The organism is Streptomyces sp. NPDC030222, from assembly GCF_055573115.1.
This window is the reverse complement of the sequence record NZ_JBVICA010000015.1, coordinates 57,672-113,644: the sequence shown is the minus strand read 5'-3', so window position 1 is coordinate 113,644 and position 55,973 is coordinate 57,672. Positions and strand designations below refer to the sequence as shown.

The window sequence follows — 55,973 nt, the reverse complement described above, 5'->3', positions numbered from 1 at the left end:
GGTATCCGTCGTCGGCAGGGCGCTGGGCGCGGCGGCGGTCACCGCGGCGGTGTTGGGTTCGACGGCCTGCGGCCCGCAGGGGGCACCGCCCCCGGGCGCGTCGGCGGCCCCCGGGGACGCCAAGCCCGGCGCGGCGCGGCCGGGCGCCACCGCGTCCGCCCCGCCTGCCCCGTCCGCCCCGCCGGCGCCCGTAGCGGCATCGCCCACCCGCCCGGCGTCGCCCACGACGAAGCAGGCGCCCGAGCCGCCGCCCGAGCCCGAGCCCCTGATGGCCGAGGGCTCGCAGGGCGAGCGGGTGCGGGAACTCCAGGCGCGGCTGCGCCAGGGCGGGCACTTCGACCGCAGCCCCACCGGCTACTACGGCACGCTCACCGCCTCCGCCGTCAGGACCTTCCAGGGCGCCCGGGGCCTGCCCCGGACCGGCAGCACGGACGGCGCCACCTGGCAGCGCCTGCTCGCCACGACCCGCAGGCCCACCCGCTCGGAGCTGCATCCGCCGACCACCCGTCCGGTGGCCGCACCGGATCCGCGCTGTATGACCGGCCGGGTGCTGTGCATCAGCAAGACCAGCCGCACCCTCGCCTGGATGATCGACGGCCGCGTCGTCTCGTCGATGGACGTCCGCTTCGGCTCGCAGTACACACCCACCCGCGAGGGGCGGTTCACCGTGTACTGGAAGTCCCGGAACCACGTGTCGACGCTCTACGACACGCCCATGCCGTACGCGATGTTCTTCAGCGGCGGCCAAGCGGTGCACTACTCCGCGGACTTCGCGGCCCGCGGCTACGGCGGCGCCTCGCACGGCTGCGTCAACGTCCGGGACAAGGGGAAGATCGCATCCGTCTTCGCGCAGGTCCGCACCGGCGACGAGGTGGTCGTCTACTGGTGACGCCCCGGCACATCGGCGAGGGAAGCGCGAGAGGGAGAGAGTGAGGGCGCGGGCGGGATCGGGGGAACGTGTCCCGCCCGCGCCGGTGCGCAAAGCCGTAGGTACGGGGGGAACCCCGGCTGCTGCGCCGCCGATGACCAGTCGGCTCACTTATCTCTGCGCCGGGAGGCCGAAAAGTGTCACACCCCCGTGTCACGCCCCTCCGTCACGCCTCTCGCCCACCCGCCGTCACGGTCACCGCGGCGGCCGCGACGTGCCGGTCAGGAGGCGTCGGCGACGGGACGCGGGACGCCTGCGACCGCACGCTCCGCGGTCCGGCCGGAAAGCCCACCGGGCGTCGACGGCATCGCACGGGCGGCGTCCGCCGCCGGGGCCGCGAGCGGGGTGACCACGGCAGGTGCCACAGGGGCGACCACGGGACCGGTGGTCACGGGACTGGTGGTCACGGGACTGGTGGTCACGGGCAGCCACGACGCGGCGAGCGCGGGCGGGGGCGCGGTGCTCCACGGCGCGGCGCCCACGGTACGGCTGCTGTCCTCCGTACCGGAACTGCCGTCCACACTGCTGCTGTCGGCGCCGGGGTCCGTGCCCGAGCCGGGTGACGTTCCGTCGTCGCCCTTTCCGTCGCCGCCGGGGTTCTCGCCCTCGTCCGGTCCGGACCCGGCGTTGTCCGGGGTGCCGTCGTCGGAGGGGTCGTCCTGCCCCCTGCCGTCCTTTTCGAGCACCTGGTCGCAGAACGTCTTGACCTTTCCGGCCCCCGACGCTGCTTCCTCCAGCCGCCGCCTGAGTTCGCCGTCCAGCCATCCGGTGCGGTACGAGCGGCAGGCGTCGACAACCTTGTCATGGTGTTCACGGGACCCGTCGGCACCGTTGACGCCCGGTGCCCAGGGCTCCTGACCGGGGCCCCGGGACGTGCCGGGCGTGGCGGTGGCGTCCGCCGTCGGCTCGGGCGAACGCGCGGGCGAGCCGCCGTCGGAAGGCGAGATGCCCGCGGAATCGCCCCCGGCGTCCGGGAAGGGGGTGCCGTACGCGTCCTGCGACGGCTCGACGGCCGCCACCGACGAGGCGGGCTCGGGTCCGACTCCGAACGGCAGCGGCAGCACACCCGAACCGGCGGCCACGGCGACACCCCCCAGCGCGCATCCGGCCACCGCGGCGGCAAGGGCGAGACGCACCGGCCGCAGACCGAATCCGGAGCGCCGACGGCGGTGGGACGGCGGAGCCGCCGTCTCGGCCCTTCCGAGCCGCGCCTCGCGGAACGCGGCGAGCGCGGCCGCCTCACCCGCGAGTTCTCCGCTGTCGTCGGAGGTGTAGGGGAGAAGGGTCGCGCTGTTCAGCACGGCTGCCAGCCGCTCGGCCCGCACACGGGCGTCTTCGTCGGGCGGCTCGACGGTTTCACCTCTCAGCAGCCGCTCGGCGGCCTCCATGTCAAGCCACTCGTCACGCTCGTCGGCCATCACATGTCCTTCTGCGTCCGCACAAAGGATTGCGTCACACCGGCGGAGGCCGATCCTTTCGAACGCCGCCCCCGTTGCGGCGGAAGGCCGTCCAGTTCGCTCCTGCCGCCGGCCGAGGCGTCGGGTTCTTGTGCGCCGAGCAGTTCGGCGAGTCGTTTCAGCCCGCGGTGCGCGGCCGTACGGACGGCTCCGGGACGCTTGCCCAGGGTCTCGGCGGCGCTCTTCGCGTCCAGCCCGACCACCACGCGCAGGACGACGGCCTCGGCCTGGTCCTGCGGGAGCTGGGCGATCAGGGCGAGGGTCCGGCCGGTGGCGAGGGACTCCATGGCCTCGGCGGCGGTGTCGGCGGGGTCCGCCTTCCCCGCAAGCTCGGTCTCGTCCCCGCCGACCGCGGGACGTCGCCCCCTCATGCGGATGTGGTCCAGCGCGCGGTTACGGGCGATGCGGGCGGCCCAGCCGCGGAACCGGTCCGCGTCACCGCTGAACCGCTGGAGGTCACGGGCGATCTGGAGCCATGCCTCCGAAGCGACGTCCTCCGCCTCCGGCTCACCGACCAGGGTGCGTATGTAGCCCAGGAGCCGTGGATGCACGGCCCGGTACACAGTCCGGAACGCATGCTCGTCCCCGGCCTGCGCCGCGAGCACGGCGGCGGTCAGCTCCGCGTCGTCCCCCAGCAATCTGTACTCGTCCCCTGTCCCGTCACCGCTGGTCATCACCACCGCGCCGCCCTGCGCGGACTTGCACGCTAAAGCCTGGAGCGGGTGTCCGTCCACGTCTTGTACAACCTGCAACTACTTACTGACAGAGCGCGGTGTGACACAAAACGCAGCCGTGGCGCTGAAAGGAGTACGGGGCCGCCACACGGTCCCGACGGATGGCGGCCGGGGCCTCTCCTGTGGGGGGTGGCGGCTCCGGTCGCCCTCCGCCTGGCGCTTCCCGCGGGCCTCGCTGCACCGTCGTTTCCCTCGTCACCGGCCGGACCTCCGGACGCGCTCGTCATCTGCCTCCGGCTACTCCGGAATCTCCGCCCTTGCCGTGCCGGCCGCCGGACACACCCGTGCCCTTCCGCGGGCCCTTCCTGGGCTTCTTCTTACCGTCGCCACCGTCGGCCTTGCCGGTCTTGTCGCGCTTGTCACCTTTGTTGGCGCCCTTGTTGCGGTCCTTGCTCTTCTCGCCCTTGCTTTTCTTGCCCTTCTTTTCGCCGTTCTCGCCCTTGCCGTTCTCGTCGGGCTTGCCGGCCTTGTTTCCCTCACCCTGGTTGTCGCGCTTGTCGGCCTTGCTTCCCCCGCCGTCCTTGTCGTTGTTCCGGTCGCGGGCGTCCTTGCCCTTGCCGTCTTCGTGGTGGTTCCGGTCGCGGGCGTCCTTGCCCGTGCCGTGCTTGGGGTCCCCGCCCTTCTTCGCGTCCTGACCCGTCCCCGCGCCACGGTCCCCGGCCTCCTGCCCAGGGCCGGAGCGGGACCCGGACGGACCGGTGGAACCGCCCGCCCCGGAGGGTCCGGGAGGCGAGGTCACGGACGTTTCGGGCGCCTGAGGGCGGACGTCGCCGCCACCGAAGGGCGACGGAATCGGCAAGGCGCCGCTTCCCGCGGCCACCGCGATCCCGCCCAGCATCACCGTCGCGGCGAAGCCGCCGACCAGCGCCCTCGCCGAACGCAGCCCGGGCCACCAGCCTCTGCCCGGCCGCCAGTCGTCGCGCCGGCGCGGTCTGTGCCGCCGGGCGTGGGCACCCTCGTCGCGGGCCGCGCGGAACGCGGCCACCGCTCGCTCCTCGCGTGCGGGGTCCGGCGTACCCGAGCACACGGCAGCGAGCAGCGCGGCGAGTTCGGGCGTCAGCTCCGGCTCCGGCTCGCCGGTCGTCCGTTCGTGTCGTTTCATGTCTCGTCTCTCAGCGCACGCTGCGGTGCGTTCATCACACCACCGACGCGATCCGAGGCCACTTGCCCGGCCAGTCTCTTGAGCCCCCTGTACACCGCAGTCCTCACCGAGCCTGCTCGTTTGCCCAGCACGCGCGCCGCCGCAGGTCCGTCGAGCCCCACGACCACCCGCAGCATCACGGCCTCCGCCTGGTCCCGCGGCAGGCCGGCTATCAGCGCCAGAGCCTGTTCGGTCGACAGGGTCTCCAGCGCCGCGTCCGCCGTGTCCAGTCCGCCGGGCAGTTCCAGGACGTCCTGTTCCAGCAACGCGGTGCGCGGCCTGCGCCGTTGACGGCGGAGGTGGTCGAGTGCCCGGTGCCGCGCGATGGTCGCGGTCCAGCCTCGGAACCCCGCCCCGTCGCCGCGGAACCGCGCGAGGTCCCTGGCGATCTCCAGCCACGCCTCGGACAGCACGTCCTCCGCGTCCTCACCGACCAGGCCCCGTACGTAGACCAGCAGTCCGGGGTGGACGAGACGGTAGGCGGTCTCGAAACCGTGCTCGTCCCCCTGCTGGGCGCGCTCGACCGCATCGCCGAGCTCTCCGTCGTACGCCTGCGGACGGCGCTGCTCTCCGCCCCTTCTCACACTTCCCTCTTCGTGCCGATCCGGCACCGGCGTCCTGCCCATGCCCCCCGTGGGGCGTCACGCCCCACCCAACTCTGCGCAGACTCTCCTCCGCACGTCCCAGAAATCGTCAACATGGCGCGATTGCAGCGGCATTGCCCGCCGGGAACCCTTCGGAAACCCCATGGTGACACTTCCCGGCCGCCGACCGCTGAGCAGGGCGGGGGCGCCCTCGGATCGCCCACTCGACTTCATCTCGGCACCTCTCGGAGGACGTGTTGAGCCTGTACTTCCATCTGCGGTCGCTCCCGCCCGCCTGGGTGAGCGACGATCCGTTACGGCTCGAAGGAGTCTTCGACGACGGCTGGGGCGCCGTGCGGGTGCTGCGCGAGGCGCGGCTGGCCGATGTGCTCGACAAGGACTTCCTGGACGTCGACCTGCTGTACACCGGCTCCCGGCGCCCCTCGCCCGCGGACGGCCCGCGGACGCTGCCCGTGCTCGGCGGCCGGGTGATCCGTCACCCCGACGAACAGCTCCCGCCGTTCATGGTGCTGGACCCCGACGGAGTCGCACAGGCGGCCGCGTTCCTGTCCGCGGCCTCATTTGAGGCGCTGTGGTCGGCCTCGCGGGACGAACTGACCGCGCCGTACCTCCCGCCGTTCGCCGAGGGCGAGGTCAGGGACCACTTCGCGCGTACCCACCACGGACTCTCGGCGTTCTACGCACGGGCCGCCGGGTCGGGGCACACGGTCGTCAAATGGCTGCTCGCGTGAGCCTGTCGCCCGCGGCCACCGGGAACCGCACCGGCCGCCCACCACGGCCCACGGGCGGCACACCGAAGCGGGCGTCGACGCCTGCGCCGGCGCATGCGTCGGGGACCCCTCGCGAGGCGGCTCACCCCTCGCATATCGCCCTCCCCCGTGAAGCGGCAACCGCATGGGAGGCCGGCGGCCGCCGGGCGCGGGGTGACGTCCGCGCACGAGTCGGAGTCCGTCCGAGAACCGACGTCCGCCCGAGAACCGGCGTCCTCCCGTGGCTCAGCGTTCGGCGGCTCGGGCGCGCCGTGAGACCGCCGCCCGCAGCACCCGCTTGCCCTCGTTCGACAGGTCCAGCGCCACCCGCAGACCGGTGCCCGACTCGTCGCGGAGCATCTCCAGCAGCGCGCCCTGCCGCCTCAGCTCGCCCGCGGTCAGCGGGCCGATGCCATCGGTGTCCCCGCCGCGGTAGGCCGAGATCCGCTCCGGATCGACGGGCGACACGCCGTCGAGGAGCTGATGGACCCCGAGGAGCACGGCCGAGCACTCGTCGGCCCAGACGCGCAGTGCGTCCTCCGAGTAGTGGTCGGGCACGCTCTCGACCATCCGGAGCGCGTGCTCCGCGAGGGCACCCTCAGGGCTCAGCCGCCCCACCCGGATCGCGGCGGCTCGCAGCGCTCCCAGCCACCGTTCACCGCCTTCGACCGCGACCCAGAGGGGCCGCAGAACCGATTCCTCCGCGTCGAGGCCGAGCCCCTCGACGCCTCCGAACAGGGGCAGACAGCGGTCGACACACGACACGGCGCTCGCGGCGAGGGCACGCTCGTCCGCGCGGGCGATCAGTTCCACCAGACTCAGGCTCATGCCCCGTACTGCGTCAAGAGGCGGTTTCTCGTCACAGTCCGAGATGTGTTGATCACAACACCGAGGGCGATCCCGACCCGCCCGCACCCAGCGCGGGCGGGTCGGCCGCGCTCAGCCGAGCCTGTCGGCGAGCGTCGTGAACCGTGCCCATGGACGGGCCGGCGGCCGGGGGTCCCAGAGCTTCTGCGCGGTGGCCCGCAACGGCATCCTGATCCCGTCGGCCACCTGCGCCTCGGTCTGCGCGCCCGCCAGGTCGCTCCACACGGCGAACCGTCCGCCGAGGATCTGGCCGGAATAGCGCGCCGGGACCGCCGTGGAGCCCCGCAGCACCAGCGGGGTCCACTCCTCGTAGATGCGGCGCCCGGTCGGGTAGCGGAACTCATTGGGCTGACCGAGGACGTAGTAGAGATATTCGTCGTTCAGATTGACGAGTTTCCGCCCCTCCCGGAGGTATTCCTCCGGAGGGCGCGCACCGATCTCCCTGCCCGTCCAGTACTCGACCTGGATGCCCTTGTCTGCGCTGACGACCCCGCCGCGGAAGAAGCCGTCGTTCCACGCCTTGGGCTGCTTCCCGGCCGTGCGCACGACGGCCGCGCGGTCGTCCAGCCAGCCGGTCGCCAGGTCCTGGACCCCGGCCTGCGCGCCGTACCGCTCACGGGCGGCCGCGGCCAGCCCGGGGAAGGACACTTCGGGGTTCCGCGCGGTCAGCGCCAGGTACTCGTCGGCACCGACGTGGAAGTACCCGCCGGGGAACAGTGCCGCGTACTCGCGCAGCAGGTCGTCGACGATCCGGGCGGCGGCCGGCTGTGCGATGTCGACGGCGCCGCGCACCGCCCCGCCGTTCGCGTTCCGCAGCTGGAGGCCTGGGTGGGCGCGGATCACCGCGCCCAGGTGGCCCGGCGAGTCGATCTCGGGCACGACGGTGATGTGGAGTCTCGCCGCCAGGGCCAGGATCCGGCGCACCTCGGCCTTGGTGAGGTGCTGGGCGGCGACGACCTCCGGATGGCTGCCGGACTCGATGCGGAAGGCCTGGTCGTCGGAGAAGTGCAGGCCCAGCTGGTTGAGCTTGAGGTCGGCCATCTCGCGCAGCCGGTCCTCGATCCAGCGGGCGGTGTAGTGCTTGCGGGCGATGTCGACGTTGAGGCCGCGCTGAGGGCGGTCGGGGCGGTCGCGGACCGTGCCCTCGGGCACCGAGCCGTCGGCGCGCAGGGCCTGCTTGACGGTACGGGTGCCGTAGAAGACGCCCGCCTCGTCGGGGCCCGATATCCGGACGCGCCCGTCCCGCGCGGTGAGGGTGTAGGACTCCGCCGCGCCGGAGCCGCCGAGCGCCAGCTCTATGTCGCCGGGCCCCGACGCGCCTCCGCGGGCGAAACCGATCCCCAGCTCCCGGGACAGCAGCCTGCCCTCGTCGGCCAGCCGGTCGGCACCAGCGGTCACGACGACCCGGCTGCCGCTCACGGGCTTCCAGCCCGGCCCCCTGGCCGGCTGGTGCTCGCGTACGGAGGGGATGGTGCCGGGGGCCGTCGACAGCGGGTACGTCGGCGAGGGCGTCGGACTCGGCGCGGGGGCGGCCGCCGTGACCTCCGGCGCGGCCGCGGACGGGGCCACGTCCGGCGCGTTCCGGGCGGGGCCGCTCCGCCCGCCGGAGCACGCCGCCAGCCCCAGCGAGGCCACCGCCGTCACGGGGGCCAGCACACCGGCGACGAGACCAGCCCGGAAGTTCCGCATCACTCACCAACGTCGCACGCCGGCCGGACATGTGTCGACCGCGCCGGAAACCCCCGGAGAGGTGTCCGCAACGCCGTCGCCCGACGTCGCACCGTCCCCGCACCGTCCTTGCGCCGCACCCGCACTCGCCCTCGCGTCGCCCGGCGCAACCCTCCGACCGTGACACGCGTCCACCTGGGAGCGGCAGCGGCTCCGTACGGGTGAAATTCGTGCACCCATCGGACGGATCGTCCCGCCACGCCGATAGCGTGACGCCGCAGCCTCCTCCCGTTCCCCGCCCCCCTGGAGTCCACGCTGTCCAGCGACACCCCCGTCCGCCCCGCCATACCGGCGCAGTGCCACGGTCAGGCGGCCGCTTCGGGACTCGCCCGGTTCAACGCGGCACCGGCGGAAGCCGCCGAAGGCGTACTGCTCGCCTGCTGCGGCAGCCGCCGCTGGGCCCACCGGGTGGCGGCACACCGTCCGTACCCCGACGTGGACGCCTTGCTGGCCGCCTCCGACGAGGCGAGCTACGACCTGTCCCCCGCGGACCTCGCCGAGGCTCTCGCCTGCGAGGAGGCGCCCGGCCTCCGTCCCGGTGACCCCCAGACCGCCCACACGGCCCTGCGTGCCGCGCACGCGGCGTACGAGAGCCGGTTCGGGCACGTCTTCGTGATCTGTACCGACGCCTTCCGGCCGGACGAGTACCTGGACGGGGTGCTGGCCGGGATCCGTCGGCGGCTCGCCCACGAGCCGGACGAGGAGCGCGCCGTCTCCGCCGACGAACTGCGCAGGCTGGCGCGCGGCCGGCTGACGCGGTACGTGGCCCGCCCGGTGGACGCCGCGGCGGCGCCGGAGGCGTCCGGAGGGTGTCCGGGGCCCTCAGGAGCAGGCGGCGGTGCGTCCACCGCGGCCCCGGGACCGCGTCGTCCCGATAGCCCGTCCGTGGCTGTTTGATTGCCTGTTTGATCACACCGTCGGACCCCGCGCGAGCGAACCGACAACACGTCGCTACGATGGCCAGGGCCGGTGGACCGTACCCGGCCGGGCCAGACCGACAGAGCTGTCACATTGAGAAGACTGGCGGCCGGCTCCAAATCCCCGCTCTCGGAGGGCTTCCGTGCCGGCTGGAACGCTGTACCGCGGCCGGGAAGGAATGTGGTCGTGGGTGGCTCACCGAGTCACCGGCGTCCTCATCTTCTTCTTCCTGTTCGTACACGTGCTGGACACCGCTCTCGTCCGCGTCTCCCCCGAGGCGTACGACGAGGTCGTAGCAACCTACAAGACGCCGCTCGTCGCGCTGCTGGAATACGGCCTCGTCGCCGCGATCCTCTTCCACGCGCTCAACGGCCTCCGCGTCATCGCCGTGGACTTCTGGGCCAAGGGCCCGCGCTACCAGAAGCAGATGCTGTGGACCGTCATGGGCATCTGGATCGTTCTGATGGCCGGCGCGCTGTACCCGGTCCTCGGCCACGCCGCTCGTGAACTCTTCGGGAGCTGACGCAGATGTCCGCTGACACCACTCCTTCCGCGATCGGCCCGGTCGAGGGCGCGAGCCTTTACGACGTCGACCACCCGGCCCCGTACATCGAGGCCCCCCGCAAGCGCACCTCGAAGACGCCCCGGTCCACCCGGGGCAACTTCGAGATGGCCGCCTGGCTCTTCATGCGGCTCTCCGGCATCGTCCTGGTCGTCCTGGTCATCGGCCACCTGCTGATCCAGCTCGTGCTGGACGGCGGCGTCTCCAAGATCGGCTTCGCGTTCGTGGCCGGCCGCTGGGCCTCCCCGTTCTGGCAGGTCTGGGACCTGCTGATGCTGTGGCTCGCCATGCTGCACGGCGCCAACGGCCTCCGCACGGTCATCAACGACTACGCGGAGCGGGACAACACCCGCTTCTGGCTGAAGATGCTGCTCTACACCGCCACGGTGTTCACCGTCCTGCTGGGCACGCTGGTGATCTTCACCTTCGACCCGAACATCCGCTAGGCCACGGGGCTGAGGTAACCACGTCATGAAGATCCACAAGTACGACACCGTCATCGTGGGCGCCGGCGGCGCCGGCATGCGCGCCGCCATCGAGGCCACCAAGCGCAGCCGCACCGCGGTGCTCACCAAGCTCTACCCGACCCGGTCCCACACGGGCGCCGCGCAGGGCGGCATGGCCGCCGCGCTCGCCAACGTGGAGGAGGACAACTGGGAGTGGCACACCTTCGACACGGTCAAGGGCGGTGACTACCTGGTCGACCAGGACGCCGCCGAGATCCTGGCGAAGGAGGCCATCGACGCCGTCCTCGACCTGGAGAAGATGGGCCTGCCGTTCAACCGGACCCCGGACGGCACCATCGACCAGCGCCGCTTCGGCGGCCACTCCCGCAACCACGGCGAGGCCCCGGTCCGCCGGTCCTGCTACGCCGCGGACCGCACCGGCCACATGATCCTCCAGACGCTGTACCAGAACTGCGTCAAGGAGGGCGTGGAGTTCTTCAACGAGTTCTACGTCCTCGACCAGCTCATCACCGAGGTCGACGGCGTCAGGAAGTCCGCGGGTGTCGTCGCGTACGAGCTGGCCACCGGTGAGATCCACATCTTCCAGGCGAAGGCCGTCGTCTACGCCTCCGGCGGCTGCGGCAAGTTCTTCAAGGTGACGTCGAACGCGCACACGCTGACCGGTGACGGCCAGGCCGCCGTCTACCGGCGCGGTCTGCCGCTGGAGGACATGGAGTTCTTCCAGTTCCACCCGACGGGCATCTGGCGCATGGGCATCCTGCTGACGGAGGGCGCCCGTGGTGAGGGCGGCATCCTCCGCAACAAGGACGGCGAGCGCTTCATGGAGAAGTACGCGCCGGTCATGAAGGACCTCGCGTCCCGTGACGTCGTCTCCCGCTCCATCTACACGGAGATCCGCGAGGGCCGCGGCTGCGGTCCCGAGGGCGACCACGTCTACCTGGACCTGACGCACCTCCCGCCGGAGCAGCTGGACGCCAAGCTGCCCGACATCACGGAGTTCGCGCGCACGTACCTCGGCATCGAGCCCTACACGGACCCGATCCCGATCCAGCCGACCGCGCACTACGCCATGGGCGGCATCCCGACCAACGTCGAGGGCGAGGTCCTCGCCGACAACACGATGGTGGTCCCGGGCCTGTACGCCGCGGGCGAGGTCGCCTGCGTCTCCGTGCACGGCGCCAACCGTCTGGGCACCAACTCGCTGCTCGACATCAACGTGTTCGGGCGTCGCGCCGGCATCGCCGCCGCCGAGTACTCCGCCAAGAACGACTACGTCGAGCTGCCGGAGGACCCGGCGCAGCTCGTCGTCGACCAGGTCGAGCAGCTCCGCACCTCCACCGGCAACGAGCGGGTCGCGGACCTCCGCAAGGAGCTCCAGGAGACCATGGACGCCAACGTCATGGTGTTCCGCACCGAGCAGACGATCAAGACGGCCGTCGAGAAGATCGCCGAGCTGCGCGAGCGCTACAAGAACGTGGCGATCCAGGACAAGGGCAAGCGGTTCAACACGGACCTGCTGGAGGCCATCGAGCTGGGCAACCTGCTCGACCTGGCCGAGGTCATGGCCGTCTCCGCCCTGGCCCGCAAGGAGTCCCGCGGCGGCCACTACCGCGAGGACTACCCGAACCGCGACGACGTCAACTTCATGCGCCACACCATGGCGTACCGCGAGGTCGGCGACGACGGCACCGAGACCGTCCGTCTCGACTACAAGCCGGTCGTCCAGACCCGCTACCAGCCGATGGAGCGTAAGTACTGATGGCTACTCCGACCCTGGACAAGGTCGAGGCGGAGGCCTCCGCCTCCCCGTACATCACGGTCACCTTCAGGATCCGCCGGTTCAACCCGGAGGTCTCCGACGAGGCCTCCTGGCAGGACTTCCAGGTGGAGATCGACCCGAAGGAGCGCGTGCTCGACGGTCTCCACAAGATCAAGTGGGACCTGGACGGCACGCTCACCTTCCGCCGCTCCTGCGCGCACGGCATCTGCGGCTCCGACGCGATGCGGATCAACGGCAAGAACAGGCTCGCCTGCAAGACGCTGATCAAGGACATCAACCCGGAGAAGCCCATCACGGTCGAGGCCATCAAGGGCCTGACGGTCCTCAAGGACCTGGTCGTGGACATGGAGCCGTTCTTCCAGGCGTACCGCGACGTCATGCCGTTCCTCATCACCACCGGGAACGAGCCGACCCGCGAGCGCCGGCAGTCCGCGGAGGACCGCGAGCGTTTCGACGACACCACCAAGTGCATCCTGTGCGCCGCGTGCACGTCGTCCTGCCCGGTCTTCTGGAACGACGGCCAGTACTTCGGCCCGGCCGCGATCGTGAACGCGCACCGCTTCATCTTCGACAGCCGTGACGAGGGCGGCGAGCAGCGCCTGGAGATCCTCAACGACAAGGACGGCGTGTGGCGTTGCCGCACGACCTTCAACTGCACGGACGCCTGCCCGCGCGGTATCGAGGTCACCAAGGCGATCCAGGAAGTGAAGCGCGCGCTGATCACCCGCCGCTTCTGATCCTCGCCCAGCGCCTGCACGAGGGCCCCCCGGTCCGGATTCCGTCCGGACCGCGGGGCCCTTTCCCGTTCGGGTGAACGTCCCGGTCACCGGGCTCGGGACCCTCGTGCGGCCCACGATGATGCTCTCGACACCAGGCCCACGGGAGGCACCGGATGTCTGCAGCGCCCGCTGAGCAGCCCCACGGCGAGCCGTGCGGCGAACGGCCACTGCTCGACGCTGCCGATCGGATCATGGAGCAGAACCCCGGCTTCCGCGTCGAGATCATCGGAGGCCAGATCCTCGTGACCCCACCCGCGGACGGGGCCCATGCCCGCGCACTGACCGATCTGATGCTCCCGTTCCTGGCAGCGGGGCTACACGGCCGGGAAACGAAGGTACTCCAGGGCGTCGGGCCCTGGCTCCCGGAAGGCCCGGAAGACTACGCCATCCCGGACCTGGCAGTGGTCGACTCCGATTTCGAGGAGCACCACGCCGAGTACAACTGCTACGACCCCGCCGTCTTCCGTCTGGTCCTCGAAGTCACCTCCAGCAACCACCAGACCGATCTCCGCACCAAGGTCGCCGCCTACGCCAACGCCAAGATCCCGGTCTACGTGATCGTGGACCGCAAGCACAACCGCGTCCACGTGCTCACCGACCCGGTGGCGAACGAGTACGCCACGCACCGCGTCCACGCACCGGGCGAGTCCGTCACCCTGCCCGACTCCATCGGCGCCGAGGTCACCCTCGACGTGGCGGCCGTTTTCGCAGCCGGGCAGCCCAAGAGCGCCGGCACCGACTGACTCCGGCACCGACCGACCGCTCCGGGCGGCCGCTGTGGCCGTCACCGGCCTCCGCCGGGTACTCCGAGGCGCAGCGCGGACAGCGTCCCAAATGGGTGCGGCGTCCGCCGGGACGCATGTGCGACGTCACGTCCCCGGTTACTTGAACACGTTCAAAGAGAGGTCTACAGTCGTCCTTGTCAGCGTTTTGAACGCGTTCAAGGAGGGGTGGGGTATGGACCTCACTGTCGTCTCGTATGCCGTCTACCTGCTGTTCAGCGTGGGGCTCACCGTCTGGGTCGCCCGGACGCTCAGCCGGAACGGACGGGTCTTCCTCGCCGATGTGCTGAAGGGGGACGAGAAGCTCGCGGACGCCGTCAACCACCTGCTGGTCGTCGGCTTCTACCTGGTCAACCTCGGATTCGTGGCGCTGTACCTGAAGAACGGCAGCGGCGTCGCCGACGCGGCCGCGCTGTTCGAGGCCCTGTCGGCCAAGCTCGGGGTGGTGCTCCTGGTCCTCGGGGTGATGCACCTCGGCAACGTCTGGGTGCTCAACGGCATCCGCCGGCGCGGCCTGGCGGGCCGGCAGCAGACCCCGCCCGTCCCGCCGCAGGGCTGGACGGACCCGCAGGGCCGCGGCCCCTGGGGCACCCCGGCCCCCACGAGCGGCGGGGCGTGAGCCCGGTGACCGGGCTGCCCGTAAGGCACCTGACGGTCCTGTACGACGCCCGGTGCCCGCTGTGCGTGCACGTCCGGCGCTGGCTGATGCGGCAGCCGCAGCTGGTGCCCTTGGAACCGGTCGCGGCCGGGTCACCGGAGGCCCGGCGGCGCTTCCCGGCGCTGGACCACGACCGCACCCTGAAGGAGGTCACCGTGATCGGGGACCGGGGCCAGGTCTACACGGGGGCGGCGGCCTGGGTGGTCTGCCTGTGGGCACTGGCCGAGCACCGGCCCCGGGCGTACCGTCTGGCCACCCCGGCCGGGCAGCCCTTCGTCCGGGCCGCGGTGCTCGCCGCGGCCAAGTACCGGGAGGTCACGGCACCGCCCTGCGACGACCGTTGCGCCGTACCGCGTTAGGGTCGGACACCGTGAAGGACGCGAAGGCAGCAGACAAGCCCACCAAGAGCGAGCAGACCCGGACGCTCATCCTGGAGACCGCCCTCCGGCTCTTCCGGGAGCGGGGCTACGACAAGACCACCATGCGGGCGATCGCCCAGGAGGCCGGGGTCTCGGTGGGCAACGCCTACTACTACTTCGCGTCCAAGGAGCATCTCGTCCAGGGCTTCTACGACCGGATCGCCGAGGAACACCGGGCAGCCGCCACGGAGGCGCTGGGCGACGAGAAGGACCTCGCGGCCCGGATCGGCGCGGTCCTGCTCTCGTGGCTGGACATCGCCGAGCCGTACCACGAGTTCGCCGCCCAGTTCTTCAAGAACGCGGCGGACCCGGACAGTCCGCTGAGCCCGTTCTCACCGGAGTCCGTCGGCCCTCGCGAGTCCGCCATCGACGTGCACCGCACGGTCCTGGCCGGCGCCAGCACCAGGATCGATCCGGAACTGGCCGAGCTGCTGCCCCAGTTGCTGTGGCTCCAGCAGATGGGCCTGGTCCTCTTCTGGGTGTACGACCGCTCGGAGGGCTGCGAGAACAGCCGTCGTCTGGTGAGCCGACTGGCGCCGGTCACCGCCCGCGCCATCTCGCTCTCGCGGTTCCGGCTGCTGCGGCCCCTCGTGCGCGAGACGCACGATCTGCTCAGCGACTTCATGCCGACCGCGGCGGGCATGGCCGCGAACGGCCGGCCGGGGGCGTCGCGCGGCAAGGACTGACCCCGGAACCCATCGGGGCAGGGACTGAGCCGGGGACGTGGCGCGGCGAGGACCGAGCCGGATCCGCGGCGGAGGGGCGGACGGGGTCGGCCGTCCTCGCTCCGGTCAGATCCAGGTGAGTTCCCACAGCCGCCAGACGCCCGTGCCGTCCGACAGGTACTGGCCGCCGGACACGTGCTTGCTGCTCAGTACGTAGTCCTTGCGCTGCCACAGCGGCACCAGCGGCACGTCCTTGGCCAGGTCCCGCTGGATGTCCTTGAAGATCTCCAGGGACCGGCCGCGGTCGCCGTACTGCTGGGTCTCCTTGATCATCCGGTCGACGTCCGCGTCCGCGTACCCGTTGTGCAGGCTGTTGCCCTTGCCGACGAGGGGCTGCACGAAGTTGTCGGGGTCCGGGAAGTCCGCGATCCAGCCCAGATTGAAGGCGTCGTACACACCCTCCGCGTAGTCCTTCTGGAACTTCTGCCAGTCCGCCTCGGGTGCCAGCTGCACGGAGAACAGACCGTCCGCGTCCAGCTGGCGCTTGAGCTCCTCGGCCTCCGCCTGCGCCGAGCCGTTCTGCCGGTAGCCGAGGGTGAAGCGCACCGGGAGGTCGGCGCCGGCGGCCCGCAGCAGCCGCTTCGCACGGGCCGGATCGGGTTCCGGATAGGCGTCGAAGAACGCGGTGTTGTGGCCGGCGACCCCCTGCGGGATCACCGAGTAGAGCGGACGCACCGTACCGCTGTAGATCTTCCGCACCAGCGCGTCCCGGTCGACGAGCGCCGCGACCGCCTTGCGCACCTGCGGATCCCGCATCGGGCGGCCCTCGCGGACGTTGAGGACCAGATTGCGGGTCTCGGTGCCGGCGCTGACGTTGACCCGCATTTCCGGGTCGTTGGACGACAGCCCCGCCAGGACGGTGGGCGGCAGCTCCCGGTGGGTGACGTCCACCCGCCTGTCCGCCCAGGCCTGCTCAAGGTCCTCCGACTCCTCGAAGTAGCTGACGACGACGGGCCCCCGGGGCTTCTTCACCGCCCCCTGGTAGGAGGGATTCGGCTCCAGCCGGGCCTTGCGGCCCTTCTCGTACGAGGCGAGCACGAACGGTCCCGAGCCGACGACGCCGCCGTCGCCGCGCAGGGACTTCGCCGGGTACTCCGCGGGGTCGACGATCGCGCCAGCGCCGGTGGCGAGCTTGGAGGGGAACGTCGCGTCCTTGGTCCTGAGGTGGAACGTGACCGTCTCCCCGTCGGCCTCGACCGACTCCAGGGAGGACAGCAGCGGAGCCGGACCGACCTGCGCATCGATGGCGAGGACGCGGTCGAAGGAGTGCTTCACGGCCTGGGCGGTGACCGGGTTCCCGTTCGAGAAGACGAGGCCGTCGCGGAGCTCGCACCGGTACGTCCGCAGGTCCTGCGCGGAGAAGTCGCAGCGCTCGGCCGCGTCCGGCTGCGGAGTGGTCGAGCCCGGGAGGAACGTCAGCAGGCCCTGGTAGACGTTGCCGTAGAGGGCCCACGAGCCGGCGTCGTACGCGCCCGCCGGATCGAGCGTGGACACCACATCGGTCGTGCCCACGGCGATCGGCCGCCTGTCCCCGCCCGCCGTGGGCAGCAACTGCCATGCCCCGACGGCCACCACGACCACAACCGCGCACAGTGCCAGAACCCGCATACGGATCGACCGCATCGCCGTGCTCTCCCCCAAGCCCCAGCTGCCGGACGCGCTGCGTCGGACGCGCTCCGGTACGTGATGGCGATCACCCAACCACACACCGGTTCGCCTGGGGAAGAGAAAATCTTCAGCCCGTGGAAAGTTGACTCCGCGACGACAGTTCGGCCCGAACGGCACGAACACCGTTGGCCGGGGCGGGAGTTCCCCTTCCCGGGGAACGCACCGCCCACTCCCGTCGTGCCGGCCGGGAGTCAGGCCTGGAGACTGGCGAGCCGGACGACGGTGATGTCGGAGGGCGCACCCACTCGGACCGGCGGGCCCCAGGCACCCGCGCCGCGCGACACGTACAGCTGGGTGTCGCCGTACCGTTCGAGTCCCGCGACGGTGGGATTGGCGAGCTCCGCGAGGTAGTTGCCGGGCCACAGCTGACCGCCGTGGGTGTGACCGGAGAGCTGGAGGTCGACGCCGTGCCGGACGGCGTCGTGGATGACGACCGGCTGGTGCGCCAGCAGTACGGCGGCGCGGGCACGGTCCCGGTCGCCGAGGGCCCGGTCGAAGTCCGGGCCGTCGCCCTCGCGTTCGCCCGCGATGTCGTTGACCCCGGCGAGGTCGAAACCTCCCGCGATCTCCACGCGGTCGTTCTCCAACGGCCTGAGTCCCAGTTCCCTGACGTGGTCGACCCAGGGCGCCGCACCCGAGAAGTACTCGTGGTTCCCCGTCACGAAGTACGCGCCGTAGCGTGAGCGGAGCCCGGCGAGCGGCTCGGCCGCGGGCCCGAGGTCTTCGACGCTCCCGTCGACGAGGTCGCCCACGACGGCGATCAGATCGGGCTGGGTGGAGTTGACGGTGTCGACGATGCGCCGGGTGTGGGCGCGGCCGAGGACCGGCCCGATGTGGACGTCGCTGACCACCGCGATGCGGAGGCCGTGGGCCGCACGGGGCAGCTTGGCCAGGGGGACGGTGACGTGCTTGACGCGCGGGCCACGGAGCACGCCGTACGTCCCGTTCGCGACGGTTCCGGCGGCGACGGCGGCGGCCGTGCCGCCCACCACCCGCGCGACGAACAGGCGTCGGGAAAGGCCCGGGACGGGCTGCCCGGCGGCGTCGGCTGTGGTCCCGGACGTCTCGGGGGTCTCGGCTGGGGCGTCGGTGTCCCGGTCGGACGTCATGGTTCCGGTGACGGTGACCGCGTCGGCGACGACGGCCGCGGCTTCGGCGACGCGGCCTTCGGAGGCGGTGGCCTCGTCGGCCCCGGGGGCGGGGGTGGCTGCGAGGTCGGTGACCGCAGTCGTGGTCACGGCCGGCCCGGAGACCGCGGCGGGGGCGGTGCCGGCCTCGGGGGCCGTGGCGGCAGCGGACGCACCTGCCGGGACGGCTGCGACCGGAGCCCGGCCGGCCGGGGACGCGGCGGCGGACGCGATGGACGGCGACGCGGGCACGGCCTCCGGTACCGCCACTGGTATCGCGACCGGGGCGGCGGGCGGCGCCGCGGAGCGCGCGGCCTGGGCCCGCCGCTCTGCACGCCGGTTCAGGTGACGCAGCATCAAGGGCCGTACGAGTTCACCCGCCGCGACCGCCAGGGTCAGGTAGAGCAGCATCGCCAGCCACAGGAAGCCCGGCCAGGCGAGCGTCTGCTGCAGCCAGAACGGTGCCCCCGCGCGACCGGCCGACAGCGCACCGAACGACAGCAGCGGCAGGACGACGGCGGCGGCCGTACCGGTGCGGCGGGCGAGCCCGCCGGGGGCCGTGGTGTCACGGACGAGCCGGCGCCACAGGTACCAGTGCACCGATACGAGCAGGGTCACGGCCGCGACCGCGACCACCACGAATACGAGCACTGCTGCCTTTCCTCCGTCCGACGGCCGGTCCTCCCGGCGCTCAGTCCTCCGGGCGTTCGCGACGCAGGGCGCGCACGCCGCGGAACCCGATCACCCCGATCGCCGTCCCCAGGAGAAAGGACGTGATGGCGAGCAGCAGATGGACCCAGAAGTACCCGGTGGGATCACCCGCGTCGTCGAAGGCGAGTCCGCTGCTGTCCTTCCACAGGTTCTTGACGAAAGTGATCCAGATGAACCAGCTCCATACCCCGAACGCGAGCAGGAACCAGGAGACGGGGCGGCTGAGCTTCATGCGTTCAGTATCACCGGTCGGCTCCGCCGGCCGCCCGCGGGGTGAGGGGGCGAGTGGGCTGTCCCGGCGGCGCCGTCGGCGGGTCAGGCCCGCGGTGTCGGCTTCGCCGCCGAGGCGATGTACTTTCTCGACCGTGTCCGCTTTGAAGAAGACCGTACTGACGGTCACCGCCGCCGCCCTGCTTCCCGTACTGGTCGCCGCACCCGCGTCGGCGGACGGCAAGGGCCCGGGCAAGAAGCCGGCCAAGCACCCGAACCCGCCGGCCGTGATGTCGACCGTCGGCGGCGAGACGCTGGGCCAGCCGGGCACCCAGGTGAGGCTGCGCAACGGCGCGCCGGTGCTCCCCAAGGAGCTGACGGGCCGGTCGTGGATTGTCGCGGACGCCGAGTCGGGCGAGGTCCTGGCGTCCCACAACGCGCACTGGCGGCTGGCGCCCGCCTCCACCATGAAGATGCTCTTCGCGGACACCGTCCTGCCCCGCTTCCCCAAGGACGAGATCCACACGGTGACGCAGTCCGAACTCGACGGCATCGGCGACGGCAGCAGTCTGGTCGGGGTGAAGGAGGACCATTCCTACTCCGTCCACGACCTGTGGCTGGGCGTCTTCCTCCGTTCCGGCAACGACGCCGTGCATGTACTGTCCGCCATGAACGGTGGTGTCGCCAAGACGGTGAGCGACATGCAGAAGCACGCCGAAGAGCTCCAGGCGCTGGACACCAAGGTGGTCACCCCCGACGGCTACGACGAGGAGGGCCAGGTCAGCAGCGCCTACGACCTGACGCTCATCGCCCGCTCCGGACTCCAGAAGAAGGACTTTCGCGAGTACTGCTCCACGGTCCGCGCCCAGTTCCCCGGCGAGAAGGTCAAGGGCAAGAAGCGCAGCTACTACGAGATCCAGAACACCAACCGGCTGCTGACCGGCGAGAACGGCATGACCCCGTACGAGGGAATCGCCGGCGTCAAGAACGGCAACACCACCCACGCCGGTGCGACCTTCACCGGAGTCGCCGAACGGAACGGCAAGGTCCTGCTGGTGACCGTCATGAACCCCCTTTCGGAGGAGAACCACGCCGTCTACAAGGAGGCCGGCCGGCTGCTCGACTGGGGCTTCGCCGCGGCCGGGAAGGTCGAGCCGGTGGGCGAACTGGTGGCGCCGAAGTCGGCGGGGAGCAACACGGGTGCCGGCTCCACCACGGACTCCGATGCCTCCGAGGAGGGCTCCGGCAAGGGCGAGGCCTCCGGACCCGCCTCGGCCGGTCCGTCCTCGGCCGGACCCGCGTCCTCCGGACCCGCGTCGGCGGGCCACGGCGCGAAGGGTCAGGCCACGGCCGCGAAGGCCGCATCGAGCGGCGCCGGAGTCGCGCTGGCGGTCACCGGTGGTGTGCTGCTCGTGCTGGCGGCGGGCGTGTACCTGGTCAACCGGCGCTGGCCGCTGCGCCGCCCTCCTCAGGACTAGGGGCAATGCCGCTGACTTAACCGGGCTCGCGATTCGCTGACCTGCAACGATGTTCCGATCGGCATGCCCTGGAAGCCCGCAAGGTCAGTGGTACTGGGCCTAGGGGGGTCCGGCGGGCCCGGTCCGTTCCCCGGCGGGCTCCGTCCTCCCGGAGTCCGCCGAGGCGGCGCCCGTGGCGGTCCACGCGGCGCAGAACAGCAGCAGCTTCGCGGTGAAGTTGATCCACAGCAGCAGGGCGACCGGCACCCCGAACGCGCCGTACATGCTCTTCGCCGCGACGTCCCTCATATAGCTGCCCAGCAGCAGTTTGAGCAGTTCGAAGCCGACCGCGCCGATGAGCGCGGCGGTGAGCAGGTCGCGGCGCGCTGCGGTCACCCCCGGCAGCACGGTGAGGACGTAGAGCAGCAGCAGGAAGTCGGCCAGGACGGCGACGAGCAGGGCCGCCGTCTGGAGCAGCACACCGCCGGCTCCGCTCTCTTCGATGCCGAGCCGCCCGGCGGTCCAGCCGACGGCCGTCGAGCCGACCGAGGACGCCGCCCACGAGGCGGCCCCGGCCAGGCCGAGGCCGATCAGTACGCCGCAGTCCTTCACCCACTGCACGACCGGATTGGCGCCGTCCTGATCGTCCAGTTCCCAGACCGCCCGCAGACAGTCGCGCATCGAACCGACCCAGCTGACACCGGTGAGCAGCAGCAGCGCGGCCGCGACGAGTCCGACCGTGCCGGCATTGTCGACCAGCGCCCCGACGTCGAGCTGCCCGGAGATGCCGGGGACCTGGTCGGCGAGCTTGTTCTCCAGGTCCTTGACCTGCTGGTCTGTCAGCAGCGCGGCTGCGACGGCCGCACCCAGGGTGATCAGCGGGAACAGCGCCAGGAAGCTGATGAAGGTGATCGCCGCGGCGAGCCGGGTCCAGTGGCACCGGTCCAGCCGTTCGTACGCGTGCCAGAGGCGGGTCCGCATCAGACGTGTGACCAGCGGCCCTACCACCGGCAGCCTCTTCAACCAGTCCATGAGGTCCCCCTTACCCGCTTCATGCGTTCACGCCGCACCGGCAAGGAAAAGGCGGCAGCGGACCGGTGACGACGAATCAGTGACGAGAGACCAGTGTGCGCGCGTCGCCGGAGAGCCGCCCGCGACTGTCCACAGCCCCGGTCATACGATCACCCGTTCCGCCGCGCCGAGATCGAACAGCGCAAATCGTTCACATATGGTCAATATGGTCGAATCGCCCCAAAATACCCTTACGGCACGCCTGTGACGCCATCTCAAGGAGCCCGTAGTGAAGGACCCTTCCGGCCTCCCCCAGTCCCTGCTCGTCCTCGGCGGAACGTCGGAGATCGCCCTCGCCACCGCCCGGCGGCTGGTCGTCCGGGGCGTCCGCACGGTCTGGCTGGCCGGCCGCCCGGGCCCCGCCCTGGACCGGGCCGCGGAATCCGTGGGCCGACTCGGCGCCGACGTCCGCACCGCCGCCTTCGACGCCCTCACCACCGAGTCGCACCCCACGGTCATCGGCAAGATCTTCGCCGAGGGCACCATCGACATGGTGCTGCTCGCCTTCGGGGTGCTCGGCGACCAGGCGCACGACGAGGGCGACCCGGCGTCCGCGGTGCGCGTGGCGCAGACCAACTACACGGGCGTGGTGTCCGCGGGGCTGGTCTGTGCGACGTCCCTCCGCGTCCAGGGCCGGGGCTCGCTCGTGGTGCTCTCCTCGGTGGCCGGGGAACGCCCCCGCCGCAGGGACTTCATCTACGGGTCGAGCAAGGCGGGCACGGACGCCTTCGCCCAGGGCCTCGGCGACGCCCTCCAGGGCACGGGCGCACGCGTGATGGTCGTGCGGTCGGGCTTCGTGCGGAGCAGGATGACGGCCGGGCTGCCACTGACCACGCTCGCGACGACTCCGCAGGCCGTGGCGGCCGCCATCGAGAACGGCCTGCTGCGCGGTGCCGGGACGGTCTGGGTGCCTGGTGTGCTGCGCCCGGTGATGTCGGTGGTCCGCCATCTGCCCCGCCCGCTCTTCCGCAGGCTGACACGCTGACCCGCCGCCGACACGCTGACACGATGCCGACATGCTGACCCGCCGCCGACACGCTGACACGATGCCGACATGCTGACCCGCCGCCGACACGCTGACACCACGGTCGCCTGGCCCGGAGGGCGCCCGCCCCGGAAGGCCGCCCGTCCCGGATACCCTCCGCGAGCGGGTCAGGACTGGAGCGTCGACTCGTCGGCGCACCGCGTCTGCGCGGGGACCGCCGGGGCTCCGAGCCCACCGAAGGCGTAGTCCCGCAGCTTCCGCCAGACGCCGTCCGCGCCCTGCTCGTACAGCGCGAAGCCGGAGCAGGTCCACTCCGCCTCGAAGTCCGCCAGCTCCTCGAACGCCCGGTCCATCGCCTCCTCGGAGATGCCGTGCGCCACCGTGACGTGCGGGTGGTAGGGGAACTGGAGCTCACGGACCAGCGGGCCGGAGGGATCCCGGACCTGGTCCTGCAGCAGGGTGGCGTCCTCCGCCCCCTCGACGACCTTGACGAAGACCACCGGGGACAGCGGGCGGAACGTGTCCGTACCGACCAGCCGCATCGGGAAGGCCCGGGCGGCGGCCGCGACCGCGGCGAGGTGCGCCTCGATCGCGGGCAGCTCCTCGGGCTCCGCACAGGTCGGCGGCACGAGCGTGACGTGCGTGGGAATGCCGTGGGCCGCGGGATCCCCGAAGCCCGCACGCCGCTCCTGGAGCAGGCTGCCGTACGGCTCCGGGACCGCGATCGAAACGCCGAGCGTTACGGTCCCCACGTCGTTCTCCTCTGTCCTCGGTCGGGTCTTCGTGGTCGGGTGCGTCTGTGTGCAGTGTGGCGGTCCGGTGCCGTTTCTGACCAGAGCCATCGGTCCGCGGTCCGGCCTCAGTGCTTGGCGGGGAGGAAGCCCACCTTCTCGTACGCCCGGGCCAGGGTCTCGGCGGCCACCGCCCGGGCCTTCTCGGCGCCCTTGGCCAGGATCGAGTCCAGCGTCTCCGGGTCGTCCAGGTACTCCTGGGTGCGGCTGCGGAACGGCGTCACGAACTCCACCATGACCTCGGCGAGGTCGGTCTTCAGCGCGCCGTACATCTTGCCCTCGTACTGGCGCTCCAGCTCCGCGACCGTGGTGCCGGTGAGGGTGGAGTAGATCGTGAGGAGGTTGGAGATGCCCGGCTTGCTCTCCGTGTCGTAGCGGATCACCGTGTCGGTATCGGTGACGGCGCTCTTGACCTTCTTCGCGGTGGTCTTCGGCTCGTCGAGCAGGTTGATGAGGCCCTTCGGCGTGGACGCCGACTTGCTCATCTTGATCGACGGGTCCTGGAGGTCGTAGATCTTCGCCGTCTCCTTCAGGATGTACGGCGAGGGGACGGTGAAGGTGTCGCCGAACCGGGCGTTGAAGCGCTCCGCGAGGTCGCGGGTCAGCTCGATGTGCTGCCGCTGGTCCTCCCCGACCGGAACCTGGTTCGCCTGGTACAGCAGGATGTCCGCGACCTGCAGGATCGGGTACGTGAACAGACCGACCGTCGCCCGCTCGGCGCCCTGCTTGGCGGACTTGTCCTTGAACTGGGTCATACGGGACGCCTCGCCGAAGCCGGTGAAGCAGTTCATCACCCAGCCGAGCTGCGCGTGCTCGGGGACATGGCTCTGTACGAAGAGCGTGCAGCGCTCCGGGTCGAGGCCCGCGGCCAGCAGCTGCGCTGCCGCGAGCCGGGTGTTGGCACGCAGCTCGGCGGGGTCCTGCGGGACGGTGATCGCGTGCAGGTCCACGACCATGTAGAACGCGTCGTGGGATTCCTGGAGCGCCACCCACTGGCGGACCGCACCGAGGTAGTTGCCGAGGTGGAACGAGCCGGCGGTCGGCTGGATCCCGGAGAGCACACGCGGACGATGCTGCATGGCGGAGCCATTCCCCCGAGGGTGGTGGTGGGCGACGGGCGGGCGTTCAGAAGCCATACCTCACATTCTCTCAGGTGCTCGGCGGGCCTCCGGCCGCCGGAGCGGGGATGAGCCGCACGACACATCCCCGCACCGGTCCGCGCGTCGCGCACCGTCCGCAGTCCCCGCCCCGCCCGCATGTCCCGCGTACGTCGAGGTCGCACCCCGTCCGTATGTCCCCGCGGCACTCCTGCCCGGTCCGTACGCCGTCTCGCGCCCCGCCCTGGTCCGCGCGTCCCGGCCGGCGTACGCCGGGTCGCACATCCCGCGTCCGGCGGCCCGCCCGGGCGGCCTTCGTCAGACCTGCGGCAGGCCCGGCGCCGGGAAGGCGGCCATCAGTTCGGCGACCTCGGCCCGGATCAGCGCCAGTCCGTCCTCGTCCCCGGCCCGGGCCGCGGTGACTCCGCGGTCGATCCAGTCGGCGACGGTGGCCATGTGCCCGGTGCCCAGACCGCGCGAGGTCAGCGACGGCGTACCGATCCGGATGCCGGACGGGTCGAAGGGCTTCCTCGGGTCGTACGGCACGGTGTTGTAGTTCACCACGATCCCGGCCCGGTCCAGCGCCTTCGCCGCCGCCTTGCCCGGGACGTCCTTGGGCGTGAGGTCCATCAGGATCAGATGGTTGTCGGTGCCGCCGGAGACCAGGTCGAAGCCCCTGGCCAGCAGCTCCTCGGCGAGGGCCTTGGCGTTCGCGACGACGGCGGCGGCGTAGTCGCGGAAGTCGGGCTGGGCCGCCTCGTGCAGTGCGACCGCGATCGCCGCGGTGGTCTGGTTGTGCGGCCCTCCCTGGAGGCCGGGGAAGACGGCCTTGTCGACGGCCTTGGCGTGCTCCTCGCGGCACATCAGCATCGCGCCGCGCGGTCCGCGCAGCGTCTTGTGGGTGGTCGTGGAGATCACGTCGGCGTACGGCACCGGGGACGGGTGGGCCCCGCCCGCGATCAGGCCGGCGATGTGGGCGATGTCCGCGACCAGCACCGATCCGGCCTCCCGGGCGATCTCGGCGAAGGCCGCGAAGTCGATCGTCCGGGGCAGCGCCGTGCCGCCGCAGAAGATCAGCTTCGGGCGTTCCTTGAGCGCGAGCTCGCGCACCTCGTCGAAGTCGATCAGCCCGTCGTCCTTGCGCACTCCGTACTGGACACCGCGGAACCAGGTGCCGGTGGCGGAGACGCCCCAGCCGTGGGTGAGGTGTCCGCCCATCGGCAGCGCCATGCCCATGACCGTGTCGCCCGGCTCGGCGAAGGCCAGGTAGACGGCCAGGTTGGCCGGGGAGCCGGAGTACGGCTGGACGTTGGCGTGGTCCACGCCGAACAGCGCCCTGGCGCGGGACTGGGCCAGCAGCTCCACCTGGTCGATGTTCTGCTGGCCTTCGTAGTACCGGCGTCCCGGGTAGCCCTCGCTGTACTTGTTCTGCAGGACCGTGCCGGAGGCCTCCAGGACCGCCTTCGACACGTAGTTCTCACTGGGGATCAGCCGCAGCGTGTCGGACTGGAGCCGCTCCTCGGCGGTGACAAGTTCGGCCAGCTCCGGGTCGGTCTCGAACAGCGCGGGATGGGACAGGGGAATCGTCATGGCGTCCTCCGGTCGATCGGTCGTCGATCCGGTACCCAGGCGGGCGGCACCTTGTGTCTGCCGCGCGCGGCTCCCCCGGGGTCGGTTCCCCGCTCGCCAGTCGCCGCGCGTACTCCCACCCTAGCGTTCACCCCCCGTCCGCAGGTTTCCCGGTCCGGCAACCGAGCGACGATAGAAGGGGGCGCACCCCGCCCATCCACCGCACGAGGAACGGAGAACCCGTGTCGAGAACGGATGCGGCCATCGCCGCCGCGGATGCGCACAGCGCGCACAACTACCATCCGCTGCCCGTCGTGGTCGCCTCGGCGGACGGAGCCTGGATGACCGATGTCGAGGGACGCCGCTATCTCGACATGCTCGCCGGCTACTCGGCGCTGAACTTCGGCCACAGCAACCGGCGGCTGATCGACGCCGCCAAGGCCCAGCTGGAGCGGGTCACCCTCACCTCGCGGGCCTTCCACCACGACCGGTTCGCCGACTTCTGCGCCCAGCTCGCCGAGCTGTGCGGCAAGGAGATGGTGCTGCCGATGAACACGGGCGCGGAGGCGGTGGAGACCGCCGTGAAGACCGCCCGCAAGTGGGGGTACCGGGTGAAGGGAGTCCCGCCGGGCCAGGCCAAGATCGTCGTGGCCGCCAACAACTTCCACGGGCGGACCACCACGATCGTCAGCTTCTCCACCGACCCTGAGGCCCGGGCGGACTTCGGCCCCTACACACCCGGCTTCGAGATCGTCCCGTACGGGGACCTGACCGCGCTGGGGCACGCCGTCAGCGCCAACACGGTCGCCGTCCTGCTGGAGCCGATCCAGGGCGAAGCGGGCGTGCTGGTGCCGCCGGCCGGCTATCTCGCGGGCGTGCGCAGGCTCACCAGCGAACGGAACGTGCTGTTCATGGCGGACGAGATCCAGTCCGGGCTCGGACGCACCGGCAAGACCTTCGCCTGCGAGCACGAGGACGTGGTGCCGGACGTGTACGTCCTCGGGAAGGCGCTGGGCGGCGGCGTGGTCCCGGTGTCCGCCGTCGTGGCCGACAGCGACGTGCTCGGCGTGTACCGGCCGGGCGAGCACGGTTCCACCTTCGGCGGCAACCCGCTGGCCTGCGCGGTCTCCCTGGAAGTGATCGCCATGCTGCGCACCGGGGAGTTCCAGCAACGCGCCGCAGAACTGGGCGACCACCTCCACCATGAACTGGGGCTGCTGGTCGGCGGAGGCGCCGTGGACGAGGTCCGGGGCCGCGGACTGTGGGCGGGCGTGGACGTCTCGCCGGGCCACGGCACCGGCCGGGAGATCTCGGAGAAGCTGATGGACCGCGGTGTGCTGGTCAAGGACACCCACGGTTCGACGATCCGCATCGCCCCGCCGCTGGTGATCAGCAAGGAGGACCTCGACTGGGGCCTGGACCAGCTCCGGGCGGTGCTCAGCGGGGACTGAGCGGGGCTGCCGCCTCCGGCTGATATTCGCATGACGCAGGGGTGGCCGGCGGGCAGGATGCGGCGAATGGACCGCGACACGATCAGTACGCTCGCCCACGCCGGCCACCCCATCGCCGCACCGCTCTCCGACGAGTCGGTGCGGCGGATCCTGGACCGCGCGCTGCCCCGCGGCGACGAGCGGCTGCTCGACCTCGGCTGCGCGGAGGCGGCGTGGCTGCTGCGCGCGCTGGAAGGCCGTCCCGGGGGGCTGGCCGACGGCGTGGACCTCAGCGGGACGGCCCTCGCCAAGGCCCGGGACGCGGTGGCCGCGGCCGGGCTCACCGACCGGATCCGTCTGCACCGGCAGGACGCGCGGGAGTTCACCGGCCCCGAGCCCTACGACCTGGTCCTCTGCGTCGGGGCCACCCACGCCTTCGGCGGGCTGCTCCCCGCCCTGGAGGCCGCCCGCACCCGGCTCGCGCCGGGCGGGGCCGTCCTGGTCGGCGAGGGCTTCTGGGAGCAGGAACCGGGAGAGGAGGTACGGGCCGCCGGTTTCGACCCGGAGGAGTACGACGACCTGCCGACGACCGTCGAGCGGGTGCGCGCCGCGGGCTGGACCACCGTCCACACCCACGTCAGCTCGCTCGCCGAGTGGGACGAGTACGAGCTGTCGTGGACCGGTTCGCTCTCGCGCTGGGCCCTGGACCACCCCGACGACCCGGACAGCCCGGAAGCCCTGAAGGCGGCGGACGAACACCGTGCGGCGTGGCTGAACGGCTACCGGGGCACGCTCGGCTTCGTGACACTGCTGCTGCGGCGCGCGGACTGACCTCCGGCGGGGGCGTCGCGGGCCGCGGCGGGACGGGCGCACGCGGCAACGTGGCACGGCGGCCGCACGCGGCGGGACGGGCGCACGCAGCGGGACGACGGATCGGCGCGAGCGTCGGCATCGGCATCGGCACCGGCACCGGCACCGGCACCGGCACCGGCAGGGTCGCCGGACTCCGGCCCGCGTCGGCGGTCAGAGGATGACGTGCGGCACGAAGCGGGCGTACTCGTCGGTGACCGGGCCCGCCGACTCCCGGATGCCCAGCCCGGCGGCCTCGTTCTCGACGACCCAGGCGCCGAGGACGACGCGGTTGCCGTCGAAGTCGGGCAGCGGGGCCAGCTCCTGGTAGCAGCAGGCCTCCTCGCGGACGACCGGTTCGGCGCCCGGCTCGTGCAGGGTGACCCCGGCGCCCTCCCGGCCGAGCAGCGGCTTCGCCGCGTAGCCGGTGGTGGTGGCGAGTTCACGCGGGCCGTCGAGGTGGGAGGGCAGCAGACTGGGGTGCCCGGGGTACAGCTCCCACAGGATCGCCAGCAGCGCCTTGTTGGACAGCAGCATCTTCCAGGCCGGTTCGATCCAGCACGTGCTGCCGGTGCCGCCGCCGTTGTCGAGGGTGTCCAGGACGTACTCCCCGAACCGGTCGGTGGTCAGCCACTCCCACGGGTAGAGCTTGAAGCAGCTGCGGATGAACTTCAGCCGGTCGTCGACGAATCGTCCGCTCAGCCGGTCCCAGCCGATCTGCTCCACCGACAGCGCCTCGGTGTCCAGTCCCGCCTGCTGGGCCGTCTCCCGCAGGTACGCGACGGTCATCAGGTCCTCGCCGAGCTCGTCGGCCTCGCTGTGCGCGAAGTGCACCGGGCCGGGAGGCAGCAGCGGGGCCTGTCGGCGCCAGGCGTCGACGAGCCGGTCGTGCAGCGAGTTCCACTGGTCGGCGCCGGGGAACCGCTCCTCCATCCAGAACCACTGCGGACTGGCCGCCTCCACGAGCGACGTGGGGGTGTCGGCGTTGTACTCCAGCATTTTCGCCGGGCCGGTGCCGTCGTAGCACAGATCGAACCGTCCGTAGAGGGACGGAAGTTCGTCGCGCCGCCGCCACGAATCGGCGATCCGCGCGGCCAGTCGGGGGTCCACGATGCCGAGGTCGACGAACCGGTCCTCCTCGACGATGTGCGCGGCCGCCGCCAGGCACATGCCGTGCAGTTCCTCGACGGTCTCCTCCAGCGCCTCGACCTCGGGCAGCGAGAAGGAGTAGTAGGCGCTCTCGTCCCAGTAGGGGCGGAGTGAACCGTCCGGGTAGCGGGTCAGCGGGTAGACGAGTCCCTGCTGTTCCACGGTCTGCTGCCAGCCGGGGCGGGGTTCGATGGTGTGACGCTGCATGGTGCGGGCTCCGGGCTCGGTCGGTTCCGGTCGACGAGGGCGGTCAGCCGCCGCTGGAGCCCGAACCGGAGCCGAAGCCGCCGCGTTCGACGTCCGCCTTGTTGAAACTGCCGCCCTGCACCTTGCCGTTGCGGACGGTTCCGCCGTAGTAGTACGTACCGCGGCCGGAGCTGTCCTCGCACTCGCGGGCGGGCAGCTTCTCCCGGGTGGCCCGGTCGACGCAGCGGCGGTCGGGCTCGTCGTCCGAACCGCAGGCCGTCAGCGCCGCCGCCAGCAGCCCCACACCGCCCAGTACGACCGTGCTCGACCTCAGCCTGCGTCGCATCGCGCGCCTCCCCCTCGTCCGCGTTTCCACTCTGCTCTGTTCCCACGGGCGAACACCGGGGAGCAGGCGGTCAGCGTAGACGCCACCCCGGACACGGCCGGAACCGGGTGGCCGAAGCGCTCTCACCTACAGTCGTTTCGTGCCTCTTGGGATGATCTGTGCGCTCGCCTCCGCCGTCTGCTACGGCACCGCCTCCGTCCTCCAGGCCGTCGCCGCCCGCTCGGTCGCGCCGGGCACCGGTTCCGGGGTGGATCCCGGGCTGCTGCTCCGGTCCCTGCGCCAGTGGCGCTATATGGCCGGACTGGCCCTCGACGGCGCCGGGTTCGGCCTCCAGATCATCGCGCTGCGGCTCATCCCGATCTACGCGGTGGGTGCGGCCATGGCGGGCAGCCTGGCCGTGACCGCGGTCGTCGCGGCGAGGCTGCTCTCGGTACGGCTGAGCACCACCGAGTGGGGCGCCGTGGTGCTGGTCTGCATCGGCCTGGCGATGCTCGGCTTCGCCTCCGGCCCGGAGGGTCAGGTGCCGGCACCGCCGTGGCTCGGATGGGCGATCCTCGGCGCCGCGGTCGTCGTGCTCGTCATCGGCGCGTTCGCGGGCCGGCTGCCGACCCGCTCGCGGGCGCTGGTCCTCGGACTGGGCGCCGGCATCGGGTTCGGCGTGCCCGAGGTGGCGATCCGTCTGCTGGACTCGTTCGACCTCACCGATCCCGCGCTGTACGCCATCCTGCTCGGCGGGGGCGCGGCCTTCCTCCTGTTCACCTCCGCCCTCCAGCGCGGCTCGGTCACCACGGCCACGGCCGGGATGCTGCTCACGGAGACGATCGGCCCCTCGCTGGTCGGTGTGATCTGGCTGGGCGACCGCACCCGCGAGGGGCTGGCCTGGCTGGCGATCACCGGCTTCGCGGTGGCGGTGGCGGGCGCGCTGGCGTTGACGCGGTTCGGCGAGGTACCGGTGACGGCCGACGAACGGTCTCCGGATGCCTGCCCCACCGAGTGAAGCCCACGGCCGCGAGGCCGGCGAAGAGTTCGACGATGGACCGGGTATCGCCGTGACGAGCCGTACCTGCGCGAGGGGCTGACCATGCGGCTCGGACAGGACAGGACCGGACGTGCCGCCGCCCCCGGCCGCTGGGCGACCGGGGGCGGCGGGAGGAACCCGTGTGCGGGATCAGATGAGGCCGAGGGCGCGGACCGCGTCGCGCTCCTCCGTGAGCTCCTGCACCGAGGCGTCGATACGGGTGCGGGAGAACTCGTTGATGTCCAGGCCCTGGACGATCTCGTACTTGCCGTCCTTGCAGGTGACGGGGAAGGAGGAGATGAGGCCCTCCGCCACGCCGTAGGAGCCGTCCGACGGGATGCCCATGGAGGTCCAGTCGCCCTCCGCGGTGCCGTTCACCCACGTGTACACGTGGTCGATGGCGGCGTTGGCGGCGGACGCGGCAGAGGAGGCGCCACGGGCCTCGATGATCGCGGCGCCGCGCTTGGCGACGGTCGGGATGAAGGTGTCGGCCAGCCACGCCTGGTCGTTGACGACCTCGGCGGCGTTCTTGCCCGCGATCTCCGCGTGGAAGATGTCCGGGTACTGGGTGGCCGAGTGGTTGCCCCAGATCGTCAGCCGCTTGATGTCGGAGACGGCGGCACCGGTCTTCGCGGCGAGCTGCGACATGGCACGGTTGTGGTCCAGACGGGTCATCGCGGTGAAGCGCTCCGCCGGTACGTCCGGAGCGGCGGCCTGGGCGATGAGCGCATTGGTGTTCGCCGGGTTGCCGACGACGAGGACCTTGATGTCGTCCGCGGCGTGGTCGTTGATGGCCTTGCCCTGCGGCTTGAAGATGCCGCCGTTGGCCTCCAGCAGGTCGCCGCGCTCCATGCCCTTGGTGCGGGGGCGGGCGCCGACGAGCAGGGCCACGTTGGCGCCGTCGAAGGCGACGTTCGGGTCGTCGGTGATCTCGATGCCACGGAGCAGCGGGAAGGCGCAGTCGTCGAGCTCCATGGCGGTGCCCTCGGCGGCCTTCAGGCCCTGCGGGATCTCCAGGAGACGCAGCTTGACCGGCACATCCGCGCCGAGCAGGTGACCGGAGGCGATGCGGAAGAGCAGCGCGTAGCCGATCTGGCCGGCCGCGCCGGTGACGGTGACGTTGACGGGAGTGCGGGTCATGGCGATCTCCGTTGTGACAGCTGTGGCGGTGGGTGTCCCTGCCCGAGTCTTGAATCTCTCTATGTCGAGAGATCCAGCGGTCAGGCTATCCCAGCGCGGGGTGCCCGAACCCCCGGACCCCTGTGGGCCACGGCACACCGGCGCGTCTCCCTGTCCGCGCGACTCCCAGTGTCCTCCGATGCGCCATTCGATGCGCCCTGCGGTCCGTCCACGCACCGCCGGGCGTACCGGGACCCCGCCCCTTCGACGGTGGTCAGCACGGCTCCGCATCCCGCCTCGGTCACCCGTTGACCAGAGGACTTGTCGCAGACTGGTGACACCGTGTCGGAACTGTCACCGCCCTGCCACAGGGACCCCGGCGCCCCTTGCCTGAGCTTGTCGCGACCATGACTCTTGAACACAAGGCGGTGCCCGTCCTCCCACGGGGGAGAGGACGGGCACCGTACTTTTCCGGCGGGCTTTCCGGCGGGTTCAGCGGACCGTGAAGCGGACCACGTCCTCCAGGAACGGGATGTCCAGCCACGGGTTGGGCATCGCCATCAGCGCGAGCAGCACGATGACCGTGCCGAGCGAGCCGTACGTGACGATGTCCGTGAACCGGGACCGGACGGCCAGCATGCCCACGGAGGGCAGCAGCCAGCGCATCGCCGCGCCGCCGACGAGGGCCAGCCCGATGAGGATCAGCCCGATCCGGAAGGACTGGGCGAACATGTCCGTCGCGACGAGCAGCAGTCCCAGCGCGGTCACACCGAGAACCGTCAGCAGCGGCCACTGCCGTGCGGGGGCGGGGGCGTCGCCCGGCGCGGCGCGGCCGCCGCCTTCGGGCCGTGCGGTGTCGCGGGTGACGGCCTGGAAGCGCGGCGAGACCCGCGGCGGCGCGGGGGCGGGGGCGGGAGCCGCCGCTGCCGGGGCGTCGTCCGCCGCCGCCGGTACTCTGCCCGGCTCCGCCGACTCGCCGTGCGGCGCAGCGGCGCCCGCCGACGTGTCCGTAGAGCCTTCCGCGCCGGGGACTTCCGTGTTGGTGACTTCCGCGTCGGGGACTTCCGTGTTGGTGACTTCCGCGCCGGGACGAGGGGCCGCTTCCTCGTCCCCCGCGTCCCCCGCCTCCGGGGACGCTTCGCCCGCCGCCGACACCTCGGGACTCCCGGAGCCGGCTTCGGGAGCCTGTCCGGCCCGCTCGGCGGCACCTTCCGTACGTACCGTCGCCTCACCGGGCCCGGCAGTGCGATCGGCCCCGGCGGTGCGATCGGAGTCCGCCCGGCCGGCGTCCGGCGCCGGCTCTCCCGCATCGGCGCCGCGCACTTCGGCCCCGGTCTCGGCACCGTCCTGCCGCGCGCCGGGTTCGCGGTCCACGCCGGATTCCGGGTCCACCCCGGCCCGGGGCGGAGTGCCCGTGCCACGGGCGGCCGCCGCGTCCGCGCCGGCCGCGGAACCCGGACCGGGCTCCCGTGTCCGGTCCGCCGCCTCGGGGCTTTCGTCGGCCCGTACGCCCATCAGAGGTTGGCCCTTCCTTCGGTCAGCCCGCGATGCCGGCCGCGCGCTCGGCCGCCTCGACGACGTTGACGAGCAGCTGCGCACGGGTCATCGGGCCGACACCGCCGGGGTTCGGGGAGATCCAGCCGGCGACCTCGGCCACGCCCGGGTGGACGTCGCCGACGATCTTGCCGCTCTCGTCGCGGCTGACGCCGACGTCGAGCACGGCCGCGCCCGGCTTCACGTCCTCGGGCTTGACCAGGTGCGGCACGCCCGCCGCGGCGACGACGATGTCGGCGCGGCGCAGGTGCGCGGCTAGGTCACGGGTGCCGGTGTGGCACTGCGTCACGGTGGCGTTCTCGGAGCGCCGGGTGAGCAGCAGCGGCATCGGCCGGCCGATGGTGACGCCTCGTCCGACGACCACGACCTCCGCCCCCTTGATCTCGACGCCGTGGGCCCGCAGCAGCGTGATGATGCCGTAGGGGGTGCAGGGCAGCGGGGCGGGCTCGTTCAGTACGAGGCGCCCGAGGTTCATCGGGTGGAGCCCGTCCGCGTCCTTGGCCGGGTCCATCAGCTCCAGCACCCGGTTCTCGTCGATGCCCTTGGGAAGCGGGAGCTGGACGATGTAACCGGTGCAGGCCGGGTCCTCGTTGAGCTCGCGGACGACCGCCTCGATCTCCTCCTGCGTGGCCGTGGCGGGCAGTTCGCGCTGGATCGACGCGATGCCGACCTGCGCGCAGTCGCGGTGCTTCCCGGCCACGTACTTGTGGCTGGCGACGTCGTCACCGACCAGCACGGTGCCGAGCCCGGGCGTGATTCCCTTCGCCTTGAGGGCCGCCACGCGGGCGGTCAGGTCGGACTTGATCGCTGCTGCTGTGGCCTTGCCATCGAGAATCTGGGCGCTCATGCCTCCATCCTCCCGGATGGACCCGTCCCGGTTCCAATCCGGCCCCTGTCCGGCACACTCGCAGCCCGAACGACCCTTCGGGAGACGGAACCGGAGGTTGCACTTGCACAACACATGGGATTTCCGGCTGGACAAACTTACGTCGCGTTTATAACGATGATCCGCGCAGTGCCGCTGGCAGTGCCGGGGGGCGGACGTTTCGAACAGTTCCATATTTCCTCCGCGCGGCCGCGTCGTCCCCGCACCACCAACGGAGGATCAGGACAGATGAGCTTCGGCGACCCGAACAACCCGTACGGGCAGCAGCCCCCGCAGGGCCAGCCCGGCTACGGCTACCCGCAGCAGGCGCCGCAGGGCGTGCCGCCGCAGCAGGGTTACGGCTACCCCCAGCAGCCCGCCGGCCAGGCGCCCTACGGCGCGGCCCCGCAGGCCCCCGGCACGCTGCAGGCCAACAACGGCTACATCAACGTGCCGGCGCTCGGCACCGTGCAGCTCGCCTCGATGGGCCGCCGTCTCGGCGCGCGCGTCATCGACGGTCTGGCCATCACCATCATCGTGTGGATCCTGATGGCCGTCGGTGTCGCCGGTATCGTCGGTGTCGCCGAGGGGGCGCAGAACGACTGCGCCGGCATCGACCCGCTGTCCTCCGCCTACGAGACCTGCATCAACCAGCAGGCCGAGGCGGCCGGCGGCATGATCGCCGCGCTCTTCGGCATGATCGCCCTCGTCGGTATCGCCACGATGCTCTACGAGTGGCTGATGATCTCGTTCGTGGGCGCGACCCTCGGCAAGATGGCGCTCGGCCTGCGGGTCGTCAAGGAGTCCACCGGTCAGGCCCCGGGCCTGGGCGGCGGTTTCATCCGCTGGATCATCCCGATCGTCGGCGCGTTCCTCTGCTACATCGGCGCGATCCTGGTCTTCCTTTCGCCCTTCTGGGACGGCACCGGCAAGCTGCAGGGCTGGCACGACCGTGCCGCCGGCACGATCGTCATCAAGAAGTAAGCGCACCAAGGCCGAAGGCCGCGACCCTCGTGCGAGGGTCGCGGCCTTCGGGCTTTCCGGGCTCCGGACGGCCCCTGCCGGAGCCCGTCCCGGCTCAGTGGAAGAAGTGCCGCGTGCCGGTGAAGTACATGGTCACGCCCGCCTTCGCGGCGGCCTCGACGACCTGCTCGTCACGGACCGAACCACCCGGCTGCACCACGGCCTTGACGCCCGCCGCGGTCAGGATCTCCAGCCCGTCGGGGAACGGGAAGAAGGCGTCCGAGGCCGCGTACGAGCCCTGGGCGCGCTCGGCACCCGCGCGCTCGACCGCGAGCTTCGCGGAGTCGACGCGGTTGACCTGTCCCATGCCGACGCCGACCGAGGCACCGTCCTTGGCGAGCAGGATGGCGTTGGACTTGACGGCCCGGCAGGCCCGCCAGGCGAAGGCGAGCTCGGCGAGCTCCTCCGGGCTCAGGGCCTCACCGGTGGCGAGGACCCAGGTCGCCGGGTCGTCCCCGTCGGCCTGGAGGCGGTCGGTGACCTGGAGCAGCGCGCCGCCGTCGATCGGCTTGACCTCGACGGGGCCGGCCGGGGCGTCGGGGCAGCGCAGCACGCGGATGTTCTTCTTGCGGGAGAGGACCTCGACGGCGCCCTCCTCGTAGTAGGGCGCCACGATGACCTCGGTGAAGATCTCGGCGACCTGCTCGGCCATCTCCACCGTCACCGGCCGGTTGACGGCGATGACGCCGCCGAAGGCGGACAGCGGGTCGCAGGCGTGCGCCTTGCGGTGGGCCTCGCCGACGGTCTCGCCGATCGCGATGCCGCACGGGTTGGCGTGCTTGATGATCGCGACGCACGGCTCGGAGTGGTCGTACGCGGCGCGGCGCGCGGCCTCCGTGTCCGTGTAGTTGTTGAACGACATCTCCTTGCCGTGCAGCTGCTCGGCCTCCGCGAGACCGCCGCTGCCGTCCACGTAGAGGGCGGCGTCCTGGTGCGGGTTCTCGCCGTAGCGCAGGACGTTCCTGCGCTCGAACGTCGCACCGAGGAAGTCGGGGAAGGAGGACTCGTCGGCGGGGGCGTAGGAGCTCGCGAACCAGGAGGCGACGGCCACGTCGTACGCGGCGGTGTGCTGGAATGCCTCGGCCGCCAGCCGCTTGCGCGCGGCCAGGTCGAAGCCACCGTCCTTGACCGCGGCGAGCACGTCCGCGTACCGGTCGGGGCTGGTGACCACCGCGACGGAGGGGTGGTTCTTGGCGGCGGCGCGGACCATGGAGGGGCCGCCGATGTCGATCTGCTCGACGCACTCGTCGGGGGTGGCCCCGGAGGCCACGGTCTCCCGGAACGGGTAGAGGTTCACGACGACCAGGTCGAACGGCTCGACGCCCAGCTCCGCGAGCTGCTCGCGGTGCGCGTCCAGACGCAGGTCGGCGAGGATGCCGGCGTGCACGCGCGGGTGCAGGGTCTTCACCCGGCCGTCCAGGCACTCGGGGAAGCCGGTGAGCTCCTCGACCTTGGTGACCGGCACGCCCGCGGCGGCGATCCTCGCGGCGGTGGAGCCGGTGGAGACCAGCGCGACGCCCGCCTCGTGCAGCCCGCGGGCCAGCTCCTCCAGGCCGGTCTTGTCGTAGACGCTGACCAGGGCGCGGCGGATGGGCCGCTTGTTACCTTCGGCGGTCACGGGATCAGTACCTTTCGTCCCTCGATGCGATAGCCGTCGCGGGCCAGCCGTCCCACGACCTCGACGAGCAGCCTGCGCTCGACTTCCTTGATGCGCTCATGGAGAGCGGCTTCGTCGTCCTCCTCCCGCACCTCGACCACGCCCTGCGCGATGATCGGGCCGGTGTCGACGCCGTCGTCGACGAAGTGGACGGTGCACCCGGTGACCTTCACCCCGTACGCGAGCGCGTCGCGCACACCGTGGGCCCCGGGGAAGCTGGGCAGCAGGGCGGGATGGGTGTTCACGATGCGCCCGCCGTACCGCGCGAGGAATTCCTTCCCCACGATCTTCATGAAGCCGGCCGAGACGATCAGATCCGGCTCGTGGGCGGCCGTGGCCTCGGTCAGTGCCGCGTCCCACGCCTCGCGGGAGGCGTAGTCCTTGACCCGGCACACGAACGTGGGCAGTCCGGCCCGCTCGGCGCGTTCGAGTCCGGCGATCCCGTCGCGGTCGGCGCCGACCGCGACGACGCGGGCACCGTAACCGTGCGGGTCGGCGGCGACGGCGTCGAGCAGGCTCTGCAGATTGGTGCCGGAACCGGAGACCAGGACCACCAGGCGGGCGGGAGCGCTGCGGGCGGGTCCGTCGGGTCGACTGGGGGGAGGCGGGGAGGCCACGGTGGGTCTCTTTCTCGCGGGGGCTTCCGCGGTGTTCTCGCGGCGGTTCTCGCGGGTGTTCTCACGGGGCGTGCGACTTGTATGGTCGTACGAACGAATTGAGTCCCTCGATACGGGGAACTCTACGAATACGCCGACCGCCAGCAACGATACCGGCACACCGGGCAGCCCCCACGGGACGGGTGCCGGGGCGGGAGGTAGCGTCTGGGGGCAGGGGCCCGTCCCGGACGGGCGCACAGCACAACGTGTAGAGACGAGAAGACCGCAGCGCCCGGGGCGCCCTGGTCCGAGGGGAAGACGTTCACCAGATGCCGGTCCGATACCGCCGCGCGACTCTCCGCCCCCAGCCTTCGCATTCCGCTCCGGCTCCGGCCTACCCGCAGGGGGGCCCGGAGCACGGTGCACTGCTGCGGGAGAGCCGGTCCCCGTCGGCGTCCGGCTCTGCCGAGCCGCCCGGTTCCCCCGACTCCCCGGCCCCCACCGGTCCGGCCGGAGCGAGCGGACCTGCCGGACCGGGTACGCCCGCCGGAGCCACGGGAACCTCCGAGGACAACCCGTTCGCCCCGCCGCCGCAGGGCACGCCCGACCAGCCCTGGCAGCCGCGGCGGCCCGAAAGCGGCAGCGACGGCGAGAACGGCGGGGGCGAGGACCGGGACGGCGACGGCCGCCGCTGGGGCAGCCAGTGGAGCAGCCACCAGCCCGGCCGTACGCCCGACGGCTTCGGCAGCCGCCCCGGCCGGCGCGAGGACGGCCCCGAAGGACCGGGCGGGGGCGGCGGCCCGCGCTGGGACCCCACGGACCCCGTGCAGCGCCGTGCCCGCTACGCGCTGCTCGCCGGCATGTGGGCCTTCTTCTTCGTGATCTTCGGCGTTCCCGCAGTGGCACTGTTGCTGGGTGCGCTCGGCGTGTACTGGGGCTTCTCCTCCCTGCGCGACGCGTCCCGCCCCCGGCCGGACGCCACGTCCGCCACCGCGTCCGCCACCGCGTCCGAGGGCACGCCCGCCGCCGCCCCCGCGAACGCGCGCCGCTCGCAGCGCACGGCGGCGCTGAGCGGTGTCGTCACGGCGATCCTCGCGCTGGCGATGGTGGGGCTGACCTACACCTCGCAGTTCGTCTTCCGCGACTACTACACCTGCCGCGAGGACGCGCTCACCAGGACCGCGGAGAAGTCCTGCGCCGATCTGCTGCCGGAACCGCTGCAGCGGTTCATGGGCGAGACGGAGTAACGGAGCGGCGCCTCACTCCGTGTACGGCGGAGGGTGGGGCTCCTGCCGCGGCTCCGCGGACGGAGTCGACGGTCGCCGGGCGGCGGGCCCGCCGGTGGACGTGGACGGTGAGCCCGGCACGGACTCGTCCGGCACATCGTCGGTGGCCGCGCTGCGCGGTTTCCTCGCCGCGCCGTCGCGCCACGGGTCGAGCCCGCCCGCAGGAGGGACGTCGTAGGGGACGTCGTACGACCCGGACGGGTGAGGGAAGCCGTCCATGGCTTCCGTCCCGTAGCCGTCGCGACCGGCCGCGCCCGGGGTCCGGAAGCCCTCCGGTTCGTAGGGCCGGTCGTGTGTGTACGACAGGTCGTCGGAGGCGTGGGACGCGGGCTCGCCGGCGGCGAAGGACCGCCCTGGGGCCGTGGGGACACCGCCCCCTTCGTGGGTCCGGGGTGAGGCCTGGGGGCCGCCGAAGGCGGGCCGCTGCGCCGCCGCCCGATCACGAACGTCACCGTGGCGGTGGGACGCCGACGGACCGGCGTCCTCTGCGTCGTGGGGCCGGGCCGGGTCCTGAACGGCATCGGCGGCGGCGTGGGTCCGGGCCTGATCCCAGGGGCCGTCGGGACCGTATGCCCCGAGGGCACCGCCGCCGTCGCCGCCATGGAGGCGGGCCGAATCGCGGAGATCGTCGATACGGGCACGCATCCGGTCGAGGAGATCGTCGATGCGGGGCCGGGCCCCACCCTGGAGATCGTCAGGGCCGTGGGGCCCGGTCGGGTGCGGGAGGCCGTCCGGCGCATGGGGTCCAAGCCGATCCGGGAGACCGTCCCGCCCATGGGACCCAAGCCAATCCGGGAGACCGTCCCGCGCATACGGTCTGAGTTGATCCGGGAGGCCGTCCGGCGCAAGAGGCTGGAGCGTGTCCGGGAGACCATCCGGCGCACGGGACCCCTGCCGATCCGGCAGGCCGTCCCGCAGATGAGGCCGGAACCCGTCCGGGAGGCCGTCGGCAAGGGACGGGACCGTATCGGGGACGTCGTCGGAGGCGTACGGCAGGGCCAGGTCCCGGAAGTCGTAGGCTCCGGCGAGATCGTCGTCCACGGGTGGCAGCGGATCACCGCTCCGGTCGAACCGGGGGACCCATGCGTGGGAAAGGTCCACCTTCGGCGGCCTCCCGCACACCAGCCACGCCCGCAGGCCCAGCGCTCCCGGTACGCCCAGCAGACCCGTCCAGAGCAGCGCCGCGAGACCCACCTGCCACCACACGGGCCCCATGACGGCCAGGCGTCCCGTGCCGAGGGAGCCGCCCGCGAGCGCGGCGAGCCCGGCGGTCCCGGCCGCGCAGCCGCAGGCCGCCAGGGCCGAGGACACGGCCGTACGGGTGCGGCTCCAGGGCTCGTCCTCGTAGGCCGCCGCATGGCCGGTGAACCAGGCGACGGTGAGCCCTGCCGCGACCGGCACTGCGACGACCGACCAGGTGAGTGCCGTACCGGCTGCGGGGGACACCGAAGGCACGGCGGCGAGCAGCGGAAAGTCGGGGGCGGCCGGGGTGCCGACGACCGCGAGGGGCGTGACGGAGGTCGACGTACCCAGGGCGAAGCCGGGGCCGAGGGAGTAGGCGGCCGCCCACACCGCGGCGTTGGGCACCACTGCGAGGGCCAGCAGCAGGACGGCCACGCGGCCGGACCACACCGTGGCGAGCTGGAGGAACGACTCACGCGCCGACGTGGCGTGCCAGGCGAGGGACGCCCCGACGAGGAGGGCTCCGCCTCCCACGAGGACGGCGACGGCCGCGCACGCCGCACGCACGGCAACGGCGGTACTCGCATGGGCGAGGCCCGCCCGAAGGCGTTCCGGCACCCATGAGGGCAGCGTCTCGGACGGACGTCCGCACGCCCTCCAGACCCCGGCGACGACGGCCGACATCACCACGAGCGGCACATGGATCGCGGCGCTCACGCGGTCGGCGGGCAGCGCACCGTCGTCCGCGTAGAGGACGGCGGCGCCGCCGACCAGGAGATAGCCGGCCGTCACCAGGCCGAAGACGGCGACGGCGGACCGTACGGTGACACGTTCCCCGGCCCCGGCGTCCGCGGTCCCGTCCGCCCCTCCGGGATCGTCGCAGTCCACGGTTCCGTAGGGGGAGAGGGCATCCCGTGCCGCCCGGTGCGCGAGGAACACCGGGATCGCGAGCAGCAGCAGGGGCATCAGGCCGACCGGGGCCTGGACGCCGTCCGTGCCGGTCTGCCTCACCAGCTCGGTCCCATGGGCGAGCAGCCACAGCGCGGCAGCCGTGTGCAGGGCCCCGCCGGGCCCGCTGTCGGGGTACGGGGAGCTGATCCACAGCATCATCACCAGCACGGAGAGGGCGCCCAGCCCCAGCCCCGCGGCGAGCACCCCCCGCAGAAAGCAGGTGGCCAGCGCCACAGGGCGGCTCCGGACGCCGCGGACCGTCGGCAACGTCAGCGGTTGGTCGGTCACTTGGGTCACAGCGTCATGCTGCCAACGACACGCGCTTTATCCCCGTAACGGGCAAATAGTCGTAGTGTCGCGCAAAATACGTTTATGTAATTTTCGGTCCGGTTGTCCGCCATTCGCGGGTGCCGGGCTGCAGGGAGTGCCTGGAGCCCTTGGAGTCGTTCATGACAGAGAGCACCGCCGCATCCGGGTCCGAGGCGCCTCTGCCGCCCCCGAAGGAACGGCGCCGGCTGCGCGAGTCGGGAGCCATGAGCGAGGGGCAGCTGGCTGCCGCGCTGGGAGTCACGCGGTCGACCCTGCGCGCCTGGGAGACGGGCCGCAGCTCGCCCCGCGGGCGCAGACGCGACACGTACGCCAAGCTGCTCGCGGACCTCGCCGCCGGGCGCGGAGAGGGGCCGGAGGGGTGCGAGGGGCCTGCTGGGCTGGAAGTGCTGGAGAGGCTGGGCAGGGGCGAGAGTCCGGAGACGTGGGAGAGCCCGGACGAGACCGAGGGCCTGGAGAGATCCGAGACGCTGGAGAGGTCTGAGGGACCAGAGGGGTCCAGGGGACCGAAGAGGTCCAGGAGATCAGAGAGGTCCAGGGGACCAGAGAGGCCAGGGAGGTCCGAGAGGCCGATGGTCCACCCGGCCACCGCCGAGCCGCTCGACGTCGGCTCCGCCACCACCCCGACATCCGGCCTGGCCCCCACCACCGCCCCGACCGCCGATGTCGGCCCCGCCACCGCATGCCCGGCCTCCCCACCGCCGCCCGCCGTCCACGTCGCGTCCGTGCCCCCGCGAGCCGGTCACGAGGGCACGGAATCCGCCGAGGAGGAGACGGCACCGCTGCCCCTGCCCACCCCCGCACCCCCGCACCACGGGGACACGTACGTTCCGGATGTCGTCCGGCGCCGTCGGTCGTCCGCCGTCCACCCCGCGCGCAACGCCACCGTCCCACGTCGGCCGGAGCCCCTGCTCGACCCCGACGAGGACCCGGAGGGCGAGGAGTCCCGGCGCAGGCTCGCCAAGGCCGCCGCGGCCGCCTTCGACGAGCTGTACGACCGGACCTCCCAGGCTCTGGTGCAGCAGGCGTTCCTGCTCACCGGGCGCCGCACGCTCGCCCGGGAGGCGGTCACCCAGGCGTTCCGCAGCGCCTGGCAGCGCTGGCCCGAGGTGGCGACCGACCCCGCTCCGGCGAGCTGGGTACGGGCCGCTGCCCACGAGTACGCGCTCTCCCCCTGGCACCGGCTGCGGCGTTCGTTCAAGGAGCCCGACCGGTCGCCCGACGACCCGGCCGCACGCGCACTGCTCGAGGCCCTGCTGGACCTCCCGCCCGCGCACCGCAGGACCCTGCTGCTCTACGACGGCCTGGGACTGGACCTGCCGGAGACCGCGGCCGAGACCGAGGCCAGCACCCCGGCCACGGCCCGTAGGCTGCTGAACGCCCGCACAGCGGTCGCCGAACGCCTCCCCGAACTGGTGGGAGCAGCCACATCCTCCGAGGAACGGTCCGTGCTCCTCGCGGAGCGGCTGCACGCGCTGTCCCTCACCGAGGCCGACAGGGCCCGGGGCCACGGGGAGCCCGGAGGCGCAACCCCGGGTGAGGCCGGAGGCACCGGGACTGCCGGATCCTTCCGCGCCCTTCCGGACGCCGAGGCGATCCGTGCGGGCAGCGAACGGCAGGCCCGGCTGTGGACCCGGACGGCCTTCGGACTCACCGCTCTGATCGCGGTGGCGACCCTGTTCACCATGGCGACGGCGCAGACCCGGTACGAGCCGCCGGAGCCGCAGGGCGAACCCGTGGCGGGTGTGCCGGCACCGCACCCCGGCCCCCCGAGGCTGACCAAGCACGACCGCAGGCTGCGGGACAGTCTGAACGCCGAACCGATGAAGGGCCCCGCCCGTCTGCTCCCCCGCGCCGAGTAGCAGCGGGTACGGCGGCACGGCCGGACGAGCGGGGGCGAAGGGGGCACCGGACGGGTCGTCGGGGACGAGCGAGGCGCCGGGCGGACCGCAGCGACCCCGGAACGGGCGTGGGCCCGCGCCCCGGATGTCCGGGACGCGGGCCCACGTACTACGCGGTTCCGCCGGGGAGCCGGAAGGCTCAGGCGCCGAGGATCTCGCGCGCCAGCTTGGCCGTCTCGGTCGGGGTCTTGCCGACCTTGACGCCGGCGGCCTCCAGGGCCTCCTTCTTGGCCTGGGCGGTGCCGGAGGAGCCGGAGACGATGGCGCCGGCGTGGCCCATGGTCTTGCCCTCGGGGGCGGTGAAGCCCGCGACGTAGCCGACGACCGGCTTCGTGACGTTGGCCTTGATGAAGTCGGCCGCGCGCTCCTCGGCGTCGCCGCCGATCTCGCCGATCATCACGATCAGGTCGGTGTCGGGGTCGTCCTGGAACGCCCGCAGCGCGTCGATGTGGGTGGTGCCGATGATCGGGTCACCGCCGATGCCGACGCAGGAGCTGAAGCCGATGTCACGGAGCTCGTACATCATCTGGTAGGTCAGCGTGCCCGACTTCGACACGAGACCGATGCGGCCCGGCTTGGTGATGTCGGCCGGGATGATGCCCGCGTTCGACTGGCCGGGGGTGATCAGACCCGGGCAGTTGGGGCCGATGATGCGGGTCTTGTTGCCCTTGGCACCCGCGTACGCCCAGAACTGCGCGGTGTCGTGGACCGCGACGCCCTCGGTGATCACGACGGCGAGGCCGATCTCGGCGTCGATCGCCTCGATGACCGCGTCCTTGGTGAACTTCTCCGGGACGAAGATGACCGTGACGTCCGCGCCGGTCTTCTCCATCGCCTCGGCGACGGAGCCGAAGACCGGGATCTCGGTGCCGTCGAAGTCGACGGTGGTACCGGCCTTGCGCGGGTTCACGCCACCGACGATGTTGGTGCCGGAAGCCAGCATGCGCTTGGTGTGCTTCTGGCCCTCGGAGCCGGTCATGCCCTGGACGATGACCTTGGATTCCTTGGTGAGGAAGATAGCCATGGTGTGTCTGTTACCTCGTCCCTTTACTTCGCGGCAGCAGCCAGCTCGGCGGCCTTGTCGGCCGCACCGTCCATGGTGTCCACACGCTGCACCAGCGGGTGGTTGCGGTCGTCGAGGATCTTGCGACCCAGCTCCGCGTTGTTGCCGTCGAGACGGACGACCAGGGGCTTCGTCACGGCCTCGCCCTTGGACTCCAGGAGCTCCAGGGCCTGCACGATGCCGTTGGCGACCGCGTCGCACGCGGTGATGCCGCCGAAGACGTTGACGAAGACGGACTTGACGTCCGGGTCGCCCAGGATGATCTCCAGGCCGTTCGCCATGACCTCGGCCGAGGCGCCGCCGCCGATGTCCAGGAAGTTGGCGGGCTTGACGCCCTTGTGCGCCTCACCGGCGTAGGCGACGACGTCCAGGGTCGACATGACCAGGCCGGCGCCGTTGCCGATGATGCCGACCTCGCCCTCGAGCTTCACGTAGTTCAGGCTCTTGGCCTTGGCCGCGGCCTCGAGCGGGTTGGCCGCGGCCTTGTCCTCGAGCTCGGCGTGCTCGGCGTGACGGAACTCGGCGTTGGCGTCCAGCGAGACCTTGCCGTCGAGGGCGATGACACGGCCGTCGGCGACCTTGGCCAGCGGGTTCACCTCGACGAGGAGGGCGTCCTCCGCCACGAAGGTCTTCCACAGGGTCACGAGGACCTCGGCGACCTGCTCGGCCACCTCGGCCGGGAACTTCGCGGCCTCGACGATCTCGCGGGCCTTCGCCAGGTCCACGCCCTCGTTGGCGTCGACCGGGACCTTGGCCAGCTTCTCCGGCGTCGTCGCGGCGACTTCCTCGATGTCCATGCCGCCCGCGACCGAGGCCATGGCCAGGAAGGTGCGGTTGGTGCGGTCGAGGAGGTACGAGACGTAGTACTCCTCGGCGATCTCGGGCGCGGTCTCGGCGATCATCACCTTGTGGACCGTGTGGCCCTTGATGTCCATGCCGAGGATGTCCGTCGCGCGGGCGACCGCCTCGTCCGGGGTGGTGGCGAGCTTGACGCCACCGGCCTTGCCGCGGCCGCCGACCTTCACCTGGGCCTTGACGACAGACTTGCCGCCCAGCCGCTCGGTCGCCTCGCGCGCCGCCTCAGGCGTGTCGATGACTTCACCGGCCAGCACCGGTACACCGTGCTTGGCGAAGAGGTCCCTCGCCTGGTACTCGAACAGGTCCACGCGCGTCCGTCCCTTTTCAGTGATCGCGGTTCGTTGTCTGCGTGGGCGTGCCGCGAAGGGCAACGTGACTGCGCTGTCACTAGGGAGGCGTACACGGTGGCCGGGCACGCGGCATGTCCGTCCCGCAGGTTATCTCCGTGGGAGCTGGGTCCCTAAATCACAGATCACACCCGAGCGGTGATACCTGTCACAGATCCTGCCACCGGCCGGGCGCCGACGCAGCTCCACCCTGCGTGCGGAAGGGCGGCCCCCACCGGGGTGGGGGCCGCCCGGGAAACCGTGGATCCCCCGGTCAGATGCCCTGTGCGGGCTGCGGGACGTAGCTCGGCGTGATGTCGGAGACCACGCCCTGCGCGCCGGAGACAACGTTCCCGGCGAGGGAGTCACCGGCGACCGTGCCGGTCAGGTCCTCCCCGAAGGGCTGCACCTGGCCGACGACACCACCGGCGAACGGCAGCGCCTCGCCGGCCACGCCGCCGGCGAAAGCGGTCGCACTGCCGCCGACGCCCTGGACGACCGGGTCGACGTGGTCGACGACGGCACCGACGAGCGGCTGGACGGCGCCCGTCACACCGCCCGCGAACGGCAGGACCTCGCCGACGACGCCACCCGCGAAGGGCTGCACCTCACCGACGACACCGCCCGCGAACGGCAGGACGTCAGCCACGACGCCGTCGACGAGGACACCCGCGTCACCGACCGCCTGGCCGGCGACGGGAAGCACACCGGACACGGCCTCGGCGGCGATGGGAGGCAGGACGGCGTACGACGTCTCGTCCACGATCGGGCCGGACGCCCGGACGACGTCCTGGGCACGGACCGACGTCTGCGCCACGGCACCCTGGGCCTCGGCGCGGGCCTGCGCCGGAGCCTGTTCGGCAGTCCGCCCGGCCGTCTGCTGGAGCTCGGGGGCGAAGGCGGACAGCGGGCCGAAGAGGTAGTCGATCTCCCCCTCGGCCTGCTGGGCGGCCCCGGTCACGTCGGCGGCGTCCGGGACCGACAGGGTGGCCGGAACGGCAGGGGTGGCCGGGAGGCCGGCCTCCGGAACCTGGGCGTCCGGGACGGCGGCTTGCGGAAGCCCGACGCCCGGGACGTTCGCCTCGGGCAGCTCGGCGGCGGGCAGACCGGCGTCCGGAACGTCGGCGTCGGGGGTCCGGTCGGCCACCGTGTCGGCGGCGCGGTCGGGCAGGGAGAGGGACAGCTGGGGCAGTTCGTCGGCGCTGGCGGCGGCGGTGCCGACGACCCACATACCGGTGGCGGCGCCCGCGACGAGTATCGAACGGCGGATGTTCTTGTTCATGGAGGTGTGATCCTTCGGATTCCTGGTGGTGGCTGGGCAGACCTGTCCGCCCCCGCGCGACAGGTCCATGTGCGCGGGAAGGACTGCCCTAGCCGGGGAATTCGAGGACTTCGCGGTGCCGCTCGCGGGTGGGAGCGTCGCCCGTGGCGCCGCGGGCGCCACGGACCAGTCCGAAGGACACGGCGTCCTCCGGCGAAAGGCCCTGCGCGTCGGCCTGCCGGTGCGGGCTGCCGTCACCGGCCGCGCCACGCGCGGCGCTGCCACTGCCGGGACCAGCGGGGCCGGGGCCGGTGGGGCCGGGCAGTGCGGGCAGACCGGAGCCACGGCCGACGCCCGCCGTCACGGAGGCCTCGCCGTGAGCCCGCACGACGTACGGGAACCCACAGCCCGCACCCGGGCCGGGACGCACCTCGTCAGCGGCCCCGCGGACCCGGATCGCCACGCTCTCCGCGCTCTCGGTGCCGGCCTCGCCGTCCCCGGCGACCAGGCCGGGAACGATGTCGTCGTACGGGGCGCCACCCCGGCGCACAGGAGCATCCGGCCCCCAAGCTTCCGTGCCCGGCAGCCCGTTGCCCGCGAGCACGCCCACGGGTACGGGCATTCGCTCCGGCAACTGGGCCCGTACGCCGCGCGCCACCGGCTCGACGACCCCGAACGCGGCGTCGACGACCGGCTCCAGCTCCTCGGCGGCCGACCCATCGGGACCGGCGAGGTCCCTGAGCGGCTCCTCGGCCTGCGCCACGGGAGCGGTCACGGACTTGTTCACGGGACCTACGGGTTGGGGCACCGAGCGCACGGCCCCGGCGGCACCGGGGTTTGCCGTGCCGGTCGTGGCCGCGCCCGTCCCTGTGTCGGCCGCGGCTGCCCAGGTCGTTGCCGCGGCGGCCACGGCCTCGTCGGCCGTTGCACTGTGGGCCAGGGCCCTGCCGGTTGTTCCGATGCCCGTCGCGCCCGTCGCACGAGCCGTTCCGGAAGCGATGAACGGGTCCGACGGCATGGTGGTCCGCTCCGCCGGAGGCCTTGGCGTCCCAGCCGACGACCGGACCTCCTCGGCGCCGGCAGTGGAGGGAACCGACGGAAGCTCGGCAGCCTCCGCCCGGTCGGCGAGCAGGAGGCCCAGCGTCAGCAGACCGCCCAGCAGGAACGTCAACCGAAGCGCACGCGAGCCCGCCGTTCCGCGCAGCACGCGCAGAACGGCTCCGGGCAGCACGGTGGCGAACGTCAAGGTCGGGGAGGGCCCTCCATCAGGCGGACACAGCAAGCGGAACACGGCACTCCGTGAACGGCGGGACGATCCTCGCACGAGACTCCGGGCGGGGCGCAAGTCCCCTGTTACTGATGGGTCACCATGTCCGGTATGGGCAGCGGGCGCTTCTCGAGAGCGGCCGCCATCACCTCCGGGAACAGGTCCGGCGTACAGGCGAAGGCCGGTGCGCCGAGCGCCGCGAGGGCCGCGGCGTGCTCCCGGTCGTACGCCGGAGCGCCCTCGTCGGACAGGGCGAGCAGGGCGACGAACTGCACTCCGCTCGCCTTCATGGCGGCGACCCGCTTGAGCATCTCGTCGCGTATGCCGCCTTCGTAGAGATCGCTGATGAGCACGACGACCGTGTCCGCGGGACGGGTGATCTGCGACTGGCAGTACGCCAGCGCGCGGTTGATGTCGGTTCCCCCGCCGAGCTGGGTGCCGAACAGGACGTCCACCGGGTCGTCGAGCTGGTCCGTCAGGTCGGCGACCGTCGTGTCGAAGACGACGAGCCGGGTGGCGATCGACCGCATGGAGGCCAGTACCGCTCCGAACACCGACGCGTAGACGACCGATGCCGCCATCGAACCGGACTGGTCGATGCAGAGGACGACCTCCTTCTTGACGGCCTGTGAGGCACGGCCGTACCCGATGAGCCGCTCCGGAACGACCGTGTCGTATTCGGGCAGGTAGTTCTTGAGGTTGGCCCGGATCGTCCGGTCCCAGTCGATGTCCCGGTGCCGCGGCCGGCCGATGCGGGCGCTGCGGTCGAGGGCACCGGTCAGTGTGGCGCGCGTCCGGGCGGACAGGCGCCGCTCCAGGTCCTCGACGACCTTGCGCACGACGGCGCGGGCCGTCTCCTTGGTGGTTTCCGGCATGGCCCGGTTGAGCGAGAGCAGTGTGCCGACGAGGTGCACATCCGCCTCGACCGCCTCCAGCATCTCCGGCTCCAGGAGCAGACGGGACAGACCGAGACGGTCGATGGCGTCCCGCTGCATGACCTGGACGACGGAGCTGGGGAAATAGGTGCGGATGTCGCCGAGCCAGCGGGCGACGGACGGGGCGGAGGCGCCCAGTCCTGCCGAACGCTCGCCGCTCCGGCCTTCCCCGGTTCCCCGCCCGCTGCCTCCGTAGAGCGCGCCGAGTGCCGCGTCCATGGCGGCGTCCCGGCCGGTGAGGGAGCAGCCGCTGGATTCGGCTGCGTCCGATCCGAGCACAAGGCGCCAGCGCCGTATCCGCTCGTCGTCCGGGACGGCCTCCGTCGGGGCCGCGGTCGTCTGCGTGGTCATGTGTCCCCCGTTCACCGTGCCGCCCGGCACTCGTCTGCGCAGGCGTCCACGTCGGTGCTTGCGTCCCCGGCAGCGGCGTCCGTTCCCGTGTCGGCATGGAAGCTCGTGCCTGGTCCGGCCGCCGTGCGGGCGCTGGTGACCGCGCCGACGCCCTTGCGCGTACCCGTGCCGCCGTGGGTTCCGGTGCTGGTCCCGGCACTTGGCCCCGTCGTGGGTGGCGTGCCCCTATCCGTGCCCGTGCCGAGCAGGAGGCGCAGCACCGGTAGTACGGCGTCGGCCCGGCGCTCGTCCGGACTGGTGGCGAATCCCGGTGCCGGGGCTCCGGCGGCCGTTCTCCCGGTCGGGCCGACGGCCCCCGCGGTGCCCCGCCGGGCCAGTTCGCCGAGCGTGCGGCGCACCCCCGGATCGAATGCCGAGAAGGTCCGGCGGAGCAGCGGAAGCACGTCGGTGAACGCCTCCGGCGCGACTCCGGTGAGCCATGAGTCGAGCAGGCCGAGCAGCCGCTCGTCGTGGACGAGGAGCAAGCCTCCTCCGGAGGCGCCGCCGAAGAAACCCTCGATCCACGCGGCGGCGTCGGCCGGAGCGGTGCCGGGCGACAGGGCGAGTCCCATCAACCGCGCGGCATCGGCCTCGGCGAGCCGGCCGTCGTCGAGGGAGAGCCGGGCGGCCCGTCCGCGGATCACCGCGGCGACGGCCTCGCGTTCGGCGAGCCGGTCGAGGACGGACTGCCAGCGTTCGCGCGGTCCGCCGTCCCTGACCTCGGCCAGGAGCCCGACCGCCTGGTGGACGGCGTCCAGGTGCTCGCGCATGCCGGCCGCTCCGTCGGCGTCCAGTCCGGTGCAGGCGGGCGGGAAGCCGACGCAGATCCGCTCGGCGAGACCACAGGCGACTTCGGCGAGGGCGCGGGTGTCGGTGCCGCGGACGTCCCCGTAGCGCAGGGTGCGGGCGAGAGCGGGCAGTGCCTGGGCGAGGTGGGCCACGTCGGAGTCGAGGGCGGCCCGGTCGGCGAGCGCCCCCATCACGACGGGGAGCGCGTCGGAGAGCCCCGCGGGCAGGCAGCGCTCCGCCAGCGCCGTCACCTCGGCGAGCGAGCCGGCCGCCGTCGCGTCGGCCTCGGCCTTGGCGGTGGCGGCGCCGAGCACGGTGGTGCCCCACACGCCGGCCTCGGCGATCCGGACGGACAGTTCGGGTTCCCAGCGCAGCCGCCAGGTCTCCCGGAAGGTGCCCGTGCTGCTCCGGGCGGCGGCCGGCTCGCCCCAGTCGATGCCGAGGAGCCTCAGGCGGTGCAGCAGACGGCTCCGGGAGGCGTCCAGTTCCTTGCGGAGGTCCAGTTCCAGTTCGCGCTCCAGGGCCTCCGGCTTGAGGCGCAGGCTGCGCTGGATGCGGGTGAGGTCGCGCTGGAGGGGGACAACCGGCGCGCCGTCGGGCACTTCGCCGAGGACGTCTCCGACCACCAGCCGGTCACGGATCAGGTCGAGGGGCACGTCGGAGCCGTCGCACATGACGGCCCGTACCGCGTCGGTCGTCTCGGAGAGGCCGGGCAGGGGCCGGCCCCGTACGGCGGCAAGGGTTCCGGCGAGCCTGACCGCCTCGATGACGTGCGCGGAGGAGACGAACCGGTCCTCGTCCCGGAGCAGTCCGGCGACCTTGGTCATCCAGCGTTCGACGGGCCGGTCGGGCGCGCCGAACAGATGGCCGTACCAGCCGGGCGAGTCGATGCCCGCACCGTAGCCGCTGTGGCGGGCGAGCCTGCGGTGCGTCCAGGGCACCCAGGTCGTCTCGGTCCTGGCCTTCGGGAGTCCCCTGAGCGCCGCCCGGTCGGCGGTGACCGTGGACTTCTCGGCGAGGGCCGGAGCGTGCCAGGCACCGCAGACGACGGCGATGTCGTCGCCCGACTCCTTGCGTGCAGCCCTGATCTGCAGACGCATATGGGCCTCGCGGATCAGGTCCCGGCGGTGGCCGCCGTGCCCGAACTCGTGGCGGAGGGCCGTCATGGCCTCGGCGAGAGCGGTGAACGGGGCGAACGGATCGGCGGTTCCCACAGGGTCGTGGCGGTGCTCGACCACGTCCTCCCACCAGCGCTCGGGGTCGTCGTATCCGGCGGCGCGGGCGAGTTCGGCGACCGGGTCGACCCGCAGCCCGTCGTTCCCGTCCCCGTGGCGGTCCTCACCGACGTTCTCGGCGGTGTTCTCGCGGGTGTCCTCGTCGGCGTCCCGTCCCGTATGCCCGGCGGCGTCCGGGTCCGGGTCGGTCCCGTCGGCCCCGGCCTCCACCCGGGCGGCGAGGGCGAGCGAGTGGGCGGCCGGCAGATCGATGAACCGTACGGGTACGCCGTGTTCCTGGGCCCAGCGGATCGCGACCCACTCCGGGGAGAACTCGGCGAAGGGCCAGAACACCGCCCGCCCCGGATCGTCCACTACGTGCGCGAGCAGCGCGACCGGCGGCCGCATGTGCTCGTCCGCGACGAGCGGTAGCAGGGCGTCGCCCTCCGGAGGGCCCTCCACCAGCACCGCGCGGGGCCGGACGGCGTCGAGCGCGGCGCGGACGGCACGGGCCGAGCCCGGCCCGTGGTGACGCACGCCGAGAAGCCACGGTCCGGTCCCGGCGGTCGGGCCGCCCTGGGCGCTGCGGCCCCGCGTCCCGTCGCCCCGTGGGGAGGCCGGGGACGGCGGCTGGGCCCCCGGTGCGGTCGGCGTCGTCACGCGGAGACCTCCCGGCACGCGCGGTAGAAATCCTTCCAGCCGTCGCGCTCCCGCACCACCGTCTCCAGGTACTCCTGCCAGACGACCTGGTCGGCAGCGGGATCGCGGACGACCGCGCCGAGTATGCCCGCCGCGACGTCGCCGGGGCGCAGCACACCGTCACCGAAGTGGGCGGCGAGAGCCAGGCCGTTGGTGACGACGGAGATCGCCTCGGCGGTGGAGAGCGTCCCCGAAGGGGACTTGACCTTCACGCGGCCGTCCGCGGTGACGCCGCCGCGCAGTTCACGGAAGACGGTGACCACCCGGCGGATCTCGTCGATACCGTCGGGGCCGGCCGGCAGGTCGAGCGAGCGTCCGATCTGCTCGACGCGGCGCGCCACGATGTCGACCTCGTCCTCGGCGGTGGCGGGCAGCGGCAGGACGACCGTGTTGAAGCGGCGGCGCAGGGCGCTGGACAGGTCGTTGACCCCACGGTCCCGGTCGTTCGCCGTGGCGATCAGGTTGAAGCCGCGGACCGCCTGCACCTCCTGGCCCAGCTCGGGCACGGGCAGGGTCTTCTCGGACAGGATGGTGATGAGGGAGTCCTGCACATCCGCGGGGATGCGGGTGAGTTCCTCGATGCGCGCCGTCATGCCCTCGGACATGGCGCGCATGACCGGGCTGGGCACGAGGGCGCCGCGACTGGGCCCGTGGGCGAGCAACTGCGCGTAGTTCCAGCCGTACCGGATCGCTTCCTCCGGTGTGCCTGCCGTGCCCTGGACGAGCAGGGTGGAGTCCCCGCTCACGGCTGCCGCGAGGTGTTCGGAGACCCATGTCTTGGCGGTACCGGGCACGCCGAGGAGCAGCAGCGCGCGGTCGGTTGCGAGCGTGGTGACGGCGACCTCGATGATGCGGCGGGGCCCGACGTACTTCGGTGTGACGACCGTGCCGTCGGGCAGGGTGCCGCCGAGCAGGTACGTCGCCACGGCCCACGGCGACAGCCGCCAGCGGGCCGGCCGCGGCCGGTCGTCCGCCGCGGCCAGCGCCTGGAGTTCGTGCGCGAAGGCGACCTCGGCGTGCGGCCGCAGGACGTCGCCGTCCGCCGGTCCGGTGGTCGCCGGACGGTTCTCGGGTACGGTCATGGGTCCCCCTCCACATCTCCCGGACCGATGTCCCGGGTCTGGTGACCACGGTGCACCACACCACTGACAACCGGCCGTTCCCGCAGGCGGAAGGCGGTACCGGCGGTCGAGACGTTTCCCGGAGCTCAGGAAGTTCCTCGGAGCCGAGGAAGTTCCCCGGGTCGGAGGGTCGGAGGGTCGGTGGGGGCCGCGGGGTCAGGGGACGACGGGCGAGATCGCCACACAGCCGCCCGCAGTGACGAGTCCCTCGCCCTTCTGCTCGGCGATCGTCCTGCCCTTGTACGTGATCCTGCAGCCGACCTCGGCGCCACCGGCGTCCACGGCGATCGGGAGCACGGACGGCGGTATCAGTCCGCGGAGGGTGACGGTCTTCTTCCACGGCAGGGCGGGCTTGGTGACCGTCTCCGTCTTCGGTTCGGTGGCGGTGCCACCGCCGGCGGCGAACTGGATCTCGTCGACGCCCTTCCCGGAGACCTCGTACGTGACCTGGTACGTCTGGTCGACCGTCTTGTCGACCTCGTCGACGGCCTGCTTCCCGGCTGCCTCGCGCTGGGCCTCCGTACACCCGGCGAGGCCGAACGCCAGGCCTGCGACGGCGAACACGGCGGCGGCGGCACGGGCCGCACGCGCCACACGGGCGCGGCGCACCGGGCGGACAGGGCCGACTGAAAGGTTCATGTGGATTCCCCCGGGAGTTGCGTGTGTCGGACGGACTGTCCCGTACCCCACCGCACAACAGGACACGGGTCAAACGGGAACGGATGCCCGAGGAAGGACCTCGCAGAAGCGCTGCCGATTGTCAGTGGCGGCCCGTACGGTCGCAGACATGAGTGAACCGGGGGTGCGCTGGACGGCCGAGCAGGTGCTGGCTCTGGCTCCTGACGCTGCGTCACGCAAGGCGGGAACCAGGCTGGGCATTGCCGGGCCCTGGTCGGAGACGGGATGCGCCACCGCTCCGGGATCGGTGTGGGGCCTGTGCAAGGGAAGCGGCAGCAAGCCGTACCGGACGGTGGTCGACACGGCCGACCTCGCCTTCACCTGCACCTGTCCGAGCAGGAAGTTCCCGTGCAAGCACGCCCTGGGACTGCTGCTGCTCCAGGCGGGCGACCAGCAGGCGGTCCAGGAGGGCACACCGCCCGACTGGGTGGCCCAGTGGCTCGACGGGCGGCGGTCCCGCGCGCAGCAGAAGGCCGGCGGACCGTCCGCGGGGCCCGCGGATCCCGAGGCGGCGCGCCGACGGGCCGAGCGCCGTGCTGAACGGATCACCGCGGGCGCCACGGAACTGGAGCAGCGGCTCGCCGACCTGATCCGTGGCGGACTCGCCTCCGCCGACCAGGGCGGTTACGCGCAGTGGGAGGAGACGGCCGCGCGCATGGTCGACGCCCAGGCACCCGGACTCGCCGCCCGTGTGCGGGAACTGGGGACGATCCCGGCTTCCGGGCCCGGCTGGCCGGTGCGGCTGCTGGAGGAGTGCGCGCTGCTGCACCTCCTGGACCGGGCGTGGCTGGGCCGCGACGGGCTGCCGGACGACCTCGCCGCCACGGTCCGCACCAGGGTCGGGCTGCCCATGTCCCCCGAGGGCCCGCCGGTCCGCGACTCCTGGCTGGTCCTCGCGCAGTACGACACGACCGACGGCAAGCTGATCACCCGCCGCACATGGCTGTACGGGCGGGCGTCGCACAGGACCTGTCTGGTGCTGGACTTCGGCACGGCGGGCCGGACCCCGTCCCTGGCCCTCCCCGTCGGTGCGGAGATCGATGCCGAGCTCACGGCGTATCCGGGCGGGGGCCGGCTGCGTGCCGCCCTGGGCGAACAGTTCGGTACGTCCGCGGTCACGGCGGGGCCGCCGCCGGGCGGCGGCACCCTCCGGGCCGTCGAGGCGTACGGCAGGGCGTTGCAGGACGATCCCTGGCTGGAGGCCTGGCCGGTGACACTGAGCGCCGTGGTCCCGATACCGTCGGGCGAGGGCTGGCAACTGGCCGACGCCGAAGGGGACTCGGCCCTTCCGGTCACGGCGGCGGCACAGTCCCGGCCCGGACTGTGGCGGCTCGTCGCCCTCTCGGGCGGTGGTCCCGTGACGGTCTTCGGTGAATGCGGCCACCGAGGGTTCAGTCCCCTGGCAGCCTGGTCCGCCGAGAGCACCGAGACCGTTCCGCTCGTCTGAGGTACGGCGGCCTCGACTGCGTCCTTCCGTGTTCACCACCCCGTACGACCTTTGGTACGTCTTGCTGGAGGCTCGATGACTCTGTTGACCGGCACCACCCCGACCGTCGCGTGCGACCCGACGTGGGACGAACTCGTGACCTCCGCCCTCCTCGGCACCGACCGCCGCAGCCCGTCACCGGGCGCTCCGGCAGCCGGAAAGGACCTCCCCGGGGTGCTGCTGGACGCCGCCGTCCTGCACACCGTGCGGCGCAGGGCGGGCCTGCTCCCGGCCCCCGCCGCGGCCCGGCCCGCGCCCGCCCCCCACGACCCGCGGCCGGCACTGCCGGACGCCGCGCGCCGCCGGCTCTCGCTGCTGCTGGCCGACCGCTCCGCGGCGGCGTCCGGCGGGGGCCGTCGCGGCACGGCGCCCGATCTGACGGAACTGCTGCCGCAATGGCTCACCGCGGCCGTCGCACGGGGGTACCGGGCGCCGGAGGAGCTGCTGCCGGGGCTGCTCGAC

General features: G+C 72.3%; 49 protein-coding genes, 2 pseudogenes and 1 riboswitch (2 of these 52 cut by a window edge). Of the genes and pseudogenes, 22 read left to right on the top strand and 29 right to left on the bottom strand.

The genetic code is table 11. The annotated features are described in order from the left end of the window. Positions 1 to 889, top strand: the 3' portion of a protein-coding gene (locus tag ACZ4Z5_RS21955) for a L,D-transpeptidase family protein (protein WP_468265383.1). Its footprint begins 134 nt before the window's first position; 889 of the gene's 1,023 nt are visible here — the last part of the coding sequence; its start codon lies beyond the left edge, outside the window; the stop codon is at positions 887 to 889. A 260-nt stretch (positions 890 to 1,149) separates the two neighbouring features. Here ACZ4Z5_RS21955 and ACZ4Z5_RS21950 read toward each other — a convergent pair whose 3' ends face one another. From ACZ4Z5_RS21950 to ACZ4Z5_RS21935, 4 genes are all read right to left on the bottom strand, one after another. After that, positions 1,150 to 2,346, bottom strand: coding sequence for a hypothetical protein (locus ACZ4Z5_RS21950; RefSeq protein ID WP_468265231.1), 1,197 nt, complete (start codon positions 2,344 to 2,346; stop codon positions 1,150 to 1,152). After that, complete coding sequence (locus tag ACZ4Z5_RS21945) at positions 2,346 to 3,023, bottom strand: RNA polymerase sigma factor (RefSeq protein ID WP_468265381.1); 678 nt, start codon at positions 3,021 to 3,023, stop codon at positions 2,346 to 2,348. Before ACZ4Z5_RS21945 ends, ACZ4Z5_RS21950 begins: the two co-directional genes overlap by 1 nt. Positions 3,024 to 3,342: 319 nt before the next feature. Then, a complete protein-coding gene (locus tag ACZ4Z5_RS21940) occupies positions 3,343 to 4,221 on the bottom strand; it encodes a hypothetical protein (protein WP_468265229.1) in 879 nt (292 codons plus the stop codon). After that, complete coding sequence (locus tag ACZ4Z5_RS21935; protein WP_468265227.1) at positions 4,218 to 4,844, bottom strand: RNA polymerase sigma factor; 627 nt, start codon at positions 4,842 to 4,844, stop codon at positions 4,218 to 4,220. Before ACZ4Z5_RS21935 ends, ACZ4Z5_RS21940 begins: the two co-directional genes overlap by 4 nt. Before the next feature lie 257 nt (positions 4,845 to 5,101). Between ACZ4Z5_RS21935 and ACZ4Z5_RS21930 the strand changes: the two genes are divergently transcribed. Then, a complete protein-coding gene (locus ACZ4Z5_RS21930; protein ID WP_468265225.1) occupies positions 5,102 to 5,596 on the top strand; it encodes a DUF1877 family protein in 495 nt (164 codons plus the stop codon). 264 nt (positions 5,597 to 5,860) lie between these two features. Here ACZ4Z5_RS21930 and ACZ4Z5_RS21925 read toward each other — a convergent pair whose 3' ends face one another. Together ACZ4Z5_RS21925 and ACZ4Z5_RS21920 are read right to left on the bottom strand one after the other, a co-directional pair. Then, positions 5,861 to 6,442 carry a hypothetical protein gene (locus ACZ4Z5_RS21925; RefSeq protein ID WP_468265223.1) on the bottom strand — a complete coding sequence of 194 codons (582 nt, stop codon included), beginning with the start codon at positions 6,440 to 6,442 and terminating at the stop codon, positions 5,861 to 5,863. A 111-nt stretch (positions 6,443 to 6,553) separates the two neighbouring features. Further along, on the bottom strand, positions 6,554 to 8,170 hold the full coding sequence (locus ACZ4Z5_RS21920) for a beta-N-acetylhexosaminidase (protein ID WP_468265221.1): 1,617 nt from the start codon (positions 8,168 to 8,170) through the stop codon (positions 6,554 to 6,556). 324 nt (positions 8,171 to 8,494) lie between these two features. Here ACZ4Z5_RS21920 and ACZ4Z5_RS21915 point away from each other — a divergent pair, with 324 nt between their 5' ends. From ACZ4Z5_RS21915 to ACZ4Z5_RS21875, 9 genes and pseudogenes are all read left to right on the top strand, one after another. Continuing rightward, a complete protein-coding gene (locus ACZ4Z5_RS21915; protein WP_468265379.1) occupies positions 8,495 to 9,106 on the top strand; it encodes a 2-oxo-4-hydroxy-4-carboxy-5-ureidoimidazoline decarboxylase in 612 nt (203 codons plus the stop codon). 157 nt (positions 9,107 to 9,263) lie between these two features. Continuing rightward, positions 9,264 to 9,650: pseudogene (gene sdhC / locus ACZ4Z5_RS21910) on the top strand (succinate dehydrogenase, cytochrome b556 subunit); the annotation flags it as partial. Positions 9,651 to 9,655: 5 nt separating this feature from the next. Beyond that, complete coding sequence (locus ACZ4Z5_RS21905; RefSeq protein WP_468265219.1) at positions 9,656 to 10,135, top strand: succinate dehydrogenase hydrophobic membrane anchor subunit; 480 nt, start codon at positions 9,656 to 9,658, stop codon at positions 10,133 to 10,135. 25 nt (positions 10,136 to 10,160) lie between these two features. Continuing rightward, positions 10,161 to 11,915 carry a succinate dehydrogenase flavoprotein subunit gene (gene sdhA / locus ACZ4Z5_RS21900; protein ID WP_468265217.1) on the top strand — a complete coding sequence of 585 codons (1,755 nt, stop codon included), beginning with the start codon at positions 10,161 to 10,163 and terminating at the stop codon, positions 11,913 to 11,915. Beyond that, complete coding sequence (locus ACZ4Z5_RS21895) at positions 11,915 to 12,673, top strand: succinate dehydrogenase iron-sulfur subunit (protein WP_468265215.1); 759 nt, start codon at positions 11,915 to 11,917, stop codon at positions 12,671 to 12,673. The genes sdhA and ACZ4Z5_RS21895 overlap by 1 nt, the downstream gene beginning before the upstream one ends. Before the next feature lie 155 nt (positions 12,674 to 12,828). Next, positions 12,829 to 13,458 (top strand): Uma2 family endonuclease, encoded by a 630-nt coding sequence (locus ACZ4Z5_RS21890; protein ID WP_468265213.1) that lies wholly within the window; start codon positions 12,829 to 12,831, stop codon positions 13,456 to 13,458. A 214-nt stretch (positions 13,459 to 13,672) separates the two neighbouring features. Next, positions 13,673 to 14,116, top strand: a complete 444-nt coding sequence (locus ACZ4Z5_RS21885; RefSeq protein ID WP_468265211.1) for a hypothetical protein — start codon at positions 13,673 to 13,675, stop codon at positions 14,114 to 14,116. Beyond that, complete coding sequence (locus ACZ4Z5_RS21880) at positions 14,113 to 14,514, top strand: thiol-disulfide oxidoreductase DCC family protein (protein WP_468265209.1); 402 nt, start codon at positions 14,113 to 14,115, stop codon at positions 14,512 to 14,514. The genes ACZ4Z5_RS21885 and ACZ4Z5_RS21880 overlap by 4 nt, the downstream gene beginning before the upstream one ends. Positions 14,515 to 14,525: 11 nt before the next feature. Further along, positions 14,526 to 15,260 (top strand): TetR/AcrR family transcriptional regulator, encoded by a 735-nt coding sequence (locus ACZ4Z5_RS21875; RefSeq protein ID WP_468265207.1) that lies wholly within the window; start codon positions 14,526 to 14,528, stop codon positions 15,258 to 15,260. Positions 15,261 to 15,365: 105 nt separating this feature from the next. On the opposite strand, the gene ACZ4Z5_RS21870 is transcribed toward ACZ4Z5_RS21875, so the two are convergent. From ACZ4Z5_RS21870 to ACZ4Z5_RS21860, 3 genes are all read right to left on the bottom strand, one after another. Beyond that, positions 15,366 to 16,922, bottom strand: coding sequence for an ABC transporter substrate-binding protein (locus ACZ4Z5_RS21870; RefSeq protein WP_468265205.1), 1,557 nt, complete (start codon positions 16,920 to 16,922; stop codon positions 15,366 to 15,368). Positions 16,923 to 17,158: 236 nt separating this feature from the next. Next, a complete protein-coding gene (locus tag ACZ4Z5_RS21865) occupies positions 17,159 to 18,745 on the bottom strand; it encodes a metallophosphoesterase (RefSeq protein ID WP_468265203.1) in 1,587 nt (528 codons plus the stop codon). 40 nt (positions 18,746 to 18,785) lie between these two features. Beyond that, positions 18,786 to 19,037 carry an SCO4848 family membrane protein gene (locus ACZ4Z5_RS21860; RefSeq protein ID WP_468265201.1) on the bottom strand — a complete coding sequence of 84 codons (252 nt, stop codon included), beginning with the start codon at positions 19,035 to 19,037 and terminating at the stop codon, positions 18,786 to 18,788. 133 nt (positions 19,038 to 19,170) lie between these two features. On the opposite strand from ACZ4Z5_RS21860, the gene ACZ4Z5_RS21855 reads away from it, so the two are divergent. Next, positions 19,171 to 20,493, top strand: coding sequence for a D-alanyl-D-alanine carboxypeptidase family protein (locus tag ACZ4Z5_RS21855; protein ID WP_468265199.1), 1,323 nt, complete (start codon positions 19,171 to 19,173; stop codon positions 20,491 to 20,493). A gap of 99 nt (positions 20,494 to 20,592) precedes the next feature. On the opposite strand, the gene ACZ4Z5_RS21850 is transcribed toward ACZ4Z5_RS21855, so the two are convergent. Further along, positions 20,593 to 21,504, bottom strand: coding sequence for a YihY/virulence factor BrkB family protein (locus ACZ4Z5_RS21850; protein WP_468265197.1), 912 nt, complete (start codon positions 21,502 to 21,504; stop codon positions 20,593 to 20,595). A 268-nt stretch (positions 21,505 to 21,772) separates the two neighbouring features. On the opposite strand from ACZ4Z5_RS21850, the gene ACZ4Z5_RS21845 reads away from it, so the two are divergent. Beyond that, on the top strand, positions 21,773 to 22,528 hold the full coding sequence (locus ACZ4Z5_RS21845) for an SDR family NAD(P)-dependent oxidoreductase (RefSeq protein ID WP_468265195.1): 756 nt from the start codon (positions 21,773 to 21,775) through the stop codon (positions 22,526 to 22,528). Between the two features lie 167 nt (positions 22,529 to 22,695). Here ACZ4Z5_RS21845 and ACZ4Z5_RS21840 read toward each other — a convergent pair whose 3' ends face one another. The 3 genes from ACZ4Z5_RS21840 to ACZ4Z5_RS21830 all read right to left on the bottom strand — a co-directional run bounded on the left by ACZ4Z5_RS21840 (position 22,696) and on the right by ACZ4Z5_RS21830 (position 26,006). Continuing rightward, the gene (locus tag ACZ4Z5_RS21840) at positions 22,696 to 23,280 is read right to left on the bottom strand and encodes a 2'-5' RNA ligase family protein (protein WP_468265193.1); all 585 of its coding nucleotides are present in this window, start codon (positions 23,278 to 23,280) and stop codon (positions 22,696 to 22,698) included. 107 nt (positions 23,281 to 23,387) lie between these two features. Continuing rightward, complete coding sequence (gene trpS, locus ACZ4Z5_RS21835; protein ID WP_468265191.1) at positions 23,388 to 24,398, bottom strand: tryptophan--tRNA ligase; 1,011 nt, start codon at positions 24,396 to 24,398, stop codon at positions 23,388 to 23,390. A 336-nt stretch (positions 24,399 to 24,734) separates the two neighbouring features. Next, a complete protein-coding gene (locus ACZ4Z5_RS21830) occupies positions 24,735 to 26,006 on the bottom strand; it encodes a serine hydroxymethyltransferase (RefSeq protein ID WP_468265189.1) in 1,272 nt (423 codons plus the stop codon). A gap of 26 nt (positions 26,007 to 26,032) precedes the next feature. Beyond that, a riboswitch (ZMP/ZTP riboswitch) is annotated at positions 26,033 to 26,120 on the bottom strand. A gap of 107 nt (positions 26,121 to 26,227) precedes the next feature. Between ACZ4Z5_RS21830 and rocD the strand changes: the two genes are divergently transcribed. After that, positions 26,228 to 27,436, top strand: a complete 1,209-nt coding sequence (gene rocD / locus ACZ4Z5_RS21825) for an ornithine--oxo-acid transaminase (protein WP_468265187.1) — start codon at positions 26,228 to 26,230, stop codon at positions 27,434 to 27,436. A 66-nt stretch (positions 27,437 to 27,502) separates the two neighbouring features. Beyond that, positions 27,503 to 28,246: an SAM-dependent methyltransferase gene (locus ACZ4Z5_RS21820; protein ID WP_468265185.1), complete on the top strand. Its 744-nt coding sequence runs from the start codon at positions 27,503 to 27,505 to the stop codon at positions 28,244 to 28,246. Between the two features lie 192 nt (positions 28,247 to 28,438). Here ACZ4Z5_RS21820 and ACZ4Z5_RS21815 read toward each other — a convergent pair whose 3' ends face one another. After that, positions 28,439 to 29,620 (bottom strand): glutathionylspermidine synthase family protein, encoded by a 1,182-nt coding sequence (locus ACZ4Z5_RS21815; RefSeq protein ID WP_468265183.1) that lies wholly within the window; start codon positions 29,618 to 29,620, stop codon positions 28,439 to 28,441. Positions 29,621 to 29,663: 43 nt separating this feature from the next. After that, complete coding sequence (locus ACZ4Z5_RS21810; RefSeq protein ID WP_468265181.1) at positions 29,664 to 29,945, bottom strand: hypothetical protein; 282 nt, start codon at positions 29,943 to 29,945, stop codon at positions 29,664 to 29,666. Between the two features lie 151 nt (positions 29,946 to 30,096). On the opposite strand from ACZ4Z5_RS21810, the gene ACZ4Z5_RS21805 reads away from it, so the two are divergent. Then, a complete protein-coding gene (locus ACZ4Z5_RS21805) occupies positions 30,097 to 30,942 on the top strand; it encodes a DMT family protein (protein ID WP_468265377.1) in 846 nt (281 codons plus the stop codon). Between the two features lie 171 nt (positions 30,943 to 31,113). Here the strand turns inward: ACZ4Z5_RS21805 and ACZ4Z5_RS21800 are convergent, their stop codons facing one another. From ACZ4Z5_RS21800 to ACZ4Z5_RS21790, 3 genes are all read right to left on the bottom strand, one after another. Continuing rightward, a complete protein-coding gene (locus ACZ4Z5_RS21800) occupies positions 31,114 to 32,103 on the bottom strand; it encodes a malate dehydrogenase (RefSeq protein ID WP_468265179.1) in 990 nt (329 codons plus the stop codon). A gap of 471 nt (positions 32,104 to 32,574) precedes the next feature. After that, positions 32,575 to 33,597, bottom strand: coding sequence for a DUF3017 domain-containing protein (locus tag ACZ4Z5_RS21795; RefSeq protein WP_468265177.1), 1,023 nt, complete (start codon positions 33,595 to 33,597; stop codon positions 32,575 to 32,577). A 22-nt stretch (positions 33,598 to 33,619) separates the two neighbouring features. Continuing rightward, the gene (locus tag ACZ4Z5_RS21790) at positions 33,620 to 34,483 is read right to left on the bottom strand and encodes a bifunctional methylenetetrahydrofolate dehydrogenase/methenyltetrahydrofolate cyclohydrolase (protein WP_468265175.1); all 864 of its coding nucleotides are present in this window, start codon (positions 34,481 to 34,483) and stop codon (positions 33,620 to 33,622) included. A gap of 267 nt (positions 34,484 to 34,750) precedes the next feature. On the opposite strand from ACZ4Z5_RS21790, the gene ACZ4Z5_RS21785 reads away from it, so the two are divergent. Then, positions 34,751 to 35,485, top strand: coding sequence for an RDD family protein (locus ACZ4Z5_RS21785; RefSeq protein ID WP_468265173.1), 735 nt, complete (start codon positions 34,751 to 34,753; stop codon positions 35,483 to 35,485). 94 nt (positions 35,486 to 35,579) lie between these two features. Here ACZ4Z5_RS21785 and purH read toward each other — a convergent pair whose 3' ends face one another. After that, on the bottom strand, positions 35,580 to 37,142 hold the full coding sequence (gene purH / locus ACZ4Z5_RS21780; protein ID WP_468265171.1) for a bifunctional phosphoribosylaminoimidazolecarboxamide formyltransferase/IMP cyclohydrolase: 1,563 nt from the start codon (positions 37,140 to 37,142) through the stop codon (positions 35,580 to 35,582). Next, positions 37,139 to 37,798 carry a phosphoribosylglycinamide formyltransferase gene (gene purN / locus ACZ4Z5_RS21775; protein ID WP_468265169.1) on the bottom strand — a complete coding sequence of 220 codons (660 nt, stop codon included), beginning with the start codon at positions 37,796 to 37,798 and terminating at the stop codon, positions 37,139 to 37,141. The genes purH and purN overlap by 4 nt, the downstream gene beginning before the upstream one ends. Positions 37,799 to 38,106: 308 nt before the next feature. Here purN and ACZ4Z5_RS21770 point away from each other — a divergent pair, with 308 nt between their 5' ends. Continuing rightward, complete coding sequence (locus ACZ4Z5_RS21770; protein ID WP_468265167.1) at positions 38,107 to 39,024, top strand: hypothetical protein; 918 nt, start codon at positions 38,107 to 38,109, stop codon at positions 39,022 to 39,024. Positions 39,025 to 39,036: 12 nt separating this feature from the next. On the opposite strand, the gene ACZ4Z5_RS21765 is transcribed toward ACZ4Z5_RS21770, so the two are convergent. After that, a complete protein-coding gene (locus tag ACZ4Z5_RS21765; protein WP_468265165.1) occupies positions 39,037 to 41,493 on the bottom strand; it encodes a cell division protein PerM in 2,457 nt (818 codons plus the stop codon). A gap of 152 nt (positions 41,494 to 41,645) precedes the next feature. Here ACZ4Z5_RS21765 and ACZ4Z5_RS21760 point away from each other — a divergent pair. Then, positions 41,646 to 41,807 (top strand): annotated as a pseudogene (locus ACZ4Z5_RS21760) (helix-turn-helix domain-containing protein); the annotation flags it as partial. Between the two features lie 288 nt (positions 41,808 to 42,095). Further along, positions 42,096 to 43,385 carry a SigE family RNA polymerase sigma factor gene (locus ACZ4Z5_RS21755; protein WP_468265375.1) on the top strand — a complete coding sequence of 430 codons (1,290 nt, stop codon included), beginning with the start codon at positions 42,096 to 42,098 and terminating at the stop codon, positions 43,383 to 43,385. Between the two features lie 178 nt (positions 43,386 to 43,563). Here the strand turns inward: ACZ4Z5_RS21755 and sucD are convergent, their stop codons facing one another. The 8 genes from sucD to ACZ4Z5_RS21715 form a co-directional block, all read right to left on the bottom strand. Further along, complete coding sequence (gene sucD, locus ACZ4Z5_RS21750) at positions 43,564 to 44,448, bottom strand: succinate--CoA ligase subunit alpha (RefSeq protein ID WP_468265163.1); 885 nt, start codon at positions 44,446 to 44,448, stop codon at positions 43,564 to 43,566. A gap of 23 nt (positions 44,449 to 44,471) precedes the next feature. After that, entirely contained in the window at positions 44,472 to 45,653 is a 1,182-nt protein-coding gene (gene sucC, locus ACZ4Z5_RS21745; RefSeq protein ID WP_468265161.1) for an ADP-forming succinate--CoA ligase subunit beta, read from the bottom strand. Between the two features lie 292 nt (positions 45,654 to 45,945). Continuing rightward, positions 45,946 to 46,953 (bottom strand): hypothetical protein, encoded by a 1,008-nt coding sequence (locus tag ACZ4Z5_RS21740; RefSeq protein WP_468265159.1) that lies wholly within the window; start codon positions 46,951 to 46,953, stop codon positions 45,946 to 45,948. 88 nt (positions 46,954 to 47,041) lie between these two features. Beyond that, on the bottom strand, positions 47,042 to 48,178 hold the full coding sequence (locus ACZ4Z5_RS21735) for a hypothetical protein (protein WP_468265157.1): 1,137 nt from the start codon (positions 48,176 to 48,178) through the stop codon (positions 47,042 to 47,044). A 107-nt stretch (positions 48,179 to 48,285) separates the two neighbouring features. After that, complete coding sequence (locus ACZ4Z5_RS21730; protein ID WP_468265155.1) at positions 48,286 to 49,485, bottom strand: VWA domain-containing protein; 1,200 nt, start codon at positions 49,483 to 49,485, stop codon at positions 48,286 to 48,288. Positions 49,486 to 49,496: 11 nt separating this feature from the next. Further along, positions 49,497 to 52,064: a DUF5682 family protein gene (locus ACZ4Z5_RS21725; protein ID WP_468265373.1), complete on the bottom strand. Its 2,568-nt coding sequence runs from the start codon at positions 52,062 to 52,064 to the stop codon at positions 49,497 to 49,499. A 119-nt stretch (positions 52,065 to 52,183) separates the two neighbouring features. Continuing rightward, positions 52,184 to 53,308 (bottom strand): ATP-binding protein, encoded by a 1,125-nt coding sequence (locus ACZ4Z5_RS21720; RefSeq protein ID WP_468265153.1) that lies wholly within the window; start codon positions 53,306 to 53,308, stop codon positions 52,184 to 52,186. A gap of 195 nt (positions 53,309 to 53,503) precedes the next feature. Beyond that, a complete protein-coding gene (locus ACZ4Z5_RS21715) occupies positions 53,504 to 53,986 on the bottom strand; it encodes a hypothetical protein (RefSeq protein ID WP_468265151.1) in 483 nt (160 codons plus the stop codon). Positions 53,987 to 54,134: 148 nt separating this feature from the next. On the opposite strand from ACZ4Z5_RS21715, the gene ACZ4Z5_RS21710 reads away from it, so the two are divergent. Both ACZ4Z5_RS21710 and ACZ4Z5_RS21705 read left to right on the top strand, forming a co-directional pair. After that, complete coding sequence (locus tag ACZ4Z5_RS21710; protein ID WP_468265149.1) at positions 54,135 to 55,472, top strand: SWIM zinc finger family protein; 1,338 nt, start codon at positions 54,135 to 54,137, stop codon at positions 55,470 to 55,472. A gap of 75 nt (positions 55,473 to 55,547) precedes the next feature. Beyond that, positions 55,548 to 55,973: the start of a DUF5691 domain-containing protein gene (locus ACZ4Z5_RS21705; protein WP_468265147.1), read on the top strand. Its footprint extends 1,230 nt past the window's final position; the window shows 426 of its 1,656 coding nt (coding positions 1-426); its start codon is at positions 55,548 to 55,550; its stop codon lies off the right edge, out of view.

What these genes read in the sequence shown, in the direction of transcription:
- ACZ4Z5_RS21950 (WP_468265231.1), bottom strand. Translation starts at nt 2,346, where the DNA reads ATGGCCGACGAGCGTGACGAGTGGCTTGACATGGAGGCCGCCGAGCGG.
- ACZ4Z5_RS21940 (WP_468265229.1), bottom strand. Translation starts at nt 4,221, where the DNA reads ATGAAACGACACGAACGGACGACCGGCGAGCCGGAGCCGGAGCTGACG.
- ACZ4Z5_RS21925 (WP_468265223.1), bottom strand. Translation starts at nt 6,442, where the DNA reads ATGAGCCTGAGTCTGGTGGAACTGATCGCCCGCGCGGACGAGCGTGCC.
- ACZ4Z5_RS21920 (WP_468265221.1), bottom strand. Translation starts at nt 8,170, where the DNA reads ATGCGGAACTTCCGGGCTGGTCTCGTCGCCGGTGTGCTGGCCCCCGTG.
- ACZ4Z5_RS21905 (WP_468265219.1), top strand. Translation starts at nt 9,656, where the DNA reads ATGTCCGCTGACACCACTCCTTCCGCGATCGGCCCGGTCGAGGGCGCG.
- sdhA (WP_468265217.1), top strand. Translation starts at nt 10,161, where the DNA reads ATGAAGATCCACAAGTACGACACCGTCATCGTGGGCGCCGGCGGCGCC.
- ACZ4Z5_RS21895 (WP_468265215.1), top strand. Translation starts at nt 11,915, where the DNA reads ATGGCTACTCCGACCCTGGACAAGGTCGAGGCGGAGGCCTCCGCCTCC.
- ACZ4Z5_RS21890 (WP_468265213.1), top strand. Translation starts at nt 12,829, where the DNA reads ATGTCTGCAGCGCCCGCTGAGCAGCCCCACGGCGAGCCGTGCGGCGAA.
- ACZ4Z5_RS21885 (WP_468265211.1), top strand. Translation starts at nt 13,673, where the DNA reads ATGGACCTCACTGTCGTCTCGTATGCCGTCTACCTGCTGTTCAGCGTG.
- ACZ4Z5_RS21870 (WP_468265205.1), bottom strand. Translation starts at nt 16,922, where the DNA reads ATGCGGTCGATCCGTATGCGGGTTCTGGCACTGTGCGCGGTTGTGGTC.
- ACZ4Z5_RS21860 (WP_468265201.1), bottom strand. Translation starts at nt 19,037, where the DNA reads ATGAAGCTCAGCCGCCCCGTCTCCTGGTTCCTGCTCGCGTTCGGGGTA.
- ACZ4Z5_RS21850 (WP_468265197.1), bottom strand. Translation starts at nt 21,504, where the DNA reads ATGGACTGGTTGAAGAGGCTGCCGGTGGTAGGGCCGCTGGTCACACGT.
- trpS (WP_468265191.1), bottom strand. Translation starts at nt 24,398, where the DNA reads ATGCAGCATCGTCCGCGTGTGCTCTCCGGGATCCAGCCGACCGCCGGC.
- ACZ4Z5_RS21830 (WP_468265189.1), bottom strand. Translation starts at nt 26,006, where the DNA reads ATGACGATTCCCCTGTCCCATCCCGCGCTGTTCGAGACCGACCCGGAG.
- ACZ4Z5_RS21820 (WP_468265185.1), top strand. Translation starts at nt 27,503, where the DNA reads ATGGACCGCGACACGATCAGTACGCTCGCCCACGCCGGCCACCCCATC.
- ACZ4Z5_RS21815 (WP_468265183.1), bottom strand. Translation starts at nt 29,620, where the DNA reads ATGCAGCGTCACACCATCGAACCCCGCCCCGGCTGGCAGCAGACCGTG.
- ACZ4Z5_RS21810 (WP_468265181.1), bottom strand. Translation starts at nt 29,945, where the DNA reads ATGCGACGCAGGCTGAGGTCGAGCACGGTCGTACTGGGCGGTGTGGGG.
- ACZ4Z5_RS21805 (WP_468265377.1), top strand. Translation starts at nt 30,097, where the DNA reads ATGATCTGTGCGCTCGCCTCCGCCGTCTGCTACGGCACCGCCTCCGTC.
- ACZ4Z5_RS21800 (WP_468265179.1), bottom strand. Translation starts at nt 32,103, where the DNA reads ATGACCCGCACTCCCGTCAACGTCACCGTCACCGGCGCGGCCGGCCAG.
- ACZ4Z5_RS21795 (WP_468265177.1), bottom strand. Translation starts at nt 33,597, where the DNA reads ATGGGCGTACGGGCCGACGAAAGCCCCGAGGCGGCGGACCGGACACGG.
- ACZ4Z5_RS21790 (WP_468265175.1), bottom strand. Translation starts at nt 34,483, where the DNA reads ATGAGCGCCCAGATTCTCGATGGCAAGGCCACAGCAGCAGCGATCAAG.
- ACZ4Z5_RS21785 (WP_468265173.1), top strand. Translation starts at nt 34,751, where the DNA reads ATGAGCTTCGGCGACCCGAACAACCCGTACGGGCAGCAGCCCCCGCAG.
- ACZ4Z5_RS21770 (WP_468265167.1), top strand. Translation starts at nt 38,107, where the DNA reads ATGCCGGTCCGATACCGCCGCGCGACTCTCCGCCCCCAGCCTTCGCAT.
- ACZ4Z5_RS21755 (WP_468265375.1), top strand. Translation starts at nt 42,096, where the DNA reads ATGGTCCACCCGGCCACCGCCGAGCCGCTCGACGTCGGCTCCGCCACC.
- sucD (WP_468265163.1), bottom strand. Translation starts at nt 44,448, where the DNA reads ATGGCTATCTTCCTCACCAAGGAATCCAAGGTCATCGTCCAGGGCATG.
- ACZ4Z5_RS21740 (WP_468265159.1), bottom strand. Translation starts at nt 46,953, where the DNA reads ATGAACAAGAACATCCGCCGTTCGATACTCGTCGCGGGCGCCGCCACC.
- ACZ4Z5_RS21730 (WP_468265155.1), bottom strand. Translation starts at nt 49,485, where the DNA reads ATGACCACGCAGACGACCGCGGCCCCGACGGAGGCCGTCCCGGACGAC.
- ACZ4Z5_RS21720 (WP_468265153.1), bottom strand. Translation starts at nt 53,308, where the DNA reads ATGACCGTACCCGAGAACCGTCCGGCGACCACCGGACCGGCGGACGGC.
- ACZ4Z5_RS21715 (WP_468265151.1), bottom strand. Translation starts at nt 53,986, where the DNA reads ATGAACCTTTCAGTCGGCCCTGTCCGCCCGGTGCGCCGCGCCCGTGTG.
- ACZ4Z5_RS21710 (WP_468265149.1), top strand. Translation starts at nt 54,135, where the DNA reads ATGAGTGAACCGGGGGTGCGCTGGACGGCCGAGCAGGTGCTGGCTCTG.